Annotated in this window: 42 protein-coding genes (1 of these 42 running past the window's edge); 17 read left to right on the top strand and 25 right to left on the bottom strand. The window is 46.0% G+C overall.

The window, feature by feature from the left end; all coding sequences use genetic code 11:
* Positions 1-258 precede the first annotated feature (258 nt).
* Entirely contained in the window at positions 259-3,027 is a 2,769-nt protein-coding gene (locus QUB64_RS15655; RefSeq protein WP_333271460.1) for a cation-translocating P-type ATPase, read from the bottom strand.
* Positions 3,028-3,506: 479 nt separating this feature from the next.
* Between QUB64_RS15655 and QUB64_RS15650 the strand changes: the two genes are divergently transcribed.
* Positions 3,507-4,532: a cysteine peptidase family C39 domain-containing protein gene (locus tag QUB64_RS15650; protein WP_333271458.1), complete on the top strand. Its 1,026-nt coding sequence runs from the start codon at positions 3,507-3,509 to the stop codon at positions 4,530-4,532.
* Positions 4,533-4,716: 184 nt separating this feature from the next.
* On the opposite strand, the gene QUB64_RS15645 is transcribed toward QUB64_RS15650, so the two are convergent.
* The 3 genes from QUB64_RS15645 to QUB64_RS15635 are packed head-to-tail and all read right to left on the bottom strand — an operon-like array spanning position 4,717 to position 6,634.
* Positions 4,717-5,070 carry a hypothetical protein gene (locus tag QUB64_RS15645; protein ID WP_333271456.1) on the bottom strand — a complete coding sequence of 118 codons (354 nt, stop codon included), beginning with the start codon at positions 5,068-5,070 and terminating at the stop codon, positions 4,717-4,719.
* An 18-nt stretch (positions 5,071-5,088) separates the two neighbouring features.
* Positions 5,089-5,580: a GIY-YIG nuclease family protein gene (locus QUB64_RS15640; protein ID WP_333271455.1), complete on the bottom strand. Its 492-nt coding sequence runs from the start codon at positions 5,578-5,580 to the stop codon at positions 5,089-5,091.
* 22 nt (positions 5,581-5,602) lie between these two features.
* Positions 5,603-6,634, bottom strand: a complete 1,032-nt coding sequence (locus tag QUB64_RS15635) for an isochorismatase (protein WP_333271454.1) — start codon at positions 6,632-6,634, stop codon at positions 5,603-5,605.
* A gap of 197 nt (positions 6,635-6,831) precedes the next feature.
* Between QUB64_RS15635 and QUB64_RS15630 the strand changes: the two genes are divergently transcribed.
* Entirely contained in the window at positions 6,832-7,563 is a 732-nt protein-coding gene (locus QUB64_RS15630) for a TVP38/TMEM64 family protein (protein ID WP_333271452.1), read from the top strand.
* A 16-nt stretch (positions 7,564-7,579) separates the two neighbouring features.
* Positions 7,580-9,115, top strand: a complete 1,536-nt coding sequence (locus QUB64_RS15625; protein ID WP_333271449.1) for a mercuric reductase — start codon at positions 7,580-7,582, stop codon at positions 9,113-9,115.
* A 254-nt stretch (positions 9,116-9,369) separates the two neighbouring features.
* On the opposite strand, the gene QUB64_RS15620 is transcribed toward QUB64_RS15625, so the two are convergent.
* The 4 genes from QUB64_RS15620 to QUB64_RS15605 form a co-directional block, all read right to left on the bottom strand.
* Positions 9,370-9,960, bottom strand: a complete 591-nt coding sequence (locus QUB64_RS15620) for a Uma2 family endonuclease (protein ID WP_333271447.1) — start codon at positions 9,958-9,960, stop codon at positions 9,370-9,372.
* Between the two features lie 54 nt (positions 9,961-10,014).
* Positions 10,015-10,410: a hypothetical protein gene (locus QUB64_RS15615; RefSeq protein WP_333271444.1), complete on the bottom strand. Its 396-nt coding sequence runs from the start codon at positions 10,408-10,410 to the stop codon at positions 10,015-10,017.
* 4 nt (positions 10,411-10,414) lie between these two features.
* Positions 10,415-11,284, bottom strand: a complete 870-nt coding sequence (locus tag QUB64_RS15610; protein ID WP_333271442.1) for a phosphatase domain-containing protein — start codon at positions 11,282-11,284, stop codon at positions 10,415-10,417.
* A 187-nt stretch (positions 11,285-11,471) separates the two neighbouring features.
* Positions 11,472-12,557, bottom strand: coding sequence for a T4 RnlA family RNA ligase (locus tag QUB64_RS15605; RefSeq protein WP_333271439.1), 1,086 nt, complete (start codon positions 12,555-12,557; stop codon positions 11,472-11,474).
* Between the two features lie 192 nt (positions 12,558-12,749).
* Between QUB64_RS15605 and QUB64_RS15600 the strand changes: the two genes are divergently transcribed.
* The 7 genes from QUB64_RS15600 (at position 12,750) to glgA (ending at position 22,097) form a co-directional block, all read left to right on the top strand.
* On the top strand, positions 12,750-13,310 hold the full coding sequence (locus QUB64_RS15600) for a hypothetical protein (RefSeq protein WP_333271436.1): 561 nt from the start codon (positions 12,750-12,752) through the stop codon (positions 13,308-13,310).
* 201 nt (positions 13,311-13,511) lie between these two features.
* Positions 13,512-14,516, top strand: a complete 1,005-nt coding sequence (locus QUB64_RS15595) for a hypothetical protein (RefSeq protein ID WP_333271433.1) — start codon at positions 13,512-13,514, stop codon at positions 14,514-14,516.
* Between the two features lie 63 nt (positions 14,517-14,579).
* On the top strand, positions 14,580-14,720 hold the full coding sequence (locus QUB64_RS15590) for a hypothetical protein (RefSeq protein ID WP_333271430.1): 141 nt from the start codon (positions 14,580-14,582) through the stop codon (positions 14,718-14,720).
* A 407-nt stretch (positions 14,721-15,127) separates the two neighbouring features.
* A complete protein-coding gene (gene hemC, locus QUB64_RS15585) occupies positions 15,128-16,099 on the top strand; it encodes a hydroxymethylbilane synthase (protein ID WP_333271427.1) in 972 nt (323 codons plus the stop codon).
* 356 nt (positions 16,100-16,455) lie between these two features.
* Positions 16,456-17,286 (top strand): S1C family serine protease, encoded by an 831-nt coding sequence (locus QUB64_RS15580; RefSeq protein ID WP_333271424.1) that lies wholly within the window; start codon positions 16,456-16,458, stop codon positions 17,284-17,286.
* Between the two features lie 396 nt (positions 17,287-17,682).
* Positions 17,683-20,319 (top strand): colicin uptake protein, encoded by a 2,637-nt coding sequence (locus tag QUB64_RS15575; RefSeq protein ID WP_333271421.1) that lies wholly within the window; start codon positions 17,683-17,685, stop codon positions 20,317-20,319.
* A 350-nt stretch (positions 20,320-20,669) separates the two neighbouring features.
* Positions 20,670-22,097, top strand: coding sequence for a glycogen synthase GlgA (gene glgA / locus QUB64_RS15570; protein WP_333271418.1), 1,428 nt, complete (start codon positions 20,670-20,672; stop codon positions 22,095-22,097).
* 39 nt (positions 22,098-22,136) lie between these two features.
* On the opposite strand, the gene QUB64_RS15565 is transcribed toward glgA, so the two are convergent.
* Complete coding sequence (locus QUB64_RS15565) at positions 22,137-22,277, bottom strand: hypothetical protein (protein ID WP_333271416.1); 141 nt, start codon at positions 22,275-22,277, stop codon at positions 22,137-22,139.
* A 6-nt stretch (positions 22,278-22,283) separates the two neighbouring features.
* Entirely contained in the window at positions 22,284-22,712 is a 429-nt protein-coding gene (locus QUB64_RS15560) for a DUF1824 family protein (RefSeq protein WP_333271413.1), read from the bottom strand.
* Between the two features lie 342 nt (positions 22,713-23,054).
* On the opposite strand from QUB64_RS15560, the gene QUB64_RS15555 reads away from it, so the two are divergent.
* Positions 23,055-23,948 carry a polysaccharide deacetylase family protein gene (locus QUB64_RS15555; protein ID WP_333271411.1) on the top strand — a complete coding sequence of 298 codons (894 nt, stop codon included), beginning with the start codon at positions 23,055-23,057 and terminating at the stop codon, positions 23,946-23,948.
* 376 nt (positions 23,949-24,324) lie between these two features.
* Here QUB64_RS15555 and QUB64_RS15550 read toward each other — a convergent pair whose 3' ends face one another.
* The 3 genes from QUB64_RS15550 to QUB64_RS15540 form a co-directional block, all read right to left on the bottom strand.
* On the bottom strand, positions 24,325-25,722 hold the full coding sequence (locus QUB64_RS15550) for a reverse transcriptase family protein (protein WP_333271408.1): 1,398 nt from the start codon (positions 25,720-25,722) through the stop codon (positions 24,325-24,327).
* A 124-nt stretch (positions 25,723-25,846) separates the two neighbouring features.
* The gene (gene rnc, locus QUB64_RS15545) at positions 25,847-26,530 is read right to left on the bottom strand and encodes a ribonuclease III (RefSeq protein ID WP_333271405.1); all 684 of its coding nucleotides are present in this window, start codon (positions 26,528-26,530) and stop codon (positions 25,847-25,849) included.
* A gap of 182 nt (positions 26,531-26,712) precedes the next feature.
* Positions 26,713-27,213 carry an NYN domain-containing protein gene (locus QUB64_RS15540; RefSeq protein WP_333271404.1) on the bottom strand — a complete coding sequence of 167 codons (501 nt, stop codon included), beginning with the start codon at positions 27,211-27,213 and terminating at the stop codon, positions 26,713-26,715.
* Between the two features lie 647 nt (positions 27,214-27,860).
* Here QUB64_RS15540 and QUB64_RS15535 point away from each other — a divergent pair.
* Both QUB64_RS15535 and QUB64_RS15530 read left to right on the top strand, forming a co-directional pair.
* Positions 27,861-28,151, top strand: coding sequence for a hypothetical protein (locus tag QUB64_RS15535; protein WP_333271402.1), 291 nt, complete (start codon positions 27,861-27,863; stop codon positions 28,149-28,151).
* Between the two features lie 76 nt (positions 28,152-28,227).
* Positions 28,228-28,488 (top strand): hypothetical protein, encoded by a 261-nt coding sequence (locus tag QUB64_RS15530; RefSeq protein ID WP_333271400.1) that lies wholly within the window; start codon positions 28,228-28,230, stop codon positions 28,486-28,488.
* Between the two features lie 259 nt (positions 28,489-28,747).
* On the opposite strand, the gene QUB64_RS15525 is transcribed toward QUB64_RS15530, so the two are convergent.
* The 3 genes from QUB64_RS15525 to QUB64_RS15515 all read right to left on the bottom strand — a co-directional run bounded on the left by QUB64_RS15525 (position 28,748) and on the right by QUB64_RS15515 (position 34,585).
* On the bottom strand, positions 28,748-29,068 hold the full coding sequence (locus tag QUB64_RS15525; RefSeq protein ID WP_333271398.1) for a Ycf66 family protein: 321 nt from the start codon (positions 29,066-29,068) through the stop codon (positions 28,748-28,750).
* Positions 29,069-29,454: 386 nt separating this feature from the next.
* A complete protein-coding gene (locus QUB64_RS15520; protein ID WP_333271395.1) occupies positions 29,455-31,098 on the bottom strand; it encodes an SWIM zinc finger family protein in 1,644 nt (547 codons plus the stop codon).
* 262 nt (positions 31,099-31,360) lie between these two features.
* On the bottom strand, positions 31,361-34,585 hold the full coding sequence (locus QUB64_RS15515; protein ID WP_333271392.1) for a WGR domain-containing protein: 3,225 nt from the start codon (positions 34,583-34,585) through the stop codon (positions 31,361-31,363).
* Positions 34,586-34,910: 325 nt separating this feature from the next.
* Here QUB64_RS15515 and QUB64_RS15510 point away from each other — a divergent pair, with 325 nt between their 5' ends.
* Positions 34,911-35,054 (top strand): chlorophyll a/b-binding protein, encoded by a 144-nt coding sequence (locus QUB64_RS15510; protein ID WP_333271389.1) that lies wholly within the window; start codon positions 34,911-34,913, stop codon positions 35,052-35,054.
* Positions 35,055-35,258: 204 nt separating this feature from the next.
* Here QUB64_RS15510 and QUB64_RS15505 read toward each other — a convergent pair whose 3' ends face one another.
* The 4 genes from QUB64_RS15505 to QUB64_RS15490 form a co-directional block, all read right to left on the bottom strand.
* Positions 35,259-35,471, bottom strand: a complete 213-nt coding sequence (locus QUB64_RS15505) for a hypothetical protein (protein ID WP_333271386.1) — start codon at positions 35,469-35,471, stop codon at positions 35,259-35,261.
* Positions 35,472-35,578: 107 nt separating this feature from the next.
* Positions 35,579-35,797 carry a hypothetical protein gene (locus tag QUB64_RS15500; RefSeq protein WP_333271383.1) on the bottom strand — a complete coding sequence of 73 codons (219 nt, stop codon included), beginning with the start codon at positions 35,795-35,797 and terminating at the stop codon, positions 35,579-35,581.
* Positions 35,798-36,018: 221 nt separating this feature from the next.
* Positions 36,019-36,411: a response regulator gene (locus QUB64_RS15495; protein WP_333271380.1), complete on the bottom strand. Its 393-nt coding sequence runs from the start codon at positions 36,409-36,411 to the stop codon at positions 36,019-36,021.
* Between the two features lie 365 nt (positions 36,412-36,776).
* Positions 36,777-39,377 carry a PAS domain S-box protein gene (locus QUB64_RS15490; RefSeq protein ID WP_333271377.1) on the bottom strand — a complete coding sequence of 867 codons (2,601 nt, stop codon included), beginning with the start codon at positions 39,375-39,377 and terminating at the stop codon, positions 36,777-36,779.
* Between the two features lie 175 nt (positions 39,378-39,552).
* On the opposite strand from QUB64_RS15490, the gene QUB64_RS15485 reads away from it, so the two are divergent.
* Positions 39,553-39,813 carry a hypothetical protein gene (locus QUB64_RS15485; RefSeq protein WP_333271374.1) on the top strand — a complete coding sequence of 87 codons (261 nt, stop codon included), beginning with the start codon at positions 39,553-39,555 and terminating at the stop codon, positions 39,811-39,813.
* A 127-nt stretch (positions 39,814-39,940) separates the two neighbouring features.
* On the opposite strand, the gene QUB64_RS15480 is transcribed toward QUB64_RS15485, so the two are convergent.
* The 4 genes from QUB64_RS15480 to QUB64_RS15465 all read right to left on the bottom strand — a co-directional run bounded on the left by QUB64_RS15480 (position 39,941) and on the right by QUB64_RS15465 (position 44,053).
* Entirely contained in the window at positions 39,941-42,187 is a 2,247-nt protein-coding gene (locus tag QUB64_RS15480; protein WP_333271371.1) for a glycoside hydrolase, read from the bottom strand.
* A gap of 553 nt (positions 42,188-42,740) precedes the next feature.
* Positions 42,741-42,980, bottom strand: a complete 240-nt coding sequence (locus QUB64_RS15475; RefSeq protein ID WP_194064818.1) for a NifU family protein — start codon at positions 42,978-42,980, stop codon at positions 42,741-42,743.
* Between the two features lie 186 nt (positions 42,981-43,166).
* Positions 43,167-43,817 (bottom strand): DUF3386 domain-containing protein, encoded by a 651-nt coding sequence (locus QUB64_RS15470; RefSeq protein WP_333271368.1) that lies wholly within the window; start codon positions 43,815-43,817, stop codon positions 43,167-43,169.
* A 59-nt stretch (positions 43,818-43,876) separates the two neighbouring features.
* Positions 43,877-44,053, bottom strand: coding sequence for a hypothetical protein (locus QUB64_RS15465; protein WP_333271366.1), 177 nt, complete (start codon positions 44,051-44,053; stop codon positions 43,877-43,879).
* 192 nt (positions 44,054-44,245) lie between these two features.
* Here QUB64_RS15465 and QUB64_RS15460 point away from each other — a divergent pair, with 192 nt between their 5' ends.
* Both QUB64_RS15460 and QUB64_RS15455 read left to right on the top strand, forming a co-directional pair.
* Complete coding sequence (locus tag QUB64_RS15460) at positions 44,246-45,496, top strand: RNA-guided endonuclease InsQ/TnpB family protein (protein WP_333271363.1); 1,251 nt, start codon at positions 44,246-44,248, stop codon at positions 45,494-45,496.
* 40 nt (positions 45,497-45,536) lie between these two features.
* Complete coding sequence (locus tag QUB64_RS15455) at positions 45,537-47,132, top strand: PAS domain-containing protein (RefSeq protein ID WP_333271360.1); 1,596 nt, start codon at positions 45,537-45,539, stop codon at positions 47,130-47,132.
* Between the two features lie 528 nt (positions 47,133-47,660).
* On the opposite strand, the gene QUB64_RS15450 is transcribed toward QUB64_RS15455, so the two are convergent.
* On the bottom strand, positions 47,661-48,097 hold the 3' portion of the coding sequence (locus QUB64_RS15450; protein WP_333271357.1) for a GAF domain-containing sensor histidine kinase. 376 nt of this gene lie beyond the right edge of the window; the window shows 437 of its 813 coding nt (coding positions 377-813); its start codon lies beyond the right edge, outside the window; its stop codon occupies positions 47,661-47,663.

Below are 48,097 nucleotides of genomic sequence, written 5' to 3'. Positions count from 1 at the left end.
GGATGCGGACGCTCAGTCCTCAGGAGCGAACCTTTTTTGTTCGAGCGTTCCGAATGCGAGTCCTTGATGGATGCGGACGCTCAGTCCTCAGGAGCGAACCTTTTTTGTTCGAGCGTTCCGAATGCGAGTCCTTGATGGATGCGGATGCTCAGTCCTCAGGAGCGAACCTTTTTTTGTTCGAGCGTTCCGAATGCGAGTCCTTGATGGATGCGGACGCTCAGTCCTCAGGAGCGAACCTTTTTTGAATGCGGAATCCAGTTAGTTGGGGGGATCGAAGCGGTTGACAGACAGCGCAACGCCAATCATCGGTAGCGCGACGCCGAAGCAAATGAGCCACTGATCTAGGTTCATGGGAGCTGTCTCGAAGATGCGATTGATAAACGGAGAATTAGCAAAGATAATCTGCAAAATTACAGCTACGACAATTCCGACACCGAGGGCGGGAGCTCCGCTAACTTTTTCCTGAGAACCGCTAAATTTAGCCATCAAAGAAGGCAACAATTGGCTGAGACTCAGCAGGTAAAAAATTCTGCCCATTACTAAAGCTTGAATCGCCATTGTTCGGGCTAGCGGCAAAGTTCCCCAATCGGCTTGACGCACCCATTCAAACATTCCGAAAATTATCGTCCAATTGTACAGAGAAATAGCTAAGATCCGCTTGATCCGATTTTCTGTGAGGAAAGGTTCGTTGACTGGGCGCGGCTGCTGTTTCATCACTCCGGGAGACTTGGGCTCGAAAGCGAGGGGCACAGTCATGGTGATCGAGTTGAGCATATTCAGCCAGAGGATTTGTAGCGACAAAATCGGCAATTCTCGCCCGAGTAGGGTGCTGAGCAAGATTGTCATTGATTCTCCGCCGTTGACTGGGAGAATGAAGCTGATGGATTTAAGTAGGTTTTTGTAGACCGATCGCCCTTCTTCTACCGCAGACTCGATCGACGCAAAGTTATCATCGGTCAAAATCATGTCGGCGGCTTCCTTAGAAACCTCTGTACCGCTACCCATTGCGATGCCGATATCCGCTTGTTTCAGGGCGGGGGCGTCGTTAACGCCGTCTCCTGTCATGGCGACAATTTCGCCTTTTTGCTGCAAAGCTTCTACGAGGCGCAGTTTTTGTTCTGGGGCGACGCGAGCAAAAACTGAGCCGGCTTCTACGGCTTCGGCTAGTGTGTTTTTGTCCATTTCGGCGAGCTGGGCGCCGGTGTAGGCTACGAGTTCTCTATTGTGTTTGGTTTTGCGGAATCCCATCCGGCGGGCGATCGCCCTAGCGGTAGCGATGTGGTCGCCGGTAATCATTTTAACTTGGATGCCGGCGGTTTGGCAGGCTTGGACGGCGGCGATCGCAGAGGCGCGCGGCGGATCGATCATTCCTTGGAGTCCTAGGAAAATTAGCCCTGATTCTATGTCTGAGTGAGCAACGGAGTTCTGTTCGTCGGGAACGACTTTTTTAGCCAAAGCTAGGACGCGCAAGCCTCGATCGGCCATTGCATCGACTTGGTGGTGAATTTGTTCGCGATCGACTGCTGTCGGATTTCCTTCTGTGTCGAGACTGGAACCGCAGCGCATCAGAATTGATTCGACGGAACCTTTGACATATAAAATTTTGTGGCTTGTCGGAGTTCGGTGCAGTGTCGCCATGTATTGAAACTGAGATTCAAAGGGAATTGAATCGAGGCGCGGCATTGACTTGGACAAGACTTGCTGGGTTAGTTCTGCTTTTTTGGCGACAGCAATTAAAGCTCCTTCTGTCGGATCGCCGACGACAATCCAATCATTATCTTTGAATTCCAGTTGAGAGTCGTTACAAATCATTCCGGCTTGCAAACATTCTTGCAAAGTTGGAGATTGACTGACACTAATTGGGAGTTGGTTGAGTTGAATTTCACCTTCGGGGCTGTATCCCGTACCTGTAACTGAGTAGGATTTGCCGCCAGAATAGATTTCTTGCACCGTCATCTGATTTTCTGTCAAAGTTCCGGTTTTGTCGGAACAGATGACTGTGGCGCCGCCGAGGGTTTCTACGGCGGGGAGTTTGCGGACGATCGCGTGTTTGGCCGCCATTCGGGAAACACCGACGGCTAGGGTGACGGTGATGACGGCGGGGAGGCCTTCGGGAATGGCGCCGACGATGAGGGCGACGGCGGGTTCGACTGCTTCTTTAAAGGCTGAAACTCCGGCTGGGACTGGTCGTCCTAAACGCACTGCAAAGGTCAATGTTGCCATTGCTAGGACGAATAAGAGCCAATTTTGACTGAATTGGTTAAATTTGCGGGTGAGGGGTGTGGTGAGGTCGATGTGGCGATCGAGTAATTGGGAAATTTTGCCGGTTTCGGTGTTGTTGGCGATCGCAATTACGATACCGCTACCTTGGCCGAAGGTAACGAAACTACCCGCGTAAGCCATGTTATCGCGTTCTGCGAGGGGAGTTTCTTGCGGCAAAACTAAGTCTCCCGACTGTCCGAGTTCTTTTTCGACAGCAAGGGATTCGCCTGTAAGTCCCGATTCATCAATTTGTAAGTCGCGCACTTTCACCAAGCGCAAATCGGCGGGCACTTTGTCGCCGGAAGTTAGAGTTACTAAGTCGCCGACAACAAGTTCTTTTGAGGGAACTCTTAATTTTTTGCCGCCCCGAATGACTGTAGCTTCGGTGGTGACTGCTTGGGCTAGGGCTTCAATTTTTTTCTCAGCGCCTGCTTCTTGGATGAAACTAATAGTAGCGTTGGTGGTTGTGACTCCCCAAATGACGCTGGCGTTGAGCCATTCTCCGATTACTGCTTTGATTAAACCTGCACTCAGCAAGATAATTAGCAAAGGTTGGTTGAATTGCAGGATGAATTTTAACCAAGCTGGTTTCCCGGCTCTGACTGTTAGTTCGTTTGACCCAAATTTCTGTTGGCGGCTGGCTGCTTCTGCTGGATCTAAACCGTTTTCCAGATTGGTTTCTAACGTACTTGCAACTTTGGATCTTTCTAAGTAGTGCCAATATTGCTCTGCTACGTCTACATCGTTGGCGGCTTTTGCTGGCATGATTTTTCCTATTTTTTGCTGTGGTGAGATTTGATCGAGCTTTGATCGGCGCGTTCAATACAACTCCTAGCTTGTTGGAGCGTGAATATATTGACCGACTATGAGGTTTGTTGATTGCCTTAATGCGTTGTGAGTTAGATCGATTTTACGACAGATGTGTCTGTTTTTGGCAATTAGGTTTGGGAAATTCTTTTCGGTGCTAAATCTTTTTGGGGAGTTTTACAAATTGGTAAAAAAAGTTACTCAAATCCTTGACATTTGACAAGTTTTAGGCTGTATAGAGTCCTGATCCCTTTAGCATAAACGGTTTGATTCCCGTACTCTGCAACTGTCAATTGTCAACTGTCCACTGCTATATGTCTTCCTTGTCTTGTTAATTGGGCAATTTGCTGCTGTGCCATATTTTCACTATTCTATTGCCCCACGGTCGATCGCGAGTGCGTGTTAAAACCTAGGTTAAACAACAAAATTTTGAGCTCATGGAAATAGTGGTAACGCTGCTGCTGGGTTCGGCGCTGTTTGTCTGGGGAATGCGGTTGGGAAGGGCGTTAGTGCGATCGGGTGTGACGGCTAAGGATCTGTTTAAGGGCCGAAATTCGATCGCCCTGCTGTTTTTGGGTTTTTATATTGGCTTGCTGCTGCTGGCGTTAAATCTGCCTCAAATGCCTGTTTTGCCGATCGAGTGGCGATTCCACGGGATGCGAGTAACTTGGACTCTGCTGCGGGTGATGCTGATGGGAGTCTGCGGGATTGGGTTTACTGTAAGTTGGTTGACGGCGCGATCGCAAGTAATAGCAGTAATTTTAATTGGCTTGTTGGGCTTGGGAGGATTTACAAGCGCTGAATCCTATTTTATGGCACCAATTTATGCTGATTTAATCGATAATTTGCAACCGAATGGCGTGTTTCGCCAAACATCTGACAGCAGTTGCGCGCCGGCGGCTTTAGCAACAGTTTTGAAGCGTTGGGGAATGGATGCGACGGAATCGAGTGTGGCGCGTTTTGCCGGCACAAGTCGTTTGGGAACTTCGATGCCGCAGTTAATTGTAGCAGCAAGAGCTTTGGGAATGCAGGGAATTGAACTAACTCCGAGTTGGGAACAAATGCAGCAAATCAATCGCCCCGGAGTGCTGTCAATTTCGCTGGCTACTGGGGCTATCAAACGGCCGCACGCGGTGGCTTTGCTGGGGATAAATGACAGTGTAGCTATGATTGGCGATCCGGCGCGGGGGAAGATTTTTTATTTCGACAGGCCAACTTTAGCTCGATTTTGGCTGAATAATGAATACGTGCCGATTTTTCGCGCGACTGATATTTTATTAAGTGACAAGCAAGCTGTTGATTATTTGACTAAATTAGGATATAACTCTGGTAATTTGCCAGCAGATATCGAGCGCTTTCAAACAGACAAACAAATGAAAGTCAGCGGCAAATTAGATAGGATGACTGAGTTAATGTTGAGCGGCCCTTTCTTGGAAGGCGTGCCGAGGTTGGATGGGAAATAAGCCAGGAAATGTAGGGGCGGGCGATGCCCTGAGCCTAGTCGAAGGGTTCACCAACCACAAACGCCAATAATTGCTGGCATCAAAAATCCGCCCCCACCAAACAAAAAATCAAAATGTACATTATTAGAAATAAGGTACTTTTTTTGAGTGTTCAAATTAATCATATTTTTTTCTACCAAATTAGCTATTTCTTAAGGCTAAACTCAGCAGGCAATGGTTGTAATTTTTTAGCAATATCTAACAGATAATCTTTGGCTAAGCTATCGAGATTTGTGCTGTTTCTTGATAAATATGAACTTAAAAATATAGGTTTAGAAAGCCCTTTAAGTGTGACCCCTGCTATCTCATAATTTAATAAATATGGATAAATATCTTGAAAAACGGCATCTGCTAAATTGCAATCGAATAGCTCGACAAATGCAAAAATAACTTGTCTAGTATCAAAAAAATAACAACTTCCTAGGAGTTCCTGTTCTGGACTGATGTAAAAAGTTTGCTTTGTACGGTGGCCAGAACTTTTCCATAACAGTTCTCCCATATTTTGCCTGCACAAAACTCAAATATGTAACTGCTGGTTTTCATATACACCAGCAACAAAACCCCGAAATAAATCGTAGGGTTCTCTGGGAATCGTTTGACCATTAAGCGATTTGTATTTTATTGAAGGAAAAAGAGGCTGGCTGGGAAGCTTAAGCAATCGCTGCAACTCAGAAAACCGGGTAATGGTTTTGGGCAAATATTTTTTGACTCTCCCATAGTTCAGTAAGGGATTAAGTTCTTCGATATATTGACACTCTAACTCGTTCAATTCAGAAACGGAAGCTAGAATATATTTAATAACAATTTTATCCAATCCTTTTCTAGCAAGTTGCTTGTAGCGGTGATGGCTCGCTCCTGCCCAACGTTTGCGTAAGTTCTTGGCTTGACCAATATAAAATAATTGTTCGCGTTCACCGACCACGAAATAAATACCTGGATGGTCAGGAAGCTGGTGGCGAAGACGTAGGGTTAACTGCCCAGACATAGGATCTAGACTACTTGGATTCATAATTTTATTCCCTGTTGCTAAGTTATCTTGATTGTACCTGAAACTCAGTAGATTTAACCACATTCATCCCCGCCTGCGCGAATCTTAAAAAAGCCGCATCTGCTTGTTCAGTAAAATCAACAACACCAGGAACAACCACCGGCGAAGTACAATCTTCCAACAAATAAACCTTCCTAGCCAACATAGAATCCCGCGCCACAATTTCAGTCAACAAATCATCAATCGTCCAAGCAACACAGTGACTCTTCGCTTGTCCCGCAATAATTACCGCATCAAACTCTAACAACTTATCAATAAACGCAGCATTTTTATGAGCAATCGGATTTCCGTCGGCCCCATCTAACACTTCCGGCTGCAAAACCGAATAGTTTTCAGTTAAGGGATTCCCACCTTTAATCTCAAAAAGTGCTTGACTGTTGCGCGCCATACTGTGAAAAAATATCGCTTCTTCCACGGCGGAAACCAGGGCGTGTCCGATGCCGCCCAACATCGAGTGATAGGGCCAAATTGTCAAGGGAAATTTGCCATTGTCGCTGAGTTTCTGCACGTAGTGAAGGCAGTGTTTTTGTAGTTCCGCATAATTCCCGCCCGCGATGCTATCGGCGACGGCTGGGTTGACTTTCCAAATTCCTTGCTGCACATCTTCTAGAGTAATTAATGTGGCGGCGGGAATGGGGTTTTCGCCTGCATCATCGATCCAAAATATGGGATGGAAAATTTGCATAGCGGTGTGCGTATCCATCGTCGGCGCAATCGTGGTAATTGCGTTTAAGTTGCGATAGATGAATTCGCACAGCCGCAAGTTGTCATCAACAGCACCGCTACCGGAACGCCCGCCGACAAATAGTTCAAATTCCGGTACGCAAAATGTATTTTGGGCATCAATTATTAGCAAACAAATTCGCTTTTCGTCGCTAGCTGCTGGCTGAATACTATGTTTCCAGGCCCAATTATTAGCTTCAGTCGCTCTTTCTTGATAGGGAACTCGCCAGATTTCACTGATTTTATGGGCGTCGAAATATTCTGGAATTGGGAGTTGTGCTTTTGTGGTCATGGTTGATATCGTAAGTTAACAACGGGTGCATCTGGTTTTTGAATAGGGCTATAGCATGACCGCAGATCAGTTATTAGTTATAATCTCATATTGAATGCGGTCATGCTTCCCCCCTACACATATATTTGCTTGCGCATGAGATGCACCCGTTAACAACTGCTATATAATGCTGGTATCTATCTATTTATCGGTCAATTATGGAGCCAGAAGCAAATCAGATTTCTAGCAGGTATACTTTTAAACGCAGATTGTTGTTTTTGTCGATCGCCCTTGCAGTCCCTCTTTTAATTGTAGCAACTAGATCCGCCTACGTTCAAGGACTGTTAAGAGCTGTTTTAATCCAAATCGAGCATTTAGGCGTCTGGGGCCCGATCGCCTTTATCGCTACCTACAACTTCGCTACGATACTATTTATACCTGGTTCCGTGCTGACCTTGGGAGGCGGAGTGCTGTTTGGGCTGTGGTGGGGTTCGATATACGTGTTAATCGCCGCCACCTTAGGGGCGACCTTTGCTTTTCTGATCGGGCGATACCTGTCGCGCGATCGCGTGCTAAGATATATGGAAGCTCACCCAAAGTTCAAAGCCCTCGATCGCGCCGTTGCTAAAGAAGGATTAAAAATAGTCTTTTTGACTCGTCTTTGTCCTTTATTTCCTTTCAATTTATTGAATTACGCTTTGGGGATTACTCAGGTTTCTTTGAAAGATTATGTATTAGGTTCTTCCGGCATGATTCCGGGAACCGTGATGTACGTTTACTCAGGTTCTTTGGTAGGAAATATTGCAGCTATATGTACGGCAAATCAGCCTGCAAATCCTCAAGCCGAACTTGTAAAATGGTTGATTAATACCATCAGTTTTACGGCTGCTGTCGCCGTCACCCTCTATATAACTCGGATTGCTCGCAAGGCTTTAGATGAAACTATTTAATTAGGAACATTTGCTCATGTCGCAGTCAAAAGTCGATCGCGTAACAGTCCCCCCGATGGACGAATACAACCAAAAATTAGTCTCCTACTTGCATCCGCCAGATTGGGTAAACCCGCAGCCCGCTAGCAGCTACAACTTAGTAGTAATTGGCGCGGGCCCCGCCGGATTAATTGTAGCTGCGGGCGCCGCAGGTTTGGGTGCAAAAGTTGCTTTAATTGAAAAACATTTGATGGGTGGCGACTGTTTGAATGTCGGTTGTGTCCCGTCAAAGGCTTTAATTCGATCGGCTCGGGCTGTCGGCGAGATCTGGAATGCGAGTAAATTTGGGATTAATGTTTCTAACAGTGCAGAAGTGGATTTTGCTGCTGTCATGGAAAGGCTGCGCCGGATTAGGGCCCGAATCAGCGATGTTGATTCTGCCGATCGCTACCAGCACAAATTAGGAGTCGATGTTTTCCTAGGTTCCGGTCGCTTTACTAGCAATTCTACCATAGAAGTTGCAGGTCAAACTCTTAAATTCAAAAAAGCAGTAATTACCACAGGCGCAAGGGCGCTAGAACCGCAAATTCCTGGTTTGCAGGAAGCTGGATATTTGACAAATGAAACTGTATTTAACCTCACAGAAAAACCTCAGCGTTTGGCGGTAATTGGCGGTGGGCCGATCGGCTGCGAATTAGCTCAAGCCTTCCGCAGGCTGGGTTCGGAAGTCGTGCTGCTGCACAAAAATGCTCAGATTTTGGACAAGGAAGATGTCGATGCTGCTAACATCGTGCAGCAGGCTTTTGTGACAGAAGGAATTCAGGTAATTCTAGAATCCAAAATAGAGCGCGTTGAGCAAACAAATGCAGGCAAAGTCATTTATTATCAATGCCAGGGTAAGGAAGCATCGGTAACAGTAGATGAGATTATTGCGAGTGCGGGACGATCGCCCAATGTGGAAGGATTGAATCTGGAGGCTGTGGGCGTTGAATACGATACAGGAACCGGCGTAGTTGTCAACGACAACTTGCAAACAACTAATCCCCGCATTTACGCCGCCGGTGACATTTGCATGAAGGATAAATTTACCCATGCTGCTGATTTTGCCGCCAGAATGGTCATCCAAAATACGCTGTTTTTAGGGCGCAAAAAGCTCAGCGCTTTGACGATACCTTGGTGTACTTATACTAGCCCAGAGGTAGCGCGTGTCGGCATGGGCGATCGCGAATTGCAAGCCGCGGGGATTGATTTCGATACGTTTTTGATTCCTTTCGATACAGTCGATAGAGCAATTATAGACGGCGAAGAAGAAGGATTTGTGAAAATCTACGTCAAGAAAGGCAGCGACAAAATATTAGGTGCAACTATTGTAGCACGACACGCTGGCGATATGATCGGTGAGATTACTATGGCAATGGTTAACAATATTGGTTTGGGGAAAATTGCGAGTGTAATTCACCCATATCCGACGCAAGCAGACGCGATTCGCAAAGCTGGGGATGCCTACAATCGCACTCGTTTGACACCGTTTGTCAAGAATTTATTCAATCGCTGGCTGGCTTGGACGCGATAGATTGAAATGTATTCAACCAACACCAGGTACAATTGAACCGTAGGGGCGGGTTCACCGAAATCTCGAACGCAAATCCAACAATCTGATAAACCCGCCCTGCCCCCGCCCAATTTTACATCAACATTTTATCCAATAAATTAAGGGTAGATTTGTATTTGCGATCGGGTGGGGGCGGGTTTACGAGATGATTCATTTTCGCCATAGAGGGTTGGCGAACCCGCCCCTACGCGGATTGCGGTTTTCGACATTCCCATTTACGTTTCTGTTTCTGTTTCTGTTTCAAATTGAACGCCTTCATACAAAAGTTCGATCGGCAAATCAAACCCAATACTTGATAAAGTAATAATCTCCCCAGCAGTGTAAGCATAGTAAAGCCACATTCTGCCCTCTCCGCGACAGTAACGTTCAGCGGAGATTTTTTCTGAGTCAATCAAGATATACTCTTGCAAGCTCGGAATTTTCAGGTAACAAGTGAATTTTTCATCCCGATCTTTAGCACTTGTACTGGGGGAGAGAACTTCCACAATGATTTTAGGATTCTGAATAAACTTGCGGGAATTCAAGTCTTGAGAATCGCAACTGACTATGACATCAGGATAGTAGTAACGGCTTTGAAAACTGACTTGCAATTTCACATCTGACACGTTCATCCGACAACCTCTGGAACGCAGATGCGGGCGTAATGCAGTATAAAAGTTAAGTGCAAGATCGTTATGGGGAATTGTACTTCCCGTCATGGCAAAAACTTCGCCGTTGACATATTCGTGGCGAATCTCTTGTTGAGCTTCCCATTCGAGATATTCCTCAACGGTCATTTTTTGGGGTGCTTGGGGAATAGCTATCATCACAAAATTTTTGTTAATGTTACTTTGATTATAGCATTAGATATTGCTGTAGCCTCACCCGCACTCACTTGACCGATCGATTAAATTCAATCTATTTTCATACCCCCGCATTATCTTCTGTAATACGTACCTTAACCTTTCAAAGTCAGCATCTTCTAAAGAGAAAGTAATTGCAACCTCATCGCATTCTAGAAGAGTTATAGTATCGGAACCAAAGCGAACAGTAAATCCCTCGCGACTAAGAGTAACCCAATCGATGCCTACATCTTCTGTCCAGTATTCATCGTCGAATTCTGCATAGATGTTTTTTCTGTTAGGAACAGTCTCTTCTTCAGATTCTTCTTGTCGTGTCAGGATGAAATAATGTTCGCCCCCCTTAGCTTCAGAAAAACCCACATACAAATTGGCTTCAATAGCCTCAACGCAAGGGGCAAAAAATTCAGTTTTCATAATTTTAAAAATCCCCTTCATCAACTTGAAATACAGTCAATCCCAACGACCTCCACATATCAACAACTTGCTGGCGATCGTCCAATACAAACTTAACATTATATTGTCCTGCAATATGCTGCTGATAGATTTCCTCCTTCATAATCGCATCCTTCCTCATATCCCCAGTTTTCCGCATATAGAGGCCTGCATAATTGACCTCGTATTGCCGCAACCATTGTTCAGTCTGAGGTTGACAGTCATCGGTTCTACCCGATACTACGATAATATTAACGCTAGACTGCCACTTGCGGACGGTATCTAAGACGGGCTGATTCGGTAAATCGCGATCGCACTTTGAAGCATCAAAAGGATTTCTACCATTGAGAAGCGCTAATGTACCGTCCATATCCACAAGAATTGCATCCGGCAAATCCGGGTTGTATTCCGGCGGCGCAACCGGAACCCGCACGTACTTATTGTACATTTTCATTATCACATCTTTACCCACCGAATTAAGTCTTTTCAAATCCCGTTTAATACACTCCTCCACCGGAACTTGCAGGAAAGAATCATTAACTTCCACGATGGCTTTACCCTTAACCAACTCCTTGATATGCTCGATGTGAGGCCCGAAATTAGTATCATCAACAATCACGTGCTTGCCACTTTCCAAAGCCATCAGAATAATCGTATCTCTCAACTGCACAATAAACTTTTCATTCGCCGGAGACCAATGAGAAGCGTGAGCCATTTCTCGAAGTAAATCTTTATTGCTACGCACCCACCGTGCAGGTTCAGACAGCAGCAATTCTCTCGCAAATTGAGATTTTCCAGAAGCAGGTAAGCCGACAAGTACAATAACTCTTTTCATGGTAAATTGGTAATTGGGCATTGGGCATTGGCTTGCGCAGGGCATTGGCTTGCGCAGGGCATTGGGCATTGGGAATAGTATTTCACCGTAGGGTGCGTCGCCGCCGAAAAGCTCTAAATCAAGCTCGACAATCTCATAGCGACGCACCTTAAACAATAGTTCGCTTGGAGTTCTACTTTATATGACTGCAAACCATCGATTAGTGTATTTACAAACCTAAATTGATATAATCCAAACCCAATAACTCCTCTATCTTATGAATCGTAACATCGCGGAGAGCTTCTTTCACTCCGGCAACCCTGCGAGCCCGCAAAGAAAACAAAATCCCAGAATACGGCAAATGCTTGACAGCTAACGCAAAATCTTTCTGAACTTCGATATGTTCGTGCTGTCGGTAAACCTCCTCGATTTCTTGAACTAACAATTCATATTTACTCTTAACTTTTTGATACAAGTCAATCCACTCGGGAAAATAAGCTAAAAACTCTTCTCCTTCATTAGTCAAAACAATTTCGATCATCCGCCGCGTCGAAAACCCTTCGCGAAGGTGGGAAATCGCCACATATTGCGGAGACTTAACCTTAACTCGGTTGAAGTTAGCATCGCAGATAATATACCCTTCCGAATCCATCGGATCTAAATGTTGAGCCGCTTCGATAACTTCTTTCCAGCTAGTTAAAGGATAGGATGCTACCAACTCCCAGCCATATTTATTTGCCCAGATACTGGGGTCAGTTTCTAGAAGTGTTTGAGTGTTGCGAACCCCGTGCAGGACAATTTGATTATTTTTTTGCTGCACAACTATTCTATTGTAAGGCGTCATCAACTCAAAGATAAAACACTCGTCGGTGGCTTCCGGTAATTGATATCCCAATTCTTGCCAGACTTTCCAAAATAGTTCGGCAAAGCTGAATCCAAAACCGTTAACTTCACCCGCTGCATCGGGAGTGCCGCTAGATTGCACTCTCCATTCTCCGTTATAAAAATACAGTACAGTTAGAGAACCGTCTAGTTTTTCGTAAACTTTGGCGCGACTCCAATCAATTGCTGCGGCGTGGCCTTCCCCGTAGTTAAAAAATTTGTCGTAGGGATAAGAAACAATCTGCCAATCTTGAGACTCATCTAAAATAATGCCCCGGCACTGCTGGACTATTTTTTCGCCCAGCGGGGATTCTATCTGCGAGTATTTCAGACAGACTAAATCGGGATATTGGCGGTGGCGGGTAACTTTGATATGATAAGTTTCGCACAAAGTTTCTAATCCGTGCTGGCGTAAATACTCTTGCAGTTCCACGTTCGACTCCTAAATTACTCGCCTTCTCTATCTTATCTCTTACTGCATATTTCCGTGCATTTGTAAATAAAATTTAAACTGGCTTTTTTCCTGAATGCCTGTTGTGGCTTTTGTATTTTGGAGTTGTGTTGTAAATTAAGTGAACACGGTTCAGTGCAAAACTAGACTGTTTCGACATTGAGGACAAAAATAGTGAACAATAAATTATTACTTTTGGCGACTTCTGCCTGCGTATTGACTGCTTTGGTACCTGTATCGCAAGTTTTTGGTGCGGGATCATTGCCGCAGATGCTGGCGGAAACAAAGCCTGTTGCTCAAGCTGATGCTGCTGTGCCGGTCAGTGAAATTTTGCCAAAGTTAAAAGGTAAAACACAAGTGCCAATTTTTATCCCCAGCTTGGTTCCTGTTTCGCAGAAACTTTACTATCAAACCCAAAGTAAACCCGACAGCTATAGTGTTTCTATGGAGTTTACAGCAGATTGCAAAGGTACGGGAGCTTGCACTCTTGGGGAAATTAGAGGTCAAAAAGGTGGTGAGTTTTCTACTAAAATGGAAGGGGTAACTAAGACGTTAAAAACTGTTCAACTTGCGGGCGGAGTGAAAGGAAATTTTCACAACGGTTGCGGGGCTTACTGTACGGCAAGTCTTGAGTGGAAAACTCAGGGTTTTATGTATACTGTAGCCCTTAAAAACGGACTGGAAGCAGATGTAATTAAGATTGCAAATTCTGCTATTCAAGCTGGGAAACGCTAAGAGGATTTTCGTTTTTTGATTGGGTATTTTTTACTCGTTTAATCACAAGTATCCGAAGAGAGGAACGAAGCAATCTTAGTCTTGACGATTGCTTCGTTCCTCTCTTGGGACAGACAATATATATTTTTGTAGCCGGGAAGTTAACCAGTTAAAGAATGTACTATAGTTTTTTTGCGCTTACCTACTGAGAGGGAAATTAGGATGAGGGGAAGATGGCTATTTGGGGCGATTTTTGCTGGTGTGGGGACTGCTTTGACGATCGCACTTTTGACGCCCAACTCCGCGCTAGCACGTCCAGAAGTGTCTGTGACCGAAATTCGCTGGTTTAATTATACCTCCAAAGATGGCTGGCAATCCATCCAATTTATTGTGCCCGATCGCAATACTGCACAATCTGTTAGCAGCCGCAAGCTGCGCCCCTACGACGTTCATATTGCCAAGATGTTTGAGATTTCGCGTTTTTTGTGCGATCGCGATCGGACTTCTGAAGGTTACAATTGGTCTTACCAAGCCGAAAATGGCAACATTGACATGGGAAGCTTCAAAATTAGCTGCCAGAGAGCCCGCTCCACAGCCGCAACTTACGGATTAGGCAAACCGGAAAATACAGTCATTCGCCGCAACTTCGACCTTAACAAGGGTCGCCCTTCTATTGCCGTAGAAAAATATTATATTCCCACTCTGAACGTTAGTAAAAATAGAGTTTTGCAGTGGATAGATTTTGTCCAAAAGTTCCCCCCAATTCCCGATAAGTCAGGTGCAAATCAAGCTAAAAATCGTTTTCCTGCGAACAACATCTTTCAGCAAATCAAAGGCAAAACGCGAGTCCCTATTTTCCTCCCCAATATACTGCCTTTATCTGACACTCAGCAACTAGATTTTGATGTGCAAGCGGGTTCCCACGGCTACATTGTTGAAATGTATTTAGGCAAAGGATGCCGTGGAGGAGCCTGTACTTTTGGCAGCATCGAAGCGAAAAGAGATGAACCGTTTTCGCCTCCTTCACAATTGCCCAGAGATATTTATAGAAGCATTGAATTGGCAGGCGGAATCAGAGGAATTTATTTCAATAGTTGCGGTGCTTACTGCACTGCTTCTGTGGAGTGGCAAAGGCTGGGGGTGCTGTATCGAGTAAGTGTCAAAAATGGACGGCAGTCAGATGTTGTTGCGATTGTAAATTCTGCACTTCAAGCAGGACAACGTTAATACTATTTTCGATTGGCGATTCCAGTTGATGTACAATTAAAGTGTACCGAAAAAACCAATAAGATGCCTGCGATTAGCGTTGAAGAAGCCAAGCAGAATCTGCAAGCTATCTTGGAAAAGGAAGAGAAATGGTATCGCCTGCTTCTCGATCGACACGACATAAAAAGTAACGGGCTACATCAAGAGCATTTTTCAGGGTTTTAGGACTTTAGTAATTTGACCAATTAACTTTTGATGGTACTCTATTAGCCTGGTTGAGAAGTTCGATCGCAATTACATCGCCCTTTTCCCCTCCTGTCTATATTTCTCTCTCCAAATCCCGCCACCTTTGAGCTAACTCTGCCGCCGGCTTCTACCGCATTCATCCGCATTAACTATACGAAAATCATACATCCTCGGCTGCCTTTGGCTCGGAATGCCGATCGGCTCAAGCCACCCAAGCCAACGCAAAATTGGAAACACCCTCAAAGCTCGCTGCTGCTACGGGTCAATATCTGGTATTGCTATTTGATCGCCCGAATTGTCCCAACCAGCAATTAAAGTCCCCACCTGCGGTACGCTAGATCAGGTGAATATACTGGCTCATTTCAAGCTATCCTGCGATCGATCTTATGTCCCCAACCACATCTGCCCCTTCCCGAACCGTCCGCATCGGTTCTCGCAAAAGCCAACTCGCCCTCGTTCAAACCCACTGGGTGCAAGCAGAGCTACAGAAACACTTCCCGGAACACACTTTTGAAGTCCACACCATGTCCACCCAAGGGGACATAATTCTTGATGTCGCCCTCGCTAAAATTGGCGATAAAGGACTTTTCACCAAAGAATTAGAAACGGGAATGCTGAACAACGAAACGGACTTTGCCGTTCATTCCCTCAAAGATTTGCCTACCAATTTACCCGAAGGTTTAATTTTAGGATGCGTCACCGAACGGGAAAATCCCGCTGACGCCCTCGTAGTTCACTCCAAGCACAAAGACAAGCAACTCGACACCCTCCCAGAAGGTTCCGTAATCGGCACTTCTTCCCTGCGCAGGCTGGCTCAACTGCGGCACCATTTCCCTCATTTTGTATTCAAAGATATTCGCGGCAATCTCAATACTCGACTCGCTAAATTAGATGATGGCGGTTACGACGCGATTATTCTAGCAGTCGCCGGACTCGAAAGATTGGGAATGGGCGATCGCATCCACCAAATTATCGCTCCTGAAATCTCCCTCCACGCCGTCGGACAAGGTGCTTTGGGCATCGAATGCCGCGCCGGAGACACAGAAATCATGGCAGTAATTAAAGCTCTCGAACACTCCGAAACCGCCCAAAGATGTTATGCTGAACGCGCATTTCTGCGGGAATTAGAAGGCGGCTGTCAAGTACCCATCGGCGTCAATACCAAAATAGAAAACGGTCAATTAACCTTAACCGGCATGGTATCCAGTCTCGACGGCCAGCGATTCGTCAAAGATACTGTTTCCGGCGCAGCCGAGACTGCTGAAATGCTGGGAATAGACCTCGCCCACCGCCTGCGCGCCCAGGGAGCCAGTGCAATTTTAGAGGAAATATTTGTCGAAGTTCAACGCGGTTCATAAATGCGATCGGCATCTATTTGTCAATGCTTTGAGACCCGAAACATCGCCTTTTGTAAAATAAAAATAATTGGCGGTTTTCTTTTGCTTTCACAGGTACAATAGCAGTCTGATTGTAGATTTTAGATAGATGGTGATTTAAAATAAAATTGCCGATTTCACAAATATCTGACTAATTTAGGACGCTCCGCACGGGTGTTGAGAAACCCGGTTTATGGATGGATGCCTTGCTGTAAAGCCCAGGATTTTTCGTAGAAACCGGGTTTCTTTGCATCACCCCGATAGTCAATATACCAACCCAAAATCTACAATCAAACCTCGACAATAAACCAGCAACCTATTTCAGGGAAATGCAAAATATGAGCGCTCAGGAAACTCAATTAAAGCTAGAATTGGCAAAATTTCAGCAACTTTATCGCAAAATGCAGGCAGATCGAAAAGCTTTGCAGCAGCAATTGAAAGAGTTTAAAAGCCAGACGGGAAACTTTTCCGATGTAGTCGAGCAAGTCTTGCCCTCGGTAGTTTCAGTTTACGTGATGGATTGGGATACAGGAGAAGAGATTTCCTCCGGAAGCGGCTTTTTTGTATCCCCCGACATAATTGTCACTAACTATCACGTTGTCGAAGATATTGCCGATGAAGATTACTTCTACGAGGAAGATGAAGTCGAACAGGTTTTAGTCGAAACTCACGACGGAAAGTTGAGAATGGCAGAGGTGGTATTTACTGGTAATGCGGAAGAGGATTTAGCATTGCTTTTGATTACTGGTTTTATCATCGATCCGAAAACAGGAGAACAAGTAGAATCTCCCGAAGAATATCCTCCCCTAGAGTTGTCTTTTGATGTGAAAGTTGGCGATCGAGTAATTGCTGTGGGAAATCCTTTGGGCCAGTTGGCGGCAACGGTAACTCAGGGTATTATTAGTGAAATTCGCGAACCCGATGAGTATGAGGAAGGCGACGAAGATGATGATGATATTGCTGAGGTGAAGGTGTTGCAAACTGATGCGGCGATTAATCCGGGAAATTCGGGCGGCCCGTTGATTAATATGGCCGGTCAAGTTGTTGGGGTGAATACGTGGGGGTTGGAAGATGCTGATAGTATTAATTTGGCGATCGCCTCCGTTGCTTTGGATGACTTTTTAGCTGGATTTGAAGAAACTTTTGAGGGTGAGCCTGATGAGGAATAGTCAGTTATAGCCTTTCCAGCGAAAGATGAGGTACTCATGGCCTCCGTGGCCTCCGTGGCCTCCGTGGCCTCCGTGGCCTCCGTGGGCATACCTCACTTTTTTGATAACGGCTATAATTGTTAATTGTTAGCTATTGACTGTTGACTGTTGATTGTTGATTGTTATCAGCAGTCAGCAGTCATTATTCAATACTTTCAAATTACCCATTACCTATTATTAATTTTTGCAGTAGCTTCATTTTTTTACTGCAACATTTTAAAATATATTACAAGTTTTTAACAACTAGCAAAGAGCGATTAGGATCGACATAACTTAACGCATCTAAAGTACCGTACTCGTGTCAGTCGCATCTTAATCGGCCGCAAGGCTGCATACACATAGCTAACTATTAAAATCATGAATACAAGCGAACTCAAACGTGAAAGTAAAGCTGACACGCTCGGAATTTCTGGCGGCGTAATTCGCCTAAAGCCCCAGCAATTCATTCATGTTCTCGACAACAATACTGGCGTTACCAAACAGGAAGTTGGGCCGCAAACAATTACATTGCGCGACCACGAACGCTTAATTTTAAAGCCCGAACCGATGATTGTTGTGCCGCCGCGCCACTATTGCATTGTTGTCAATCCCGTGCTGCGAAATCAAGAAAATCAACCAATTGCTGACCCTCACGGACAAATTAAACTGCGGTACGGCGACGCAGAAATTCGCTTCGCTCAAGAACCTTTTCCGCTATATCCTGGGGAAGAATTGGCAGGAGATGTTACCCGCTTGCAAGTAGTGGAAACTAATCAAGCACTGCGTCTCAAAGCACTGCGAGATTTTGCGGATAGTTCCCCTGTGGCGAGGGGCGAACAAGCACAATCCCAGACTCAAACAATTAACCGTTTAGCTGGCGATGAATGGCTGTTTGAAGGGCCGGGAACTTATCTCCCCCGTGTGGAGGTTGAAGTTGTAGAAATAGTTAGATCTCAAGTAATCAAAGCCAATCAAGCCTTGCGATTGATAACGCGACAATCTTGTACTGACAGACAAGGAAATCGCCGCCGCGCTGGTGAGGAATGGTTGGTGAGAGAAGAAGGCGCTTATTTACCTGGAGTAGATGAAGAGGTTGTCGGCGTAATTAATGGTTGCGTTTTAACGGAACGGAAAGCTCTGCATTTGAAGGCGAAACGGACTTTTTCTGATATCTTCGGACGGCAAAGAAAAGCGGGCGATGAATGGTTGGTGACGATCGAAGATGCAGAAATTCACATTCCCGACGTGTATGAAGAAGTTGTAGGAGAAGTAGAGATTACAACTTTGAGCGATCGCGAATGGTGCATTGTCCTCGATCCGATCGATGCAGAACACAAACCGCAGTTGGGAATGAAAGAAGTCCGTCAGGGAAGAGCTTCTTTTTTCCTGCACCCAGGTGAATCTTTAGAAGGAGGCATTCAAAAAGTCTACGTTCTCAGCGAACAAGAAGCGCTGTTATTGAGAGCAAGAGAAGCTTTTGATGAAGGTGAAAGCGACAATTTAATCTCTCACCAGCCGGGTGATTTGTGGATGATTTCCGGGCCGCGAGATTACATTCCCCGCGTTGAAGTAGAAGTCGTGGAAAAGCGCAAAGCTATTCCTTTGGATAAGAATGAAGGCATTTACGTGCGGGACATCCAAACAGGAGAACTCAAATTAGTTGGCGGGCCGCAGGCATATATGTTGACTCCCTACGAACAACTTTGGGAAAAAGAATTACCCGCAGTTGTTGAAGAATTGTTAGCGCAAAAGAGCGATCGGATGTTCGATCGCGGTTTGGTACGTTCTGAAGAAACACCAGGAACCGTTCTAGTTCGGGATCGAACCAAAGCAGTTGTCTATCACGTTCCTCAAAATTCAGTAGTGCAAATTCATGACTACAAAAATCGAACTGCACGCACTATATTCGGGCCGGATTTAGTGATGCTTGGCCCCGACGAAGCATTTACAGTTCTCCGTTTATCAGCAGGGAAACCAAAACGGCCGAATACAATTAAATCTTTGGCATTATTGTTAGGGCCGGATTTTATGACTGATGTTTTTACAGTGGAAACCTCTGACCACGCTCGATTGCAAATTAAGCTATCTTATAACTGGTATTTTGATGTCGATCGCCACGACGAACAAGCGGCGGCGAAACTGTTTCAAGTGCCGGATTTTGTAGGAGATGCTTGTAAGGCGATCGCATCTCGGGTGCGGGGTTCAGTCGCGGGCGAAAAATTTGACGAGTTTCACCGAAATTCGGCGCGAATTATCCGTCAGGCTGTATTTGGGATAGGTGAGGAAGGTCGCATCGGCGATGAATTCCGGTTTAAAACCAATGGTTTAGTCATCACTAACATTGACATTCAGTCAGTGGAACCCATCGATGAAGCAACTTTAAAAAGTTTGCAAAAGTCGGTGCAAATTGCCATTCAAATTACCACCGATGCTCAAGAAGCTGCCGCGCGACACGATGCAGCCAGAATCGAACAAGAGGCAAAAGCTAGACTGGAACGCCAAGCAATTGTAGATAGAAGTGCGGCAGAATCCGAACGCAAAAAACTGTTAGAATTGCAGGCAGAAAATGCGGCAATCGAATCTACTGGACACGCTACAGCAGAAGCGAGAGCGAAGGCAGAATCTGCTATAATTCAAGGTGAATTAGCAGTGAATTTGGCACAGCAAGAAGCGGAGGCGACCAGAATTCGCGCTGAGGGAGAATTGGCGCAAATGATAGCCAAACAGGAGGCAGAATTAGCGCACCAACAAATGTTGAATAATTTGGAAATTGAGAAAGCGCAGCGGATGGCGGAAATTACCAGTGCGGAATTTAGTCAAAAAGTAGAGGCGATCGGGCCGGAAACTTTGAAAGCAATGGCACAAGCGGGGCCGGAAATGCAGGCTAAACTTTTGCAGTCGTTGGGACTTCAAAGTGTGTTAATTACTGATGGCAAAAATCCGATTAATTTATTTAGCACGGCTCTGGGTTTGATTGGTTCTGTGGCCCAGAATCAGCAATTGCCGGGGAATTAAATAGGTTAATTCTCAATGCTAAGTTCGGTTTTTCCTTGGGGGCGATTCCAGCGGACGATAGCTGCGCTTCACGCTCTTTTTTTTACCGCAGATGGACGTGGATGGATAAAAAGGCGATCGCCCTTTTATCGCGGTTCAAGCAAATAGTAGGTTTTCTGCGATCGTTTTAGGTTTTGAGAGAGATTTACGGTCTACCTGATATTCTTCGACTAAAAGCTCTTATACCTCTAGTGCATTCTTGAGAGCTTCTTCGTAGGTATCTCCGTTTTTTTTGCACACCGCGTTAATATTGTGTCCCTCGCCATTTAAACTTGATCTAGACTAACTATCCCAAGGAACACAAAAAAATAATGCGCATTTTATTTGTATCCGCCGAAGCAGCACCCCTAGCCAAAGTAGGCGGTATGGGCGATGTCGTCGGCGCTTTGCCTAAATTTCTGCGCCGCATGGGTCACGATGTCCGCATCTTCATGCCCTACTACGGCTTCATCCCCGACAAAATGGACGTTCCCAAAAAACCCGTTTGGAATGGGGAGGCCATGTTCCAAAGCTTCTCCGTCTTTGAAAGTGTTTTGCCGGGCACGGATGTACCTTTATACTTAATGCAACATCCATCTTTCTTACCCCGCCGCGTTTACGGCGGCGTCGATGAAGATTGGAGATTCACTTTCTTTGCTAATACTGCTGCTGAATTTGCCTGGAATCACTGGAAACCCCAAATTATGCACTGTCACGATTGGCATACGGGGATGATACCTGTTTGGATGAGCCAAGACCCCGATATCAGCACGGTTTTTACTATTCACAATTTAGCTTATCAAGGGCCGTGGCGCTGGCGTTTGGAGCAGATGACTTGGTGTCCTTGGTATATGCAAGGTCACAATACAATGGCTGCGGCAGTACAGTTTGCCGATCGCGTAAATACAGTTTCGCCCACCTACGCCGAACAAATCAAAACCCCAGCTTACGGGGAAACTTTGGAAGGTTTGCTATCTTTCCTCGGCGGCAAAGTATCAGGCATTTTGAACGGAATTGATACAGAATCTTACAACCCAGAAACTGACAGATACCTCCATCAACAATTTAGTGTTGATACTATTGAAAAACGCCCAGCCAACAAGATCGCGCTGCAAGAAGAAGTCGGTTTGGAAGTGAATAAAAATGCCCTGTTAATCGGCATGGTCACGCGGCTGGTAGAACAGAAGGGATTGGATTTGATCATTCAAATGCTCGATCGCTTCATGGCCTATACCGACGCTCAGTTTATTGTACTCGGAACTGGCGATCGCTACTACGAAACCCAACTCTGGCAAATGACCGCCCGCTATCCCGGCCGGATGTCCACCCAATTACTCTACAACGACGCCCTCTCCCGGCGCATTTACGCAGGCTGCGACACCTTCCTAATGCCCAGCCGTTTCGAGCCCTGCGGCATCAGCCAAATGCTCGCCCTCCGCTACGGCTGCGTCCCCATGGTGCGCCGCACGGGCGGTTTAGTCGATACCGTATCTCACAACGACCCGATTAATGATACCGGCACAGGCTACTGTTTCGATCGCTACGAACCCCTCGACTTGTTCACCTGCATGATCCGAACCTGGGAAGGTTTCCGCTACAAAGATAAGTGGAAAGAACTGCAAAAACGCGGCATGAAAGAAGATTTTGGCTGGGATATTTCTGCCATAAAATATGTCAACTTGTACAGCGATATTTTGGGAATCCCACCAGAACAAACCGCACTAGAATCACAGCCAGAATTAATCATAGGTCAAGGTTAATCTCTTTTTTTGTAGGGTGCGTCAGGCATTATTGTCGATTTAATCGGTAGGCTCTTTGCTAACGCACTCTACATTAACTGTAATAGTGAAGTTGATTCCCCATTCCCAATGCCCAATGCCCCATCCCCCATGCCCAATTCCCCATGCCCCATGCCCCATGCCCCATGCCCAATTCCCCATTCCGAATTAATCAACAAACAAATCGAGAGGTAAATGACCGTAAGTCCCGCTAACTCCATCTTCCGAGGAAAATTGGCAGGATATTAACACGCCTCGATAAGTTCCGGGATAACCATCAACATAATACGAACCCTTCAAAGTATTGAACTTAATATAAACCGAACCAGTAAATGCAGCAAAAGCACTTGGATCTAAGACAGCTTGATATCCCAAAGCCTTCAAATAAGTTGCTAAAGCAGCAAAACCCTCATCCGTGGAAGTCGCACAAACACCCAGCATTTGGTAATCGGACAAACTTGCTACCAGCAAAATCGCTTCACGCAGCGCCTGTTTTTCCAGCGGCGATGCTACAGATTGCATATCCAGACAAGTAAAATCCTTGAGGATTTGCTGTGCTGCTTCTACAGTTAGGGTAGTCTGGTTTTGAGTAGACATGAATTGCTCTGATATTTCCAAAAAGTACGATCGACCTTCGCGTACTCGTCAACGGATTTCTGGCATTGCAACCCTCAATCGACGGCGGTAACACTCGCGCCAGCCCCGATTATAGCGCATTGTCGGCCCTGGCACTCAATTTGGCTCACTCTTCCTTAGCGATCGCAGCCCTCCTCTTCGATAGCTGCGCCAACTGCTGCATCACACACTCTACCTATATTCCAAATAAATAGCAAAAAAATGTCAACCTTGCTGAATTTGGGTCTATTAGTGGTAAAGATGAAGAACACACAGATTGATAATAAAACAATGAGCGAACAATTGTTAAAAAACGTAAAAAATATGATAAAATTTCTATTTCGGGTGATACACAAAGCCAAACCGATTTACTTATTGCTGATATTTACCATCTGTATAGGTATTTCTGGCTGGACAGTAGAATCTAATTTCATCAGAATCCCCATAATCGGCTTTCACGATATTGTAGACACTCAAAATCCCGCCGAATTGCCACCGAAGCGGCTTGCTTTCTCCATTGACTACACAAAACAAGATTTGTCAGTTTTTTTAGAATATCTAATTAAAGAAAACTATTGGCTGTTATCATCTCAAGACTTGTACGTATACTTTATCGACAAGTCGCAGCCAATACCAGCTCAAAAAATTGGTCAAAAACCGATTATGATCGCCTTTGACGACGGGTATAAAGGCGTTCATGAAAATGCACTTCCTATCTTGGAAAAACTGTCCCTTAGTTACAAACAAAAAGGGAAATTTGTGTTATTTGTCAACCCGCACTTTTTAGGTGTTGATATGGGGAGAGATTTTTTACCACACACTACTTGCAATGATTTAAGAGACGGATACAAAAAAGGTTTTTATGATGTTCAGTCTCACGGCTTTACTCACAAAAACTTAACTCAAATCAACGGCAAAGAATTAGAATTTGAAATTGCTAAATCTAAGTCAGAATTGAGAAAATGTATGGGAGATTTAGACAAAAATAAAGTAATTGGCGCTCACATCGCCTACCCCTACGGCGCATCAGACGGGGAAGTTGAACAGATTTTGCCTAAATATCATTTAACAGGCTTTTTGTACGATGACCGTTTATTCAGAGTAAACCGACTGGAAAATAACTACCGCATTTCTCGCATTACTGTCGATAAAGAGATGTCGCCGAGATATTTAATTCGCATCGCTAAAAGAGCTTCTACTCTGAGAAAGCAAGAGTAGCTTTAGGCAAACAATAAAACTTGTTTGCAGTCACGACTTGAGCAACCGCAGGGTGCGGATATCTCAAAAATTATGCTGTATAAAATCGACAATCTCTATAGATCCGCACCTGTGCATCCAGGTTAAGTCAACAACCCTCCGTTTCACTCCACCGAACAATTATGTTGTAACAAGACTTTTATAAATGAGACTTCTTGCAAAAATAGTTAGGAACGGGCAAGATGCCCGTTCCACAAAAATATTTTTTTCTGTGGAATGGGCATCTTGCCCGTTCCAAAATTCGATCTAAAAGACTTTTGCAAGAGATCTATGGTATGATTCCCAGACACCGATACAGAGGACTGAAGTCCTCACTACAAAATTTAGCAGGGCGATATTACCATTTATTTTTAATGGCTTTCACCTGTTCGATAAATTCTGCACCTTTCTCGGGATTTACCATTGCTACAAAGTTAGCAAAACCTTGAATCGATGCTAAAACATCAGTCGAATTCCCCCACCGCTTCCCCTCAGGCCCGTCTTTCTGGATTTGAAATAAAGCTGCGCGGAAGCGTTTTAACACTTTCTTGGAAATACTCAGTTGCTCGTTGACCACTATTCCCGTAACTTCTTGTTGCCGATTTTTTCGCAATATCCGAGTCTTTTGTTCGTTAATGCTAAATCCTTCATGAATAACGATCGCCTCCGTGCGCCTGAGTACGTTACAAATGTTTTGCAAGCTGTCTCCCGATGCCGAAAATGTCAAATCGTCAGCGTAGCGGGTGTAAACAAATCCCAATTCCTGAGCCATTTGAGTTAAGCGCTTGTCGAGGCGGCGGCACAGCAAATTAGTAATCGCTGGACTTGCGGGAGAACCTTGGGGCAAATGGCGTTCTGTAACTGCGACAAAGTAAGTTTTGCCGTCTAATTCCAATTCTTCAACCTCCGGTTCCGTACACAACAATCCGAAGATTGTGGCGCCAGCTTCGGAATATCCAAAAGATTGAAAAAGCCCCTTAACTCGCCTGTACGAAATTGAGGGAAAAAAGTCTTTTAGGTCGAAGTTGATAATAACTTCCGAACCTACATGAGGTTGAGCGTTGGTGACAATTGAATGATGCGATCGAAAACCCTGTGCCGCGCCGTGCAATTCGAGTTTTTCGAGAATGTTGGCAAGTATCCAGTGCTGTGCTTTTTTGAGGCGGGGCATCGGTGCGGAAATGAGTCTTTCTCCGCCAGTTTTCTTGGGTATTTTAAACCGGATGTAGTGGGAAATATGGGAAGTTTTGCGGGAAAAAGCGAGAAACCGCAATTGTCCGATGCTGATGTCCATCGCCGCTGCTATTTCTGCTGCTGTATTGCCAAGCGGTAACTGATAGCTTTGCAAGCGTTCTACATTGCCGTTTGTGCGATCGAGTCCCGCAGATACACCGTCACCGAGATAGCTAATTTCTTGCTGTTTTTTTTGCCGCCAATTCTCAGCGCGTTCTTGCCGTTCTCTTTCCCGGCGTTCCTTAGTTTCCTGCCGTTTGCGCCGGGATTCGGCAAGCCGCTGTTGCAGCATTTCCTTGCGGAGTGCTTTCTCGTTTTGCAGCCGCGAACTTTCCCTGCGCAGTTCGCCTAGTTCTCGCTGAATTTCCCCGATGCGGCGAATTTCGTCGGCCGGATCTTGGGGAATTTCGCCTTGTGCGGGCCAGAAACCGAGGCGGATCATTTCTTCGAGAATGAATTCTTGTTTGCTGCTAGAACGGATGCGATCGTACAATTCCTGGCGAGTGCGCGGCTGGTCAGTCATATCGATTTTGGATTTTGGATTTTGGATTTTAGATTTTGAATTGTAAAGGAAAAAGGAATCTTCAGGTTATGTTTGTGCAATTAAGAACGTCCTAACCGTTTTGGCAGTTGCCCTATTTTCCAGTTTAGATCAGACCGCGTTTTTTGAGCCTAGCTAGTGCATCTTCGGCTGCATTTTTTTCCGCATCTTTTTTGCTTTTGCCTTTACCTTCTCCATAGAGTTTCTCTGCAACATACACTTTAGCGAGAAATTCCGGTGCGTGGGGCGGCGTTCCTTGTACCTGAACAGTCCCGTATTTGGGCGGAGTCGTTTCGCCGTTGGTCTGTACCCATTCCTGAAAGCGGTTTTTCGAGTCTACAGTCGATCGAGTTTCCACAACATTTTCGGGAACCGAGTCAAACAGTTTCCACACAAAACCGCGAACTTTGTCCATATCTTGCGTATCGAGATAGTAAGCACCAATGAACGCTTCAAAAGTGCTACTGAGCAAATTTGGATTGGTAATCCCACCTTCTCGATAAGCTCCTTTTCCGAGTCGCATTTTTAAGTCCAAATCTATTTCAGTAGCAAATCTGGCTAATTGTTTTTCATCTACCAATGCAGAACGCCGCCGAGTAAGTTGGTCTTCTCCCATTTCAGGATGGCGCTGGTAGAGATATTCACCGCTGAGAAAAGTCAGCAAAGCATCGCCGAGAAATTCTAAGCGTTCGTTGTCTTCTTCGCGCAATGTGGGGTTTTCATTGACGTACGAACGGTGGGTGAGCGCTTGGCGCAGCAGTTTGTCATTGTTGAATTCGGGAAGGGTCATTTGTATCTCTTTTGTTGGATTAGTTAATTGCATGAAAACTTGGTAATTGTTACTGCTTTTGGAGTTTAGTGTAATGATGTTGACGGACATGAAAGGGCCGCAGACAGCGGTTGGTTTGGAGAATCTAGTTTATCAAATAAACTGGATTTTTGCTATCTGCGGCGAGGTAAATCTACACAAATTTAGGCGGTCTGTTTGCAAGTCTGTATCGACTTCGGCAATTCATCGATCAAGTAAAATCGATCGGCAAGCTTTTTGAGATTGTGACTATCATTACCTTTGCGGGCAACAATTATTACCTCCTTCCCCTTGTCTTGCAGCTCGTGAATCAAAATTTCACCGTAGCCGTCTCCAGACACAATAATAAATGTGTGTGGGTATGAACTCCTTGAAGCCTCGCTACAGCAGTTCATTGACAAATAAAAGTCTACAGCATTTTTAATGTTTAGGGATACATCAAAACATTCAAAATTTAGATAATTCAAAGTTTCTTGTGTGGTCTTATTTCTCTGTTTCCAATTGTCGTAAACTTTTTGATTGACTACATATCCTAGTTCACTAGCAAAGAGTAATAAATCTTTGGCTCGTTTGTAATCAGGGATGTTCTGATAATCCCAATAAATAGAAACTAAAGGCTGAGACTGACTTTTTTGTTTGCCTGTGGTTCGATGATTGTCTGTCATTGGATCGTTCCGAAAAAAGGGTGAACAGACAGCATCAATAAATTACCCATCTAGCACAAAGTATTGTTTTTGGGCTTGCTCAAAAATGAGATTTCCCATTTAACAGATTCCTCTAACGACAAACGATGAATTTAGTTTGTCCTTGTTTGGTTAGCGTCTCAGCGAGATGATGAGTTTATTTCGGCTAGGGGTTCTAAAAACCCGTTGATATATACATTTAAATAAATGTTGTGCCAGCCGAAATAAACTCATCATCTCGCTGAGACGACTTAACCAACACTCCTTGCTTTTGAATGAGGTTGTTTATCTCAGCTATACTACTTTGATGATGCCACGTTAATTCTAAAATGTCGAGAGGTAATATGATTTATTTTTTGAGCTTTATTTTATCAACCGGACTTATGCGCTGCGACAAAAGAAACCGGGTTTTTTGTCGAATCTGCGGGATGCAGCGAAGTATTTTCGTAAAAAACCCGGTTTCTGGCTACTCGTGGATGAGTCCCAATTGTCAGCTATAGTCTATTAGGGGAAATATTACACCAAATCGGATGATACCATAATCCTAAAACAGTGTAATTTTTCCCCTATGTTGCTTGCGTTGCAGAACGTCGCGACGCGACAAATGGTTTAGCTGGCTGAGTGAGTCAATGGAAGCTTGGGATTTTTGCCGTCGGTGGTTCCACGCCACACAAGAAGAAGAGAAAGCCAGAGGCTACAAAGCACGTTGCAACCTGCTTCTGGTAAAGGTTTTAGGCGTCAATATTGATGCCGTCAAGCGGTGGGGGCCGGGTTTTGAAAAAATGCCAGACCACCACCAGCGTACCTTGTCCTACGCTGACACGCTGCGAGAAATGATCGAGGTTGCTGGCAAAAACGAAGATTTTTTGGAGGAGGTACTGGAACGAATCAAAAATAAATCTCAAATAATAGGTGAATAATTACACTAATTTTGTGACTGTGAGGGGCTGGGTGTTGTATTTTTTGGATGTAGCACTCAACTAGGAAAAGCATTTAATGACTGTGACACAGAGTTTTTTATCCAATTCCAGCAGCGCCGTTACTCAACTTCCCGCGTTTCTGCTAACTCCCGACGCAGCAAACCCTGAGAAAGAACCCCTAAAACATCTGCTGATAGGTTCTCCCCAAGCTGTCAGGAGTACAATTCACGTACTCCACGCGCGCGGTTACGCTGAGGTTGGTGTCTGGAGCCCTCTACTACCAACTGCTAAAAGTGGTGAGGTGATGAGTATTTTTGTGAAATACCTTCGCATCTAATAGATTCAGTCAGAAACCGGGTTTTTGGAGAAAATCCTTCGCAGTAGTCCACCGATTAGGTAAAAACCCGGTTTCTTTGGCCTTAATGCGTAATACCAAATCCGGGTTATTCATCCCGTTATTCTTAAGTCCGCGTAGGCGGACTTCGTTTGTATAGACGCGGTTTCAACCGCCGAGTTTTATCGGGTATGAAACACTGTTGTATGATTTTTGATAGTTGGTATAAGCGAACAATATTTTTCTGACATCCCCAAGCATTTCAGCGCCGAGATTGTCGAGTAACTAAACCGTAAATAAAAGCATCCTTAAATGCTAAAAAAATCAACAAAACATGAAGTAAAAATTGCTGAAATCCCAAAATAGGATCTAGCCGCCAACCTTGAAACAATAAAATAAAACCGCTGACTGGCAACACCCCAACAGCCATGATGCCTTGAATGATGTAAAGTATTATGCCTGTACTGCCGATAATTTGCGATCGCATTCCCGAATTTACTATAGCTGTCACTAGATAAGCCACCGCCAAAGCTATATCAACTAAGCCCAGAATTGACATCCAATTGATTGCTACATTTATCATCCCTCGAACCCTCTTAACAAACACAGTCCAGGACGCACGGGCGGTCAGAAACCGGGTTTTTCGCGTCTCCTTCGTTGTAGTCCACAGTAAGGGTCAAAAACCCGGTTTCTTTGGGCTGCACGCCAAGTCATGAAAACAAAAAAAAATCGCGCGCCGCCACTGGTTGCCCCTTCGTAAACCCCTCAGGACTAGACTGCTCAACTCCAGCGGGGCCGGGTACTGTGGGTCGTTGGCTTCGCAGAAGCCACACCGCAATACCAACAGTACCCGAAGCCCCGCACAGTCAAGAGCAGGCTAGTGATGCTTGTCTAGACTAAGCGCAAGGACGGCGATCCACCGCCCGGATTGCAAGGCTGTTTACCAATTTAAACGCGCGATTTATTAAGTTATTGACACTGACGTGCGTGTTGCATTCGCAGCGCTAAAATGTGTTCGCAAGGGCCTTTGTACAGCTTGTTTTGCTGGTGCCAATTACAAGTACATTCTGCCTCAATTATACGCTCATCGGCATCAATTGTCAAGTGCGGATTCAAGGTTTTTTCCCGGTCTGTGACACTGCCTCGCACGGTGAATGCACCGGAAGAATCGCTGGTAAAATCGGTCACTTGTACCGCATTTTCACTCAAGAAAAGAGTTGCTTTTGATTCTCTTTCGTTGGCAAATCTCAAACGTTCTAAGGGCAAAGGTTCTCGGCTCAATTCCCGCACTCGGTACACCTGTTTGTTCAAATCGTAAATTGCCCTTCCCGCTTGCGTGTAGGCACTCAATGCACCCAACACTGACGCCCGATTTAACTTCAGTCTGGCGGCCAAACTGTCAGCAGTTTCTACCCAATTTTCTTTGAGTGCATCAAAGATTAATTGCTGCGTCCAAGCATCTACATCGGCGCGCGGGGCCATTAAATCAAAGTTACCGGATTGCGACCAATCATTGGCACTCCATCCCGACAATCCTAGGGTAAATGACATATCGCCCAAATCGGCGACGTAAAAAGAAGGCATTCCCGTTCCTAACAGGTGAACTGTGAACTTTTTGGCGACGGGAATCAGTCTTTCGAGAATGTGAAGGCGGCGCCTTCCCCAAACTCGAATTTCCTGTGCTTGCGAACCAGTATAGGGCGATCGCGCGCAAACAACTTCCGTACCCCACGGATCGAAAATCACCCGCACCGGTTCCCCCGGATTCAGGATGTAGCGCATACTGCGCGGGCCTTGTTTCTCCTTGTGGCGGCGCAAAACAAAACAAATATTGTGGATGTCCATCGGGTGCAAATCAAACCGCACCGCCGGCAAAGACATCGCCGAACTAACTTGCAAAAATCCTCTCACCCAACTGTCAGGTAAGTCTATTTTGACTTCTTTAAAAGTCTCTTCATGCACCGTTTGAACTTCAAAACCCGAGGGATCTACTTGCAGCGAAGTAGTCTTGTAACTGCGGATTTTTTGAAATTCATCATAAAGCGCTGCCGAGTAGTCGATATTAGTCGTGCCGCAAGCAAACTCGCTGATATTTTTAAACACTTCGTAGCTGGCGCCGAGGCGGCCGTAACTCGACTCATCCTGACTGAAACACTCGAAAAATACCTCATCGGGATGTACTGTAATCACCGGATCGAGGACAAACCAAGCATCGCGGTCTTTTTGATAAATGTAGTCAAAGTATTGCTGTTGGGCGCGATAAAAAGGTGCCAGACGTTGGTGTTGACGCCGAGTTAACTCGTTGAACTCTGCTTGCAGCGGCTGAACTTTTTGGGCAACTTTTTGTTGGCGGCAGGCGATTAATTGCCAATCGATTTCTTGCTGTTGGGCTGCCCATTCTTTATAAGCTGTTTTGTCTTTGGGTTTGAAGCGCATATCGGAAACCACGACATCGTGCAAAGCGCTAATTGCTTCGCGAAAAGCGACATTTTGACGCAATTCTCCGATAAAATAAGTGGGCGGACGTTTGGTGTCGGGAGAAAAAGACATTTGCGTGCTGCCGCCGCTTTCAGCAACTTCGGTATTTCCTTTGTAAGAGTAGTTAAATTCCATAATATTTTTTTCAACTAGGTTCGTAGTGAGGACTTCAGTCCGCATCAAATCCGGTTCGTAGTGAGGACTTCAGTCCGCATCAAATTCAGGTTCGTAGTGAGGACTTCAGTCCGCATAAAATCCAGTTCGTAGTGAGGACTTCAGTCCGCATCAAATTCAGAGGACTAAAGTCCTCACTACGAACACTTTATCAAATCTGCCTCCTACATTTAGCATCGATCGCCCTTTCCGACATCCCAATTCCACAAATCTTAACTAAAAATCAACTCCTCACCTCAACCACAGGCTTTACCTGAATTGGCAAATCTATCTGAGGATAACGCCGGCGAATCTTCAGCATAGTCTCAATAGCCGCTGCTTTATCTGCGATCGCAATTGTAGCCGATTGCCTGGTTAAAATATCCGCAACAATCCCGGCCGCCGCCTCACTCTTTTGCGCCTCCGCATCCAGAAACGCAAAAACTCGGCGCTTCGCCACCCTTCCCTGATTCACCCGCGACAAAACCGCGACCAAAAAAGGCGCTAATTCCCGCAATTTCTCAGGATTGCTTGCAGCATAACTCTCCAAATAATTAGTAGCAAACAACTGCATATCCGCCGACGGATGCTCGCTAAACTTCAGCAAATAATCGTGTCCGGACTCATCCTGAAAATAGCGAATTACCAAATCTCTGCCGAATTGCCGCACATCTTCCCGAATGCTGTCGCAAAGACTAACCATAATTTCCGGAGTCCAATCTGCCTCAGTCAATTCCGTGCGAAAAATCCTGGCGGCAAATTCCCGCGAATCATCCCATTTTGCCTCCAGCAGCCGCACGGCTGACAGCATTTCTTGAGAATTGGCGCGAATCGCATCTAGCTTTTGCAAAAACATTTGTCTCGCAGATTCTCGCACCGAAAAAATCTCGTGACTCGCCAGCTTGACAATCTCAATTGTATCAAACTCCGCCGCCCAATTCGTGCTATTTTTCACCAGCACAAATCCGCCTAATTCCTGCGCGACAGCAGACTTAGCTTTCAGCAGCAGCCAAGTCTTGTCCTTATCCATCGCCGACATCCACCCCGGAATATCTTGCCGCAGCAAATCGAGCAAATAACTGTGTACTCCTTCCTGTCTTTCCGGTATCAGCAACACATCAATCAATTCCCCAGCAACCAGCGCTGCAAATTCGGGATATTCGGCGGCCAAACGCCGAATTACTGGTTTAATAGAATTGCGGATGTCGGCCAAAGCATTGACTGCCATTCCTACTATCAAACTTGTCTGAGAACTTGTTAGCGATTCGTCCGGTAATTGACCGAATAACCTGATGCCAATTCTTCGAATTTGTTCGTAGGGCGACGCAATTAGCGATTCGATTAATTCAGACGGCAAATCAGCCGCACCGATTTCGTGATTCAGCAAAATTCTCGCCCCCAATTCCTGAACTTCCGGCACCGGATGCCGCAGCAAATCCAGGATAACTCCCAATCCCAAACTCCGCAGTTGTGGGGTAAAGTTGAGCAGGAGCGTATCGGCGATGTCTTTGGCTACAATTGAGGTATGAGTCGGAATGAATTCTGTTGGTTGAAATGTTAATAAATGGGCTATCAGTTTGCCAATTAGTAGCCTGACGGTTGCAGGGCTGAGAATTGATGAGTTGAGCAACCTGCGGGCAAATTGCCTGGTGTCTGCGTACAAGCTGGTTACTAGAGTAACAATTAATTCTGTATCTGATAAAATGCGATCGCGCTGTTCGTCAATCCAGTCAAAAGCTTGGGTTCTCGCTGGCACAAATATGCAGTTAACCAGCCCTAGAATTACTTCGCGGTGGGCTGGATATCGATGATATCCGTTTTGGACTGCCAAATTGAAACCCAGTTCGGCTGTAACTTCGTAAGGTACAGCAATCAGTTTGATTGCAGTGTCAGCATCTATCCCAGCTAAAAATTGCGGACAAGCTTTCAGCGCTTTCACAGCGAAATGGTGCACCGGGCGGCAGTTGCTGGCTAATAACAATTGCAACAGCGCATCGGGATATTGTTCCCAAAGTTCGGGAAAAGCTTCTTCTCGCACTTCCGGCTCCGGATCTCCTGGTTTGTAACCTTCTCTGCAGCGCCACGCTTGCGAATTGGTAAAATAAGCATAGCGCGGGCTGTTTTCGTAGAGAATGCGGTTAAATGTTAAGTAACCGGCAAAGATATCCCATTCAGATGAATAACTGATTTTATTCCAATTAGAGAAATCCCATTGATAATCAGCATCGCTAGTCCCCTTAGAGCGAATCCACTGATAATAAGTGATCTGCAAAACTGCTTCGGCATCGCTATCAACGTATTGCAGCAAAATGCTGACAGCCATTTTTACATAATCAGCATCGCTTTCTTCGCCTAATTGTTTGAGAGTGCGCCACACCCTTTTAATTAAGTAGCTGCGCGTACTGCTGCTGTAGGCAATTCGGCAATTGGGACTCTGCATTTCCTCTAGAAAACTGCTGTTTGCAGTGTATTCATTTTTGCCTGTTTGTTCGTTGTACGCCCAGTCTTGCTTTGTCAGATACCCGCCACCAGGAATGTTAATATACCAAGCATTGCTGCGGTACATGGCTTTTTCGTCCTCAAAGCGGCGGGCCACAATCGCAAATACTTCGGCGTCGCGACGGTATTCCGCCATTTTGAAGATGTGGCGGATTTGTTTAAAATAATGGGGTTTTAGCGGTGCAGTTTTTAAGATATCCAGTAATGCCGATCGCACAAACTGACTGTCAATCTGGTAAAGTCGATCGAGAACCGCAAAACGACTGCTATCTTCCGTGTCGAGTTCAACTTTCAATGCTGCTGAAAATTCCTCAGCGCTGCCGTTTGCAGCTAATTCGCGCAACTGTGGGGGTAGCAATTCTATTATGGACGATTCTAGGTGCGATCGCGCTTCCTCATCCGCCAACTTCAGCAATCCTTCAAAAGCAATTCTCCTCACAAACTCCGCAGTCGCAGCATCCCGATACAGCCGAGTCAGCGCCTCCACAGCGCCCTCGCCGCCGCACCAACCCAAACTCCAAGCAATACAGTAGTCTCGCAGCGGTTCTCCCGTACCGATTAAGTTAATCAGTCCCGGCCCGGCTTCGGTAATTTTCAGCTCCCCAGCGCGCCAAATAGCCCGTTCCAGAGGCCATTTAGGATTGCCAGCGCCGGCAAGACGGTTCAAAATAGCTTGTTGGCGCGTCTCGGCGCGAGGAAGTTCTGGCGCGGGTGCAACATCAGCAACGCTGGCTGCTTCCTGATAGCCTTTCTTTACCTTTTCCGCGACTAGCTTGTCGAAAACTTTTTCAGCTTTGGCCAAGGGCACTGGTGTATCGGTTTTTGTGCCTTCCTGGAGATTGGCGCCCCGCCGTCCGTAGCGAAAGTTGACCGAGTAGAGGTTTTCGCCGGTTTGACACAAATCGACTTCGTATACTTTATCCGATCGACCGTCCTGAAAATAAAGAGCCGTCCGCTTAATCAATTTCATTGCAGTTTGTCACCATCGCTAAGCTTGTCGGGGCGAGTCCGCGCCCGCAATTCTAACATCCCGCAGACTATCTCATATCCTGGACGATCGATCGACCATAATATCCTGGCCGGGGCGGGTTTACAGGATCTTGGATTTATGCCCGATATCTGGGCGAACCCGCCCCTACCATATTATGGGCCAAGCGTTGCGGAGGGAATCTGCCCCCTCTCCCATTCTCCCTCTCTCTCGCCTTTGTCCACCCAATGTAAAAATATGTTGCAATATTTTTACTGCTGTGTTAAGTTTAGTTACATAAGGTTGAAATACAACGAGGTTTCTGGTTATGGAAAACAAAGACGCAAAAGTAGGCTTCACAGAGTTCGCTGAAACCTGGAACGGTCGTTTGGCAATGCTGGGCTTCGTTATCGGTCTGGCTACGGAATTCCTGACCGGTCAAGGCATTCTCGCTCAAATCGGTTTGATGTAATCAGCTTAAGTCTATAGAATATACAATAACTGTAATTTGTGGCGGGCGATCGACCCCCTTACAAGTGCGATCGCCCGCCCGCCAATAAGTCCCCTTCATTGATAGTGAAGGGGCTTTTGCATTTTTTATTAAAAAATCCAACCCATGGTACAATCAAAAAAATTTTCCGTCTCAATATTTATCGTCAGTCCAACTCCAGCTTTCCTAAGCAATTCCTACAGAATCCAAAATCCTCACTTTAGGAGTTAAAGCTGGAAGCTTCACCAAACCGTCCCGTTTGTGAGTCCGCAGGCTGTTACCTAAAATCATCTCCGACAGATCCGGCATTTCCTGCCAGCAGCGCGAGCAGAACCAATAAACGCGATTGTGGCGAGCGTGGCGTAACAATTGAGAGGAGCAACAAGGGCAACTATTCATGATATTTTAAACCTTCTTTAAGATATGGATCGATAAACCAATTCATTACAGAGATTGATGAATGTCGCTGCATCTCTACTCCAGACACAACAATAAAAAAGCTCTTTTCACTCCAAACTTTGAGGGTCTGGCAAGTAGCACTTTTGGAGGCTCAACAGCAACACCACAATCAAAAGCTGAACGCCCCAAGGGGCCCAAGAGAAACCCCAAATAAAACAACCCAGTCCGCCCAAAGCCACAAGTACAAAAATATCTTGAGAGGTTTGCCAGTAAATCCAGACGGCTGCCAGAGAAACTATCAGTAGCAAAATGTAAGCTGAGGGCATTGTCGTCTTCTCCCAAGGTGTCGGCAAACAGTCAGGATCGATCCCTGACGATGTGCTTAAACTTAAAACTTAAACCTGAAGAACTTATGAAGATGAGCAAGTTGTTACAAAACAAAATAAACTCCTGCCAGATTATATTAAACCTAAAAATCGAGCAGGAAGATTTTGTTTATTTCATTATAGAATTCAGCGCGATCCTCTTCGAGGGCTGCGCTAACGACCTATGCTTCCTCCCAGCCCAAAGCTTCAGCCACCTGAGTAGCCAAAGACATCGGTTCAAAAGGCTTAGCAATCACACTCACCACCCCCAAATCCGCGAACATCCGCCTGTCGCTAGCGAGAGCCTTAGCTGTCAATAAAATTACCGGAATGTGCTGGGTAGCATGATTAGCTTGTAACTGTTTAAAAGTAGTAGGCCCGTCTTGGTCGGGCATCATCACGTCCAAGAGAATAGCATCAGGCTGTTCAGCAAGAGCCTTAGCCACACCCTCGCGGCCAGAACTCGCGGTCAGCACTTCCCAGCCCCCCACCACCTCAAGACTGACTTGAGCGACTTCCCGAATATCTTCCGCATCGTCAATAACCAAGATGCGCTTAGCATTCAAAATTAACATCTTTTTTAGGAATGAGAACTGATCACAGACTAGAGGCCAAATGTGAATGTTTTGTAAAGCAAACTGTTTTACCCGATCGAACTTTACAGTAAAGCTACAAAACTGTAAAATTTTCCCACCCCAAAAATCCGCTTTTCGACCTCCGAGCGCGATTTTTGCCCGATCGCTGCCTCTAGATCCCTCTTTGGCAATAATGACAGTCCCGGACGCACTCGCGACTCCTCGAAACCGGGTTTTTTTTAGCATTTCAGCAGGCTGCAACGAAGTATTTAGGTAAAAAAAACCGATTTCTGCATCCCGGATTGAAGGAAAATTTTTGCATTCATATTTTTTCATAAGTCATGACAAATGAACAATGCCTTCACTTAACTTTGGCCCTCCCGGAGAACTGGCAGACTTAAGAAAAAAGTGCTGCCCTCCCCCAAAACGCTCTCCACCCAAATCCGGCCCCCGTGCTGCTGCACGATACTGCGACAAATAGCCAGCCCCAAACCAGTTCCTCCTTTCTGGCGACAATCAGAAGCATTAACCTGTTGAAAGCGTTCAAACACCATCTCTAGCTTGTCCGGCGGAATGCCCCGTCCTTGGTCTTTGACAGCAATCAGGATCGACGAACTCACTGGTGAGTGCGGATTGACGGCGGCAGGCTCAGGAGACAACAAAGACTGAGACGAGACCAACTTCAACCCAGCTTTTTCTGCCAAATCCCGATCGTGAATCAACTCCCCGCTCAGCCAGATCGTAGCACCCGCAGGCGAAAATTTCATAGCATTGCTGAGCAAATTTGTCAAGGCTTGAATTAGCCGATCGCGAACAGCCAGTAATTGCGCCCCCACAGGCCTCACCGACAGAGTAACTCCCGCCTGCTGAGCCATTCCCTGCATCTCGTCAGCCGCCTGCAACATCAACTCAGCGACATTACAAGTTTGTTTGATAGCAGTGCTGTAATTAGAATCCATCCGCTCTAAATCCAGGATGTCGTTGATCAAGCGCACCAAGCGGTCAGTATTAGTGACAGCAATCTCCAGCATCCGCTTGGCTTTCTGGGGGTGAGCCTCAAGCAGGCCGCTGTTGAGGAGGCCGAGGGCCCCGTGAATAGAGGTCATGGGCGTCCGCAGTTCGTGGCTGACAACAGAGATGAATTCATCTTTCATGTGCTCGATCGCCAGCCGATCGGTGATATCTTTAAAAGTCACCACAGCGCCAATAATTTCGCCTCGTTCTCGCATCGGAGCGACAACGTACTCAACCGGAAAACTGCTGCCGTCTTGCCGACAAAAAACCTCATCCGTGACACGCCGAACCTCTCCGTCAGCCAAGGTGTCTAAAATTTGAGAACTTACTGGGTTCGAGAGTTTTCCCGTCGTTGGTGCGGCGCAGTCTGGGGCAAGTTCAGAGCCGGAATTGATATCTGTTGCAGGTGACATTTGCTCGATCGCCTTTGAGCATTCTGCCGGAGAACGGTGTAAGCTTTCAGACAAAGGTCGATCGATCAATTGCTTCGATTCGCAGCCGGCCATTCTCACCGCCGCCGGATTGACAAAAGTTACTTTTCCCAGTTTGTCCAACCCGCAAATTCCTTCTGCTGCGGAGAACAAAATCATTTCTGTTTGGTGGCGGAGTTGTTCGAGAGCTTTTTCAATTCGCTTGCTGTCGGTGATGTCGCGAGCGATTGTCGAAACGCCCGTTACTGCTCCTGTGGCGTCTTTAATCGGAGAAATCGTCAGAGACACATCTATCTGTTCGCCGTCTTTACGCAAGTGTACGGTTTCGTAATGGTCGATGGTGGCTCCAGCCCGAATATTTTCCAGAATTTGGGGAATTTCCTTGGGGCGTTCGGGAATTGCTAAAATCTCGATCGACTGCCCCTTGACTTCCTGCGCGCAGTAGCCGTAAATCTTCTCGGCTCCTGCATTCCAGCTTTGAATTGTCCCGGCGAGGGTTTGGCCCACGATGCCGTCATCAGAAGACTCTACAATGGACGCTAAGCGCACGAGTTCGTCTTGTGCCTGCTTCTGTTCAGTAATGTCGCGACCCAAAATCACCATACTTTTACGTCTGCCGTTGGGGTGAAATACTGGTACTTTAATCACATCGTAGATTTTTAGAGTACCGTTCGATCGGGGAATCACTTCTTCTCCCCTCGAAAGCGTACCTTTTTCCCACGCTGCTCGATCGCTCACATCGCAGGCTTGTAGAGCCTCCCGATAAAAACTGCTGAGTTTTCCTAGCTGAGAATCTGTGAGGCCCCGATATTCATCTGCTGATAGCTCGAACAATTCCAATATCGCTTGATTTGCCTCCTGCCACCTGCCCTCGCCATCTTTAAAGCAGACAATATCTGGCATAGCATTCATCAGCAAGTCGAGATAGGAGTTTTCTCGCAGTGCAGCTTCTACCTCGGCCCGCTTGGCGATTTCCCGTTGCAGGTTTTCCTTTGCCGTTTGCAGCGAGTCGATTAACAAATTTTCTGTAAAAGTGCGTTCTTTAATTACTTCTTGAAGTCTATAGAGTTCTAGCGAGAGCTGCCTGCGGGCCAACAAATTCTCTACCCGCAAGTGCAGTTGGGCGGCATCTACGGGACTTACTATCAAATCATCAATTCTGCCTTCAAGTTGTTTGGATCTCCGCAAAAACTGCTGCTCGGAAAGAGTCGGCGCTGGGGAGTTTATCAATAGCAAAAACGGTAAAAAACTAGGCTCCGCCGCAGTTTTAAATGTTTCAACCAGCGGCCCGATACGATCGAAGTTTGCCTCGTCGAGAATGCACAAGTCAAAAGCTATTTTGGGAAGAATAAATTCTGAGTTCGGTTCGGAAGTCCAATCGAGTAGCATCACCTCATGCTCAGTGTTGAGGTGTGCGATAGGCAAATGTTGTTGGTGGCGATCGATCGAGAGCAAAATGCGGCTCATTAGTTTGATGATTTCCCAATGACTAATGATTTGATGTCCGGTAAATTCACCCATTATCAGGTTTGTAGTCAGGACTTCCGTCCTCTGTTTTGGGATGATTGAAGTCCTGAATGCGAACCAATTTTATAGCGGTCGATCGACCGGAGGCGATCCGACCTATCGAGGTAAAAGGCAGCCGGAGCTGAAGGCAGAAGTCAAGAAAAACTGATAATTCTTGAATTTTAATTGTTTGTTAGGTCAAACAATCACCGATCTCAAATACGGCAACATCGGAATTATACCCTGCAAGCCGTCCCAGCAGATCTCTGTCGATCGCGGGCGAGGGGACGCCAGCACGCGATCGAGCGAAAATTATGATGCCCGCCCAAACGCAAACCCGATGATGAGGGCAGGACGTTGGACGTTCGCGGGCGAGGGACAGCAAAACATGATGGCAGGACTAATGACTAACGATCGGGTTCGCGGGCGAGGGGACGCTCGCACTAACTAATGACGGCAGGACAACTGACAACTGACTACTGACTACTGACTACTGACAACTGACTACTGACTACTGACAACTGACAACTGACAACTGACAACTGACAACTGACAACTGACAACTGACAACTGACTCTTTATGGCATTCCAATTCCAATCAAAGTATCTTCCGGCATACAGGTAGAATAGCGCTCCCCGGACGATAAAACCGCAATCAGCCTCATTTGCCAGTCGGGCATAATGTGCAAATCCGCCCAGGGCACAGCTACCTCCAAACATTTATCCAGTCCCACTTGGGCGCGGCTGATGCGGGGATGCCACTCATCGCGCTCTCCTGCTTCCTGAAACCAAATCGATTTGGTGAGCAAATTAATCTCTAACTGATGGTGGAAGCGATAGTTTATGGGTGCTTCATCGGGTACACCTGACAGCGGAATCAGACTGTTGTGCATGGTGCGATCGGGATAAAACCAAAACAAATTTAACTCCGGCGGGCAATCAATGCCCGGCCGCACCCCAGCCTTGAAGTCGGCGCGAAGGTAAAAATTCAAGTGATCCACCCCGTACCAAAGCCGCTGAATTGCCGAACTCCGGTGCATGGTACCCCTTGCTCCCCCAACTTCAATCCGGCCGGCTTTGTCCCAATCCTGTTCGTTACCGATACCGTCGATAATCGGGTGAATAAAGCTCAGCGGTTGGTGGTCGCCTTGAACCTCGTGTGCCTCTACTTGTTGCAGCACATCCGGGGGTACAGGCTCGCCGAGAGCTTCGTAAATTGCAGCTACGTGTTCGCGGAATAGCCGATCGAACATAGCATCTTGATTCGACGTATGGCCTTCGCCAAACCACCAGAACCAGTCGGAACCTTCCGCCGCATAAAGCGCTTCCCAAGCTTCGGGATTGCTCTCTTCCGTAGCTTCTGGATGGTTCGCCAGCATTTGTCTCGCGGGCCCTAACAAGTCCCAAGCGCGATTTTTCGCGGGATCGCCGATCCAAGTTGTCAGGGAACCGTCTACCCAGGAACCGGTATGCAGTTGGGCGGCGGGTATTGTTTCGGTGGCTGGGAATTTGTCGAGAAATTCCGAGACAGTGACTAATTTGATATCGGGATTGTGACTGAGAGTTTCATAGAGGGATTCTAAGAAGGGTTTGCCATCTTGGGGATAGAATTCCCAGCAATTTTCGCCGTCTAGGGCGATCGTCACCAACCACGGATTTTCTAAAGATGTTTTGCCGTCCGGTTGTCGGTGTTTGAGAGTTCTGCCGATCGCCTCCAAGTGTCCCACCAAATCCGACGCTGCCTTCTTCGGTTCCATCGAACCGTAGGTAAAACCAATCAAATCAGACAATCTGTGGTCTCTAAATACGATCGCCAAATCACCGTCAGGAGTTTCTAAACGATAAGGGCGATATAACAATTCTGGTTCGCAAACATTCCCCGCCCCATCGCGGTGAAAAAAGTGTTTAATTGTCCACCCCAATACCGCCTCATCCGACACTATCCATTTAAAGCCTTGTTTAGCAATGTAGGGCAAAATTTCCGGGCTAACTGCCTGTTCCGACGGCCACAAACCGCGCGGTTGGCACTCAAATCTGTCTTGATACATATCCCAGGCTTTTCTCAAATGTCTCGGAATATCTTCAGCCCACTGGAACCTATGTTCTGGCAGAGTCATGTTAGGAATCGCTATGCGGCCGCCGTTAGTGTCAGCCAGCAGCGGTAAAATCGGGTGCGTGTAGGGGGTCGTGGAGACTTCCAACTGTCCCTGGGCTTGCATTTTACGGTGCTGGGGAATGATTCTGGCGAGGATTTCTTTTTGTTTTGAATAGATCTTTTTGCGGTCTGCCAGATTGAAATTTTGTCCTTGTTTCAGCCACCCTGCAATCTCGGGGTCGTCCCAAAACAGCGGGTCAATCCAAGCTAAATTGTGCCACGCCAGCAAGTCGCTAAAATCCTGCACTTTCCAGTTTGTCAAGCACCACTGAATGCCTTTTTCTTGCCGCTGAGTGTAGAGTTGAGCGTAGCGCGGATGTGGCTGAATCAGGGTGTGGTAGTTGGCATCAAAGAAGTGCTGTAAAATGAACTCTTGTTCTGCGATGTTTAAAGTTTCGGCTGCCTTGAGAGTTACCGCCAAGTAAGGGTCTAATGCTTGGTCGGCGATGCAGTCTTCTATCTGCAAAATCAAGGACGGAACCAGGTTTACTGTTTGATGCAGTTTCGGGTATTTTTCCAGAATCAGCACTAAATCCAAGTAGTCTTTGACTCCGTGCAAGCGCACCCAAGGCAGTCGATACTCGGATGCTCCGGCGCTAGTTAACGATCTTGATTTGTAGAGGGGTTGGTGTTGGTGCCAAATGAAGGCTACGTAAAGTGGATGAGACATTAATTTTGGTAATGGGTAATGAGTAATTATAATTGGTAATTGTAATTGGTATTTTGTAATTCTGTCTGGGAGTCATAACTTCTATCTTTAGGGTGATGCACAGCGCACCTTGTCGGGTGCATCTCAGTTTTGCTTTTAATAGTGCTGTCCCCGCTCGCTTAGTTCTATAAGCAAGCGAGCGGGGACAGCACTGTAAAAAAAATGTTTTTTGCAAAAATCAGATGCTCCCCAACTTTTCCCTATTAAGTAGCGCTTCCAACCTCTCAATTACAGGTTGATGCTGCACACATTACCACCATCGAGTAGCACATAGAACTACTTTTTGGATCTAGGGCTTTCATTCAATTGATAGTTGACCGCTTGAGGGCGACCTCTAACTGGAAGGAAGAGGATTGGAGTAATGAATAGTCTTCTTTTAATTTTTCCTTACAAGGGAGAGGCTTTCAACCAATTCTTTCTGGTAATTGATAAATAGTAGGTAAAAGTCAATAGCCAACATTCAATAGTCAAGATTAAACTAACTAATGACTAATGACTGCTGACTATTGACTAATTACATTACCTGTTCGACTTCGGCAATTTCTGGGATGGCCTCGCGCAGGCGGCGTTCAATGCCCATTCTCAGAGTCATTGTGGAACTGGGACAAGAGCCGCAAGCTCCTTGCAGTCTCAGGTGTACTACTGGGCCGTCGATTTCTACGAGTTCGACGTTGCCACCGTCGGATATCAGGTAGGGGCGCATTTCATCCAGAACTGTTTCGACGTTATCTCTGGTTAGTGCTAGTGTCGTCATATTTTTGCCTCAAAAATTATTCGTACAATTGACTTAGTTCGATCGTACCGTTACTTGCGGCTAAATCAAGTTGAGTCCGATACACTAATCGCAAAACCCGCTTTCTCCAACAAAACGGATTTTGCAATTAATACCCGTTCCAAAAATTAATGCAATCGAAAATCACCAACCAAAAAGGGTATAACCTTAGACTACTGCTGGTTCTAGCAGTTTAACGTTCGAGTAGTTAAACTCGGTTGTTGTCAGTTGGCCTTTTTCTTTCGATCGCACTACTTGCTTGGTCATGACATAATAGTCGCCTATCTTGTCAAAGGTGTCTTCAAATTCCAGTTCTCTGATGATTTCGTTGGTTTCTGGGTTGCGGAAAACGGCATCGTAGTGGCTGGCCAAAGAACCTTCGGGTGTCTCTAAGCTTTTGTGCGTGTCTATGACGAAAGCCATGCGGCCCATCACCCGGCTGACTTGACAAATGGACAGACCTCGGATTTTGTAATTAGATCCCATGGAGTCGCCTTGCACTAAAATATCCACAGCCTCGGTACTGTCCTTCTCGCCGAGGGTGAAGCTGTTTTTGCCGTGGGATTTTTCAAATGTCGATCGCTTGCGGTGGGTAACAATGTCCCGCATTTGGGTGTAAACGCTCTGCTTGACTTCCTCGTCTGCTATGCCGCTGACTTCCACTGTCATGTCTGGAGAAATGGAAACATGACCCGTATATACTTCGTCGCCTTGTTTGAGTTCAATATCGGCGCTGTAACCGGGAAAGTTGGCATCCCAGGTGTAACGGTGTTCGTAAGCAGCGCGAAACAAATCGCGAGCGTTGGCTGGCTCTGTCATAAATCTCTCTTTCTATTTACACCCATCTAGTTTAGCTTAACCTCTCCTGTGCCCTGCATTCACCGCATAGGCGGGTTCCCGACTCTCGCGATCGCCCTCTGAGAGGGTGCTGCGGGGCTGGCCATGCGATCGCCACAAAAATTTAGCCAAAACCGCCGGAATCCCCACAGCATATCGGTACTCCGATTGGTGTTGGGATGGATAGGCGGACTGAGATCCCCAACGGAGTCAGTCAATAGATGTATTGGACAGACGATCGATCCACTCTTCTACCATCTGAGCGATCGTTTTTTCGCTTTGCACTAGCTATAGTCCGCTGTCTGGTTGAGCCTTTGCTCAAATAGTCGAATATGCAGGTTTTTGTCTGTGATGTTGTGTTGCCATTGCCAATACATTAATGCTACCATCATCAGCAAGGAGACAAGCAAATGAGAACAGCTTACCAGTACAAACTTCGACCAACAAAATACCAAACCACAGAGCTAGACAGGTGGTTGTCAATGTTGTGCGCCCAGTACAATTACTTGTTGGCCGATCGATTCAACTGGTACGAGCAAAATCGCTCTCCTGTTAACGCTTGTCCATTGGTTTGTCATCTTCCTGAGTTAAGGGACAACCCAGACTATTTCAGCCAGAAAAAGACTCTACCCCAACTCAATAAAACTCATCCTTGGTACTCCCAAATCAATTCACAAGTACTTCAGGATGCAGTCAAACGAGTTAAGGTAACATTTGACAGATTTCTCAAAGGCGACAGTAACGGTAAACGCAGTGGCCAACCAAGGTTTAAATCTCGCAACCGCTACAAAACCTTTACCTATCCCCAGATGAAAGAGGGATGCTTGCAGGGTAATCGGATTAACTTACCGATGTTCGGTAAAGTCAAGGTAGTTCTACATCGCCCCATACCAGACGGGTATCAGGTGAAAACGGCTTCCGTTACCAAAAAAGCTGATGGATATTACGTAACGCTTTCACTCGAAGATAAAGCAGTACCGGAAATCAAGCCAGATTTCAATCCAGATAACATTACTGGGATTGATATGGGTTTGAAAGAATTATTGACAACTTCTCTTGGTGAAACCGTTGCTATTCCCCAACATTACCGTAAAGCTCAAAAACGCTTGCGAACGATCCAGAAGCGCGTGTCACGCCGTAAAAAAGGCAGTGCCCGCAGGCAGAAAGCAGTCAAGCAACTGGGGAAACAACACAAAAAAGTTGCAGACAAACGGAAAGATTTTCACTTCAAGACAGTGAATTGGTTGCTATCAAAATATGACGTAATTGCACATGAGAATTTAAACGTCAAAGGGCTAGCTCGAACCCGATTGGCTAAATCTGTGTTGGATGCTGGGTGGTCAAGCTTTCTGTTGATACTGGCCAGCAAAGCCGTAAATGCTGGTTTGTCGGTAGTCCCAGTCAGCGCTCACAATACCTCACAAAATTGCTCTGATTGTGGCGAGAAAGTACCCAAAAAACTGCATATTCGTTGGCATGACTGTCCTCATTGTGGGTGCTCTCTTGACCGCGATCGTAATGCAGCTATTAATATCAAAAACAGAGCGGTAGGGCATTCCGTTCTTAAAGCTCAGTTAACGTCCGTTAGCGAAGCGTCTCCGAAGGAGATAGCAATCGCTGGAGTCACTGAGAAGCCCGCATCATATCTGTACTCAGATTGATGTGGGAGTATGTCACTTATAGGTTATCTAGAAAAAACTTGTGTCCGCTTTTGAGAATTTGCACCTGTGGCAACTATCAGATTCCCTCATTAATAAAATGCTAGAAACAGTCTACAAACACTTAGAAAATTTGCAAGAACAAGCTAGCAAATTGCCACCGCCGCAACAGGCAATTTTGACAAAAGCCGTGGAAGATTTATCAAATTGTTTGCAAGAACTGGCAGCCAGCCGCCAGTTTGAAAGCGCGACACATAATGCTGCAAAGTTAGTTGAGGCGGAAAATTTAAATCGCCTTTTAGAACGCACTGTCACCCAGCAAGTGGCGCAACTCAGAAAGCTACAAGAGCAGTTGAACGAAGAAATCCGCCAGCACCGCAGGGAGAATCAAGCATTAACTAAAAGCGAAGCGAAACTTCAAGCTACGCTTCGCAATTCCCCCGATCTAATTACCATTGTCGGCTCCGACGGGCGAGTCCGATATCACAGCGCAGCCCTAGAGCGAGTTTTGGGTTACAAGCCAGAAGAGAGAATTGGCAAGTTTCACGGCGAGTTAATGCATCCAGACGATTTGCTGAATTGGAAGGCATATTTTGGCAAGTTGCTAGAATTTCCTGGAGTTGGGGGTAAAATTGAATATCGCAAACGTCATGCTGAGGGTTCTTGGATCTACTTTGAGGCGATCGGCAACAGTTTGCTTCACGATTCTACCGTGCAGGGAATTATGATTGTTTCTCGGGAAATTGGGGAACGCAAGCAAGCAGAAAGCGCAGTCCTGGAGTCGCAACGGCACTACCAAATTATGTCACAGATTACTTCGGATTTTGCCTATTCTTTTCAGGCACTTCCCAACGGTAACTTTGTTTGTGAGTGGGTAACGGAAGCTTTGGCGCGCGTCAGCGGTCATCTTCCTGAAGAGTTAATTGCGTCGGGCTGGTGGAGCTCAAATATCGTTCACCCTGATGACAGGGAAATGTTAATTAAACAATTAGAAGGGTGTACTTCTAGAAGTATGGGGGTCAATGAGTATCGCATTGTTAACAAAAATGGTGGTGTGCGCTGGGTGCGGGACTCCTGGCAAGCGGTTTGGGACAAAACTGAAGGGCGGGTTGTCCGTTTGTGGGGCGCTTGTCAGGAAATTACCGATCGCAAGCAAGTAGAGTTGAAACAGCAACTTGTTAATGAAGTTTTGCAAGCGCAGATAGCATCGGCACCCTTGGCGATTAATTGTACCAGCAATGACGGCAGCACCCTGGTCTGGAACCGCGCCGCCGAAGAACTTTTTGGCTGGACTGCTGCTGAGGTTTTGGGGCAACCATTGCCGAATATTCCTGAAGGACAAAAGCAGGATTTCTACGCGCTGCTGAAGTCTGTGGGTAATGGCAAACCGGAAAACGGTTTGGAAGTATCTTTGTTGAAAAAAGATGGTAGTTCGATCGATCTTTGGCTTTGGGCCACACCCGTACAAGATGCAGGTGGCGAGACACTAGGCAGTATCAACATATTTTCTGACCTTTCAGAACGCAAGCGCATAGAGGAGGAGCGCCAAAAACTAGCATCGTTGAAAAATATGGAAGAACCTTTTTGGGCGCGCTATGTCAGCCGCCCGCCAACCCAGAAAAAAAATGGCGATCGGTAATTCCCTTAAGCATAAGTTATACCAATTTGAAGAAATTTTGCAGAATCAGAAATTAGAAATTTTCACCTGTAGGGAAACGGCAGGGCGCCGTGTCCGGCCGAGAGTTAGGCCTGCCGGACAGATAATTTCTATACGGTTAATAACCGTAGCAGCAATTTTTTAAATTGGTATTAAAAACAATTACAACTGCCAAGCAGCAATCTTCTGCTGCCGATATCATCTCCAGTAAAATAACCGTTATAGCGTTGTAGTAAGGAAGTCCGTTTTCTGAGTTTTATGAGGACGGACTCCTCACTACAAAGCTATTTGAGCGGTCGATAAATCGCACATAATATAATAAATACACCCTGATGTTACCTTTATTCGTTACTATGCTGTGCTAGACAAAATCCTAATGACCTAAAAATAATTTAGTAACGTGCCATCGAAGTTATTGAGCAAATCTATAGATGCAAGTGTCAGATTTTCGAGGCAGAAGACTTGTCTGCATGATAAATATTCAACTTTTTGAATGCGGGAATTAAATCTTTACTGGTGTAGAGATTTTTGCTGGCTCCTCAAAGCGTCTAACTCTACGTGAGCCTGACAAGCTTTACTAGAGTCAATACAATCTAAGACATTACCAATTACCTTAGAAAGGTGCAAAGCCGAACTGTGAGCTTGCTGGATAAAAGCTCTCTCCTCTATTGGATCGTCCGCCATATCGTCTACAGTTAGTTGTAGATAGCCAATAATGTGATTTAGTGGAGTGCGCAGCTCGTGGGATGCGGTTGACAAAAACTCCTTTTTGAGCTGGGACAGTTCTTGTGCTCGCTGGCTGCGTTCTTGGTAGAGCGTGGCTAGGGCGATCGCACTTCCGACTTGATCGGCAAGTTCTTCTACGAATTCGATCTGGCCTTGAGTCCAAGGTCGATCGGCATTACCATCATTCCCCGACAATCCGCCCTCGCACCGATGCAAGCTAA

Source organism: Microcoleus sp. Aus8_D2 (assembly GCF_036702665.1).
In the GTDB taxonomy this organism is placed as follows: domain Bacteria; phylum Cyanobacteriota; class Cyanobacteriia; order Cyanobacteriales; family Microcoleaceae; genus Microcoleus.
The sequence above is the reverse complement of the archived record's forward strand: the minus strand, read 5'-3'. Positions and strand labels throughout refer to the sequence as shown.

Excerpts from the sequence above, each read along its gene's own strand:
- QUB64_RS15655 (WP_333271460.1), bottom strand. The coding sequence starts at position 3,027 with ATGCCAGCAAAAGCCGCCAACGATGTAGACGTAGCAGAGCAATATTGG.
- QUB64_RS15650 (WP_333271458.1), top strand. The coding sequence starts at position 3,507 with ATGGAAATAGTGGTAACGCTGCTGCTGGGTTCGGCGCTGTTTGTCTGG.
- QUB64_RS15645 (WP_333271456.1), bottom strand. The coding sequence starts at position 5,070 with ATGGGAGAACTGTTATGGAAAAGTTCTGGCCACCGTACAAAGCAAACT.
- QUB64_RS15640 (WP_333271455.1), bottom strand. The coding sequence starts at position 5,580 with ATGAATCCAAGTAGTCTAGATCCTATGTCTGGGCAGTTAACCCTACGT.
- QUB64_RS15635 (WP_333271454.1), bottom strand. The coding sequence starts at position 6,634 with ATGACCACAAAAGCACAACTCCCAATTCCAGAATATTTCGACGCCCAT.
- QUB64_RS15630 (WP_333271452.1), top strand. The coding sequence starts at position 6,832 with ATGGAGCCAGAAGCAAATCAGATTTCTAGCAGGTATACTTTTAAACGC.
- QUB64_RS15625 (WP_333271449.1), top strand. The coding sequence starts at position 7,580 with ATGTCGCAGTCAAAAGTCGATCGCGTAACAGTCCCCCCGATGGACGAA.
- QUB64_RS15620 (WP_333271447.1), bottom strand. The coding sequence starts at position 9,960 with ATGATAGCTATTCCCCAAGCACCCCAAAAAATGACCGTTGAGGAATAT.
- QUB64_RS15615 (WP_333271444.1), bottom strand. The coding sequence starts at position 10,410 with ATGAAAACTGAATTTTTTGCCCCTTGCGTTGAGGCTATTGAAGCCAAT.
- QUB64_RS15610 (WP_333271442.1), bottom strand. The coding sequence starts at position 11,284 with ATGCCCAATTACCAATTTACCATGAAAAGAGTTATTGTACTTGTCGGC.
- QUB64_RS15595 (WP_333271433.1), top strand. The coding sequence starts at position 13,512 with ATGAGGGGAAGATGGCTATTTGGGGCGATTTTTGCTGGTGTGGGGACT.
- QUB64_RS15590 (WP_333271430.1), top strand. The coding sequence starts at position 14,580 with ATGCCTGCGATTAGCGTTGAAGAAGCCAAGCAGAATCTGCAAGCTATC.
- hemC (WP_333271427.1), top strand. The coding sequence starts at position 15,128 with ATGTCCCCAACCACATCTGCCCCTTCCCGAACCGTCCGCATCGGTTCT.
- QUB64_RS15580 (WP_333271424.1), top strand. The coding sequence starts at position 16,456 with ATGAGCGCTCAGGAAACTCAATTAAAGCTAGAATTGGCAAAATTTCAG.
- QUB64_RS15575 (WP_333271421.1), top strand. The coding sequence starts at position 17,683 with ATGAATACAAGCGAACTCAAACGTGAAAGTAAAGCTGACACGCTCGGA.
- glgA (WP_333271418.1), top strand. The coding sequence starts at position 20,670 with ATGCGCATTTTATTTGTATCCGCCGAAGCAGCACCCCTAGCCAAAGTA.
- QUB64_RS15565 (WP_333271416.1), bottom strand. The coding sequence starts at position 22,277 with ATGGGGAATTGGGCATGGGGCATGGGGCATGGGGCATGGGGAATTGGG.
- QUB64_RS15560 (WP_333271413.1), bottom strand. The coding sequence starts at position 22,712 with ATGTCTACTCAAAACCAGACTACCCTAACTGTAGAAGCAGCACAGCAA.
- QUB64_RS15555 (WP_333271411.1), top strand. The coding sequence starts at position 23,055 with ATGATAAAATTTCTATTTCGGGTGATACACAAAGCCAAACCGATTTAC.
- QUB64_RS15550 (WP_333271408.1), bottom strand. The coding sequence starts at position 25,722 with ATGACTGACCAGCCGCGCACTCGCCAGGAATTGTACGATCGCATCCGT.
- rnc (WP_333271405.1), bottom strand. The coding sequence starts at position 26,530 with ATGACCCTTCCCGAATTCAACAATGACAAACTGCTGCGCCAAGCGCTC.
- QUB64_RS15540 (WP_333271404.1), bottom strand. The coding sequence starts at position 27,213 with ATGACAGACAATCATCGAACCACAGGCAAACAAAAAAGTCAGTCTCAG.
- QUB64_RS15535 (WP_333271402.1), top strand. The coding sequence starts at position 27,861 with ATGGAAGCTTGGGATTTTTGCCGTCGGTGGTTCCACGCCACACAAGAA.
- QUB64_RS15530 (WP_333271400.1), top strand. The coding sequence starts at position 28,228 with ATGACTGTGACACAGAGTTTTTTATCCAATTCCAGCAGCGCCGTTACT.
- QUB64_RS15525 (WP_333271398.1), bottom strand. The coding sequence starts at position 29,068 with ATGATAAATGTAGCAATCAATTGGATGTCAATTCTGGGCTTAGTTGAT.
- QUB64_RS15520 (WP_333271395.1), bottom strand. The coding sequence starts at position 31,098 with ATGGAATTTAACTACTCTTACAAAGGAAATACCGAAGTTGCTGAAAGC.
- QUB64_RS15515 (WP_333271392.1), bottom strand. The coding sequence starts at position 34,585 with ATGAAATTGATTAAGCGGACGGCTCTTTATTTTCAGGACGGTCGATCG.
- QUB64_RS15510 (WP_333271389.1), top strand. The coding sequence starts at position 34,911 with ATGGAAAACAAAGACGCAAAAGTAGGCTTCACAGAGTTCGCTGAAACC.
- QUB64_RS15505 (WP_333271386.1), bottom strand. The coding sequence starts at position 35,471 with ATGAATAGTTGCCCTTGTTGCTCCTCTCAATTGTTACGCCACGCTCGC.
- QUB64_RS15500 (WP_333271383.1), bottom strand. The coding sequence starts at position 35,797 with ATGCCCTCAGCTTACATTTTGCTACTGATAGTTTCTCTGGCAGCCGTC.
- QUB64_RS15495 (WP_333271380.1), bottom strand. The coding sequence starts at position 36,411 with ATGTTAATTTTGAATGCTAAGCGCATCTTGGTTATTGACGATGCGGAA.
- QUB64_RS15490 (WP_333271377.1), bottom strand. The coding sequence starts at position 39,377 with ATGGGTGAATTTACCGGACATCAAATCATTAGTCATTGGGAAATCATC.
- QUB64_RS15480 (WP_333271371.1), bottom strand. The coding sequence starts at position 42,187 with ATGTCTCATCCACTTTACGTAGCCTTCATTTGGCACCAACACCAACCC.
- QUB64_RS15475 (WP_194064818.1), bottom strand. The coding sequence starts at position 42,980 with ATGACGACACTAGCACTAACCAGAGATAACGTCGAAACAGTTCTGGAT.
- QUB64_RS15470 (WP_333271368.1), bottom strand. The coding sequence starts at position 43,817 with ATGACAGAGCCAGCCAACGCTCGCGATTTGTTTCGCGCTGCTTACGAA.
- QUB64_RS15460 (WP_333271363.1), top strand. The coding sequence starts at position 44,246 with ATGAGAACAGCTTACCAGTACAAACTTCGACCAACAAAATACCAAACC.